Source organism: Streptomyces sp. NPDC006314, assembly GCF_040613075.1.
Classification (GTDB): Bacteria; Actinomycetota; Actinomycetes; order Streptomycetales; family Streptomycetaceae; genus Streptomyces.
Genome location: NZ_JBEXRL010000010.1, coordinates 153,295 through 209,937, shown reverse-complemented (window position 1 = coordinate 209,937; position 56,643 = coordinate 153,295). Strand labels below are relative to the sequence as shown.

The 56,643-nt window shown below is 70.6% G+C and carries 50 protein-coding genes, 1 tRNA gene and 1 riboswitch (1 of these 52 only partly in view); of the genes, 31 read left to right on the top strand and 20 right to left on the bottom strand.

Going from position 1 to position 56,643, the window contains the following annotated elements:
- From ABZ079_RS20530 to recQ, 6 genes are all read left to right on the top strand, one after another.
- Positions 1-553, top strand: partial view of an NADH-quinone oxidoreductase subunit J gene (locus ABZ079_RS20530; RefSeq protein ID WP_356940843.1) — the 3' portion only. 293 nt of this gene lie to the left of the window's left edge; the window shows 553 of its 846 coding nt (coding positions 294-846); its start codon lies beyond the left edge, outside the window; the stop codon is at positions 551-553.
- Complete coding sequence (nuoK, locus tag ABZ079_RS20525; protein ID WP_028420845.1) at positions 550-849, top strand: NADH-quinone oxidoreductase subunit NuoK; 300 nt, start codon at positions 550-552, stop codon at positions 847-849. The genes ABZ079_RS20530 and nuoK (ABZ079_RS20525) overlap by 4 nt, the downstream gene beginning before the upstream one ends.
- A gap of 15 nt (positions 850-864) precedes the next feature.
- The gene (gene nuoL, locus ABZ079_RS20520) at positions 865-2,811 is read left to right on the top strand and encodes an NADH-quinone oxidoreductase subunit L (RefSeq protein ID WP_356940842.1); all 1,947 of its coding nucleotides are present in this window, start codon (positions 865-867) and stop codon (positions 2,809-2,811) included.
- A gap of 5 nt (positions 2,812-2,816) precedes the next feature.
- Complete coding sequence (locus tag ABZ079_RS20515; RefSeq protein ID WP_356940841.1) at positions 2,817-4,388, top strand: NADH-quinone oxidoreductase subunit M; 1,572 nt, start codon at positions 2,817-2,819, stop codon at positions 4,386-4,388.
- Positions 4,385-6,034, top strand: coding sequence for an NADH-quinone oxidoreductase subunit NuoN (nuoN, locus tag ABZ079_RS20510; RefSeq protein ID WP_356940840.1), 1,650 nt, complete (start codon positions 4,385-4,387; stop codon positions 6,032-6,034). Before ABZ079_RS20515 ends, nuoN begins: the two co-directional genes overlap by 4 nt.
- Positions 6,035-6,284: 250 nt before the next feature.
- Entirely contained in the window at positions 6,285-8,285 is a 2,001-nt protein-coding gene (recQ, locus tag ABZ079_RS20505) for a DNA helicase RecQ (protein ID WP_356940839.1), read from the top strand.
- Between the two features lie 28 nt (positions 8,286-8,313).
- Here the strand turns inward: recQ and ABZ079_RS20500 are convergent, their stop codons facing one another.
- The 8 genes from ABZ079_RS20500 to fahA form a co-directional block, all read right to left on the bottom strand.
- Entirely contained in the window at positions 8,314-11,079 is a 2,766-nt protein-coding gene (locus ABZ079_RS20500; RefSeq protein ID WP_356940838.1) for a fumarate reductase/succinate dehydrogenase flavoprotein subunit, read from the bottom strand.
- 11 nt (positions 11,080-11,090) lie between these two features.
- A complete protein-coding gene (locus ABZ079_RS20495) occupies positions 11,091-11,879 on the bottom strand; it encodes an ABC transporter ATP-binding protein (protein WP_356940837.1) in 789 nt (262 codons plus the stop codon).
- Complete coding sequence (locus tag ABZ079_RS20490) at positions 11,863-12,777, bottom strand: ABC transporter permease (RefSeq protein WP_356940836.1); 915 nt, start codon at positions 12,775-12,777, stop codon at positions 11,863-11,865. Before ABZ079_RS20490 ends, ABZ079_RS20495 begins: the two co-directional genes overlap by 17 nt.
- Positions 12,774-14,114 (bottom strand): ABC transporter substrate-binding protein, encoded by a 1,341-nt coding sequence (locus ABZ079_RS20485; protein WP_356940835.1) that lies wholly within the window; start codon positions 14,112-14,114, stop codon positions 12,774-12,776. The genes ABZ079_RS20490 and ABZ079_RS20485 overlap by 4 nt, the downstream gene beginning before the upstream one ends.
- A 33-nt stretch (positions 14,115-14,147) precedes the next feature.
- Positions 14,148-14,375 (bottom strand): ferredoxin family protein, encoded by a 228-nt coding sequence (locus ABZ079_RS20480; protein ID WP_053852588.1) that lies wholly within the window; start codon positions 14,373-14,375, stop codon positions 14,148-14,150.
- Positions 14,376-14,440: 65 nt separating this feature from the next.
- Positions 14,441-15,229 (bottom strand): GntR family transcriptional regulator, encoded by a 789-nt coding sequence (locus ABZ079_RS20475; protein ID WP_356940834.1) that lies wholly within the window; start codon positions 15,227-15,229, stop codon positions 14,441-14,443.
- A gap of 207 nt (positions 15,230-15,436) precedes the next feature.
- Entirely contained in the window at positions 15,437-16,375 is a 939-nt protein-coding gene (locus ABZ079_RS20470) for a M56 family metallopeptidase (protein WP_356940833.1), read from the bottom strand.
- Between the two features lie 379 nt (positions 16,376-16,754).
- On the bottom strand, positions 16,755-17,972 hold the full coding sequence (gene fahA, locus ABZ079_RS20465) for a fumarylacetoacetase (RefSeq protein WP_356940832.1): 1,218 nt from the start codon (positions 17,970-17,972) through the stop codon (positions 16,755-16,757).
- A gap of 307 nt (positions 17,973-18,279) precedes the next feature.
- On the opposite strand from fahA, the gene ABZ079_RS20460 reads away from it, so the two are divergent.
- From ABZ079_RS20460 to ABZ079_RS20450, 3 genes are all read left to right on the top strand, one after another.
- On the top strand, positions 18,280-19,524 hold the full coding sequence (locus ABZ079_RS20460) for an ATP-grasp domain-containing protein (protein WP_356940948.1): 1,245 nt from the start codon (positions 18,280-18,282) through the stop codon (positions 19,522-19,524).
- 45 nt (positions 19,525-19,569) lie between these two features.
- Positions 19,570-20,772, top strand: a complete 1,203-nt coding sequence (locus tag ABZ079_RS20455; protein ID WP_356940831.1) for an FAD-dependent oxidoreductase — start codon at positions 19,570-19,572, stop codon at positions 20,770-20,772.
- 195 nt (positions 20,773-20,967) lie between these two features.
- Positions 20,968-21,780: an HAD family hydrolase gene (locus ABZ079_RS20450; RefSeq protein ID WP_356940830.1), complete on the top strand. Its 813-nt coding sequence runs from the start codon at positions 20,968-20,970 to the stop codon at positions 21,778-21,780.
- 105 nt (positions 21,781-21,885) lie between these two features.
- Here ABZ079_RS20450 and ABZ079_RS20445 read toward each other — a convergent pair whose 3' ends face one another.
- Positions 21,886-22,371 (bottom strand): transglycosylase SLT domain-containing protein, encoded by a 486-nt coding sequence (locus ABZ079_RS20445; protein WP_356940829.1) that lies wholly within the window; start codon positions 22,369-22,371, stop codon positions 21,886-21,888.
- 3 nt (positions 22,372-22,374) lie between these two features.
- Positions 22,375-22,556: riboswitch (cyclic di-AMP (ydaO/yuaA leader) on the bottom strand.
- A gap of 704 nt (positions 22,557-23,260) precedes the next feature.
- On the opposite strand from ABZ079_RS20445, the gene ABZ079_RS20440 reads away from it, so the two are divergent.
- The 4 genes from ABZ079_RS20440 (at position 23,261) to ABZ079_RS20425 (ending at position 27,686) form a co-directional block, all read left to right on the top strand.
- Positions 23,261-24,271, top strand: coding sequence for a polyprenyl synthetase family protein (locus ABZ079_RS20440; protein ID WP_356940828.1), 1,011 nt, complete (start codon positions 23,261-23,263; stop codon positions 24,269-24,271).
- 305 nt (positions 24,272-24,576) lie between these two features.
- On the top strand, positions 24,577-25,776 hold the full coding sequence (locus ABZ079_RS20435; protein ID WP_356940827.1) for a DUF2092 domain-containing protein: 1,200 nt from the start codon (positions 24,577-24,579) through the stop codon (positions 25,774-25,776).
- 34 nt (positions 25,777-25,810) lie between these two features.
- Positions 25,811-26,818 carry an ABC transporter ATP-binding protein gene (locus ABZ079_RS20430; protein ID WP_356940826.1) on the top strand — a complete coding sequence of 336 codons (1,008 nt, stop codon included), beginning with the start codon at positions 25,811-25,813 and terminating at the stop codon, positions 26,816-26,818.
- A complete protein-coding gene (locus ABZ079_RS20425) occupies positions 26,805-27,686 on the top strand; it encodes an ABC transporter permease (RefSeq protein ID WP_356940825.1) in 882 nt (293 codons plus the stop codon). Before ABZ079_RS20430 ends, ABZ079_RS20425 begins: the two co-directional genes overlap by 14 nt.
- Before the next feature lie 27 nt (positions 27,687-27,713).
- Here ABZ079_RS20425 and ABZ079_RS20420 read toward each other — a convergent pair whose 3' ends face one another.
- Positions 27,714-28,301, bottom strand: a complete 588-nt coding sequence (locus ABZ079_RS20420) for an NAD(P)H-dependent oxidoreductase (protein WP_356940824.1) — start codon at positions 28,299-28,301, stop codon at positions 27,714-27,716.
- Between the two features lie 204 nt (positions 28,302-28,505).
- On the opposite strand from ABZ079_RS20420, the gene ABZ079_RS20415 reads away from it, so the two are divergent.
- Positions 28,506-29,615 carry a hypothetical protein gene (locus tag ABZ079_RS20415; protein ID WP_356940823.1) on the top strand — a complete coding sequence of 370 codons (1,110 nt, stop codon included), beginning with the start codon at positions 28,506-28,508 and terminating at the stop codon, positions 29,613-29,615.
- Positions 29,616-29,681: 66 nt separating this feature from the next.
- Here the strand turns inward: ABZ079_RS20415 and ABZ079_RS20410 are convergent, their stop codons facing one another.
- From ABZ079_RS20410 to ABZ079_RS20400, 3 genes are all read right to left on the bottom strand, one after another.
- A complete protein-coding gene (locus tag ABZ079_RS20410) occupies positions 29,682-30,158 on the bottom strand; it encodes a VOC family protein (protein ID WP_356940822.1) in 477 nt (158 codons plus the stop codon).
- A 100-nt stretch (positions 30,159-30,258) separates the two neighbouring features.
- Entirely contained in the window at positions 30,259-31,281 is a 1,023-nt protein-coding gene (gene rarD / locus ABZ079_RS20405; RefSeq protein ID WP_356940821.1) for an EamA family transporter RarD, read from the bottom strand.
- 117 nt (positions 31,282-31,398) lie between these two features.
- The gene (locus ABZ079_RS20400; protein WP_356940820.1) at positions 31,399-32,253 is read right to left on the bottom strand and encodes an SDR family oxidoreductase; all 855 of its coding nucleotides are present in this window, start codon (positions 32,251-32,253) and stop codon (positions 31,399-31,401) included.
- Positions 32,254-32,361: 108 nt separating this feature from the next.
- Here ABZ079_RS20400 and ABZ079_RS20395 point away from each other — a divergent pair, with 108 nt between their 5' ends.
- The gene (locus ABZ079_RS20395) at positions 32,362-32,766 is read left to right on the top strand and encodes a helix-turn-helix domain-containing protein (protein WP_356940819.1); all 405 of its coding nucleotides are present in this window, start codon (positions 32,362-32,364) and stop codon (positions 32,764-32,766) included.
- A 13-nt stretch (positions 32,767-32,779) separates the two neighbouring features.
- On the opposite strand, the gene ABZ079_RS20390 is transcribed toward ABZ079_RS20395, so the two are convergent.
- The 5 genes from ABZ079_RS20390 to ABZ079_RS20370 form a co-directional block, all read right to left on the bottom strand.
- Positions 32,780-33,841 (bottom strand): 2-oxoacid:ferredoxin oxidoreductase subunit beta, encoded by a 1,062-nt coding sequence (locus ABZ079_RS20390; RefSeq protein WP_356940818.1) that lies wholly within the window; start codon positions 33,839-33,841, stop codon positions 32,780-32,782.
- Positions 33,834-35,762, bottom strand: a complete 1,929-nt coding sequence (locus ABZ079_RS20385) for a 2-oxoacid:acceptor oxidoreductase subunit alpha (RefSeq protein ID WP_356940817.1) — start codon at positions 35,760-35,762, stop codon at positions 33,834-33,836. The genes ABZ079_RS20390 and ABZ079_RS20385 overlap by 8 nt, the downstream gene beginning before the upstream one ends.
- A gap of 307 nt (positions 35,763-36,069) precedes the next feature.
- Positions 36,070-36,759, bottom strand: a complete 690-nt coding sequence (locus ABZ079_RS20380; protein ID WP_356940816.1) for a response regulator transcription factor — start codon at positions 36,757-36,759, stop codon at positions 36,070-36,072.
- A 296-nt stretch (positions 36,760-37,055) separates the two neighbouring features.
- Positions 37,056-38,399 (bottom strand): sensor domain-containing protein, encoded by a 1,344-nt coding sequence (locus tag ABZ079_RS20375; protein WP_356940815.1) that lies wholly within the window; start codon positions 38,397-38,399, stop codon positions 37,056-37,058.
- 180 nt (positions 38,400-38,579) lie between these two features.
- A complete protein-coding gene (locus ABZ079_RS20370; protein ID WP_356940814.1) occupies positions 38,580-39,815 on the bottom strand; it encodes a sensor domain-containing protein in 1,236 nt (411 codons plus the stop codon).
- Positions 39,816-40,037: 222 nt separating this feature from the next.
- Between ABZ079_RS20370 and ABZ079_RS20365 the strand changes: the two genes are divergently transcribed.
- The 12 genes from ABZ079_RS20365 (at position 40,038) to ABZ079_RS20310 (ending at position 51,532) form a co-directional block, all read left to right on the top strand.
- Positions 40,038-40,457 (top strand): NADH-quinone oxidoreductase subunit A, encoded by a 420-nt coding sequence (locus ABZ079_RS20365; RefSeq protein ID WP_356940813.1) that lies wholly within the window; start codon positions 40,038-40,040, stop codon positions 40,455-40,457.
- Positions 40,448-41,059, top strand: coding sequence for an NADH-quinone oxidoreductase subunit B family protein (locus tag ABZ079_RS20360; protein ID WP_356940812.1), 612 nt, complete (start codon positions 40,448-40,450; stop codon positions 41,057-41,059). Before ABZ079_RS20365 ends, ABZ079_RS20360 begins: the two co-directional genes overlap by 10 nt.
- Positions 41,056-42,453, top strand: a complete 1,398-nt coding sequence (locus ABZ079_RS20355; RefSeq protein WP_356940811.1) for an NADH-quinone oxidoreductase subunit C — start codon at positions 41,056-41,058, stop codon at positions 42,451-42,453. The genes ABZ079_RS20360 and ABZ079_RS20355 overlap by 4 nt, the downstream gene beginning before the upstream one ends.
- The gene (locus ABZ079_RS20350) at positions 42,450-43,418 is read left to right on the top strand and encodes a complex I subunit 1 family protein (protein ID WP_356940810.1); all 969 of its coding nucleotides are present in this window, start codon (positions 42,450-42,452) and stop codon (positions 43,416-43,418) included. The genes ABZ079_RS20355 and ABZ079_RS20350 overlap by 4 nt, the downstream gene beginning before the upstream one ends.
- Positions 43,419-43,420: 2 nt before the next feature.
- On the top strand, positions 43,421-43,981 hold the full coding sequence (locus ABZ079_RS20345) for an NADH-quinone oxidoreductase subunit I (protein WP_356940809.1): 561 nt from the start codon (positions 43,421-43,423) through the stop codon (positions 43,979-43,981).
- Positions 43,978-44,628, top strand: a complete 651-nt coding sequence (locus tag ABZ079_RS20340) for an NADH-quinone oxidoreductase subunit J (RefSeq protein ID WP_356940808.1) — start codon at positions 43,978-43,980, stop codon at positions 44,626-44,628. Before ABZ079_RS20345 ends, ABZ079_RS20340 begins: the two co-directional genes overlap by 4 nt.
- Positions 44,628-45,002, top strand: coding sequence for an NADH-quinone oxidoreductase subunit NuoK (nuoK, locus tag ABZ079_RS20335; protein WP_356940807.1), 375 nt, complete (start codon positions 44,628-44,630; stop codon positions 45,000-45,002). Before ABZ079_RS20340 ends, nuoK (ABZ079_RS20335) begins: the two co-directional genes overlap by 1 nt.
- Positions 44,999-46,993 carry an NADH-quinone oxidoreductase subunit L gene (locus ABZ079_RS20330; protein ID WP_356940806.1) on the top strand — a complete coding sequence of 665 codons (1,995 nt, stop codon included), beginning with the start codon at positions 44,999-45,001 and terminating at the stop codon, positions 46,991-46,993. The genes nuoK (ABZ079_RS20335) and ABZ079_RS20330 overlap by 4 nt, the downstream gene beginning before the upstream one ends.
- A gap of 6 nt (positions 46,994-46,999) precedes the next feature.
- A complete protein-coding gene (locus ABZ079_RS20325; RefSeq protein ID WP_356940805.1) occupies positions 47,000-48,574 on the top strand; it encodes an NADH-quinone oxidoreductase subunit M in 1,575 nt (524 codons plus the stop codon).
- Positions 48,571-50,088 (top strand): NADH-quinone oxidoreductase subunit N, encoded by a 1,518-nt coding sequence (locus tag ABZ079_RS20320; RefSeq protein WP_356940804.1) that lies wholly within the window; start codon positions 48,571-48,573, stop codon positions 50,086-50,088. The genes ABZ079_RS20325 and ABZ079_RS20320 overlap by 4 nt, the downstream gene beginning before the upstream one ends.
- Positions 50,089-50,279: 191 nt before the next feature.
- Positions 50,280-51,143: a zinc metalloprotease HtpX gene (gene htpX / locus ABZ079_RS20315; protein ID WP_356940803.1), complete on the top strand. Its 864-nt coding sequence runs from the start codon at positions 50,280-50,282 to the stop codon at positions 51,141-51,143.
- On the top strand, positions 51,140-51,532 hold the full coding sequence (locus ABZ079_RS20310; RefSeq protein ID WP_356940802.1) for a YccF domain-containing protein: 393 nt from the start codon (positions 51,140-51,142) through the stop codon (positions 51,530-51,532). Before htpX ends, ABZ079_RS20310 begins: the two co-directional genes overlap by 4 nt.
- 60 nt (positions 51,533-51,592) lie before the next feature.
- Here the strand turns inward: ABZ079_RS20310 and ABZ079_RS20305 are convergent, their stop codons facing one another.
- The gene (locus ABZ079_RS20305; protein ID WP_356940801.1) at positions 51,593-52,846 is read right to left on the bottom strand and encodes an APC family permease; all 1,254 of its coding nucleotides are present in this window, start codon (positions 52,844-52,846) and stop codon (positions 51,593-51,595) included.
- A gap of 154 nt (positions 52,847-53,000) precedes the next feature.
- Between ABZ079_RS20305 and ABZ079_RS20300 the strand changes: the two genes are divergently transcribed.
- The gene (locus ABZ079_RS20300) at positions 53,001-53,267 is read left to right on the top strand and encodes a GlsB/YeaQ/YmgE family stress response membrane protein (protein ID WP_356940800.1); all 267 of its coding nucleotides are present in this window, start codon (positions 53,001-53,003) and stop codon (positions 53,265-53,267) included.
- A 56-nt stretch (positions 53,268-53,323) separates the two neighbouring features.
- On the opposite strand, the gene ABZ079_RS20295 is transcribed toward ABZ079_RS20300, so the two are convergent.
- A complete protein-coding gene (locus tag ABZ079_RS20295) occupies positions 53,324-53,812 on the bottom strand; it encodes a YajQ family cyclic di-GMP-binding protein (RefSeq protein ID WP_019756392.1) in 489 nt (162 codons plus the stop codon).
- Positions 53,813-54,038: 226 nt separating this feature from the next.
- On the opposite strand from ABZ079_RS20295, the gene ABZ079_RS20290 reads away from it, so the two are divergent.
- The 3 genes from ABZ079_RS20290 to ABZ079_RS20280 form a co-directional block, all read left to right on the top strand.
- Positions 54,039-54,120, top strand: a tRNA-Tyr gene (locus ABZ079_RS20290).
- Positions 54,121-54,725: 605 nt separating this feature from the next.
- On the top strand, positions 54,726-55,715 hold the full coding sequence (locus tag ABZ079_RS20285; protein ID WP_356940799.1) for an alpha/beta fold hydrolase: 990 nt from the start codon (positions 54,726-54,728) through the stop codon (positions 55,713-55,715).
- The coding region (locus tag ABZ079_RS20280) for a tetratricopeptide repeat protein (protein ID WP_356940798.1) at positions 55,705-56,643 on the top strand (939 nt) is incomplete at its 3' end. The genes ABZ079_RS20285 and ABZ079_RS20280, both read left to right, overlap by 11 nt.

Below are 56,643 nucleotides of genomic sequence, written 5' to 3'. Positions count from 1 at the left end.
GACCATCAAGGGCCAGCGCTGGCTGGCTCTGCTGTGCGGGGTCGGTTTCGGTGTCCTGCTGTTCGGGGGCATCGCGAACGCCTCCCTGAAGGAGTTCAACGGCACCGGCCAGGCGAACGCGAACGGCAACGTGGAGGGCCTGGCGTCGCTCATCTTCACCAAGTACGTCTTCGCCTTCGAAATCACCGGTGCCCTGCTGATCACGGCGGCCGTCGGCGCCATGGTGCTCACCCACCGCGAGCGCACCGAGCGAGCCAAGACCCAGCGCGAGCTGTCCGAGCAGCGCATCCGCGAGGGCACGCACATCCCGCCGCTGCCCGCCCCCGGTGTCTACGCCCGGCACAACGCCGTGGACATCGCGGGCCTGCTGCCCGACGGCACCCCCTCCGAGCTGACGGTCAACAAGACGCTGCGCGAGCGGGGCCAGATCCGTGACGTGTCCGCGGACGCGCTCAACGACCTGCGGGCGCTGGAGCAGCGCGCGGAGGAGCGCCTGGAGCGCAGGCCGGCCGAGCCGGCCACGTTCAAGCGACCCGAGGAGGCGTCGAAGTGAACCCGGTCAACTACCTCTACCTCGCCGCCCTGTTGTTCACGATCGGCGCGACCGGCGTCCTGATCCGCCGCAACGCCATCGTGGTCTTCATGTGCATCGAGCTGATGCTGAACGCCTGCAACCTCGCGTTCGTCGCCTTCTCCCGGATGCACGGCAACCTCGACGGCCAGATCATCGCCTTCTTCACGATGGTCGTCGCCGCCGCGGAGGTCGTGGTGGGCCTCGCGATCATCGTGTCGCTGTTCCGTACCCGCCACTCGGCCTCGGTCGACGACGCCAGCCTGATGAAGCTGTAAGGGGTCGGAAGAATCGTGGAGAACCTGATCGCGCTGCTCATCGCGGCGCCCCTGCTCGGAGCGGCCGTCCTGCTGGTCGGCGGCCGGCGCCTCGACCGCGTCGGCCACTGGATGGGCACGCTCCTGTCGGCCGCCTCCTTCGTCTTCGGACTGATCCTCCTCGCCGACCTGCTCGGCAAGGACGCCGAAAACCGCACACTCATCAAGCACCTGTTCAGCTGGGTCCCGGTGGCCGGGTTCCAGGCGGACGTCACCTTCCGCCTGGACCAGCTGTCGATGACGTTCGTGCTGCTGATCACCGGTGTCGGCTCGCTGATCCATCTGTACTCGATCGGGTACATGGAGCACGACGAGCGCCGCCGCCGCTTCTTCGGCTACCTGAACCTGTTCCTCGCTGCGATGCTGCTGCTCGTCCTCGCCGACAACTACCTCCTGCTGTACGTCGGCTGGGAAGGCGTCGGCCTCGCCTCCTACCTGCTGATCGGCTTCTGGCAGCACAAGCCCAGCGCCGCCACGGCAGCGAAGAAGGCCTTCCTGGTCAACCGCGTCGGTGACATGGGCCTGTCGATCGCGATCATGCTGATGTTCACCACCTTCGGCAGCTTCGCCTTCGGTCCGGTCCTCAGCCACACCGGGGACACCTCCGAGGGCAAGCTCACCGCGATCGGCCTGATGCTGTTGCTCGCCGCCTGCGGCAAATCGGCCCAGGTGCCGCTGCAGTCCTGGCTAGGGGACGCCATGGAGGGCCCGACCCCGGTCTCGGCCCTGATCCACGCCGCGACGATGGTGACCGCGGGCGTCTACCTGATCGTCCGCTCCGGTGCCCTCTTCAACGCCGCCCCCGACGCCCAGCTGGCCGTGACCGTCGTCGGTGCGGTCACGCTTCTCTTCGGTGCGATCGTCGGTTGCGCGAAGGACGACATCAAGAAGGCGCTGGCCGGCTCGACCATGTCGCAGATCGGCTACATGGTGCTGGCGGCGGGCCTCGGCCCCATCGGCTACGTCTTCGCGATCATGCACCTGGTGACGCACGGCTTCTTCAAGGCCGGGCTGTTCCTCGGTGCCGGTTCCGTCATGCACGGCATGAACGACGAGGTCGACATGCGCAAGTACGGCGGCCTGCGCAAGTACATGCCGATCACGTTCATCACCTTCGGCCTCGGCTACCTCGCGATCATCGGTTTCCCGGGCCTCTCGGGCTTCTTCTCCAAGGACAAGATCATCGAGGCGGCCTTCGCCAAGGGCGGCACCGAGGGCTGGATCCTCGGCGGCGCGGCCCTGCTGGGCGCGGCCATCACCGCCTTCTACATGACGCGCGTGATGCTGATGACCTTCTTCGGAGAGGAGCGTTGGAAGAACCAACCCACTCGCTCCCCGGAGGCGCCGAGCGCCGAACCCGCGGCCGAGCACCACGGCGAGCACGCCGAGCCGCACCCGCACGAGTCCCCGAAGGTCATGACGATCCCGATGATCGTGCTGGCCGTCGGCTCGGTCTTCGGCGGTGCGTTCTTCAGCCTCGGTGACCGCTTCCTGAACTGGCTGGAGCCCGTCACCGGCCACAGCGAAGGCGACTCACCGCTCAGCGCCGCTGCGGTCACCGGAGCCACCATGGTCTGCCTGGTCATCGGTGTCGGCATCGCCTGGGCGCAGTACGGCCGCAAGCCCGTCCCGGCCGTCGCCCCGCGCGGCTCGCTACTCACCCGTGCGGCCCGGCGCGACCTGCTCCAGGATGACTTCAACCACGTCGTCCTGGTGCGCGGCGGCGAGCACCTGACGCGCTCGCTGGTGTACGTCGACCACACCCTGGTCGACGGCGTCGTCAACGGCACGGCGGCCGGCTTCGGCGGTCTGTCCGGTCGGCTGCGCCGGCTCCAGAACGGCTTCGCCCGCTCCTACGCGGTCTCGATGTTCGGCGGTGCGGCACTCCTGGTGGCCGCGACCCTGCTGATGAGGGCGGTCTGATACCGATGTCCTTTCCCCTGCTGACAGCGACGGCGGCGCTCCCGGCGCTCGGGGCCGTCGCCACGGCCGCCGTACCGGCCGCGCGGCGCGCCGCCGCCAAGTGGCTGGCGCTGGTCGTCTCGCTCGCCACACTCGCCCTGGCGGTCACCGTCCTGGTCCGCTTCGACCCCGGCGGCACCCGCTACCAGCTCACCGAGTCCCACGCCTGGATCAAGGACTTCGGGGTGAGGTACGAGCTGGGCGTGGACGGCATCGCGGTGGCACTGATCGCGCTCACCGCCCTGCTCATCCCGTTCATCGTCCTCGCGGGCTGGCACGATGCCGACCCGCTGGAGACCGGCAACCGCCGCTGGCGCCCCACTCAGGGATTCTTCGCGTTGATCCTCGCCGTCGAGGCGATGGTGATCATCTCGTTCGAGGCCACCGACGTCTTCCTGTTCTACATCTTCTTCGAAGCCATGCTCATCCCGATGTACTTCCTCATCGGCGGCTTCGGGGACCGTGCCCACGAGCACGGCGAGGAGACGGCCGCCACGCAGCGGTCGTACGCGGCGGTGAAGTTCCTGCTCTACAACCTGGCCGGCGGACTGATCATGCTGGCCGCGGTGATCGGCCTCTACGTGGTCGCCGGGAACTTCAGCCTCCAGGAGATCGCGCAGGCGCGGGTGAACGGTTCGCTGCACATGGCGACGGACACCGAACGCTGGCTGTTCCTCGGCTTCTTCTTCGCCTTCGCGGTGAAGGCGCCGCTGTGGCCGCTGCACACCTGGCTCCCCAACGCCATGCAGGAGTCCACCGCCCCGGTCGCCGTGCTCATCACGGCGGTCGTCGACAAGGTGGGCACCTTCGCGATGCTCCGCTTCTGCCTCCAGCTCTTCCCTGAGGCCAGCAAGTGGGCGACGCCCGTGATCCTGGTACTGGCGTTGATCAGCATCATCTACGGTGCGCTGCTCGCCGTCGGCCAGCGGGACATCAAGCGGCTGGTGGCCTACGCGTCGATCTCGCACTTCGGCTTCATCATCATGGGCATCTTCGCGATGACCAGCCAGGGCCAGTCCGGCGCGACGCTCTACATGGTCAACCACGGCATTTCCACGGCCGCGTTGATGCTGGTCGCCGGCTTCCTGATCTCCCGGCGCGGCTCGCGGCTCATCGCCGACTACGGAGGCGTGCAGAAGGTCGCCCCGGTGCTTGCCGGCACCTTCCTGATCGGCGGCCTCGCCACCCTCTCGTTGCCGGGACTCGCGCCGTTCGTGAGCGAGTTCCTGGTCCTGGTCGGCACGTTCACGCGCTACCCGGCGATCGGGATCATCGCCACCTTCGGCATCGTCCTCGCCGCGCTCTACACCCTGGTGCTGTATCAGCGGACGATGACGGGCCCGGTGAAGCCCGAGGTCTCGGCGATGCCCGACCTCCGCGCGCGCGAGCTGGTGGTCGTCGCCCCGCTGATCGTGCTGCTGATCTTCCTGGGCGTCTATCCGAAGCCCGTCACGGACATCGTCAACCCGGCGGTCAAGCAGACCATGTCCGACGTACACAAGAAGGACCCCAAGCCCGAGGTGGAGGCGGCCAAGTGAGTTCAGCAGTCGTCCACAACCTGTGGACAACCGCGGCCGATCCGATCTCGAAGATCGACGCGCCGAAGATCGAATACGGACAATTGTCGCCGACCCTGATCGTCCTGGGTGCGGCGCTGGTCGGGGTGCTCATCGAGGCGTTCGTCCCGCGCAAGTCCCGCTACTACGCGCAGGTGTTCGTGTCCGTCGTAGCGCTCTGTGCCGCGTTCGCCGCGGTCGTCGCGCTCGCCACCGACGGGTACGGCACCACCAAGGCGCACATCGCGGCCATGGGGGCGGTCGCGGTCGACGGGCCGTCCCTGTTCCTGCAGGGCACCATCCTGCTGGCCGGCCTGGTCGGCCTCTTCACCTTCGCCGAACGGCGCCTGGACCCGGCGGCGCACGGCAACCGGGTCGACTCCTTCGCCGCCCAGGCGGCTTCGGTGCCGGGCAGCGACAGCGAGAAGGCCGCCGTGAAGGCCGGGTTCACCACCACCGAGGTCTTCCCGCTGCTGCTGTTCGCCATCGCGGGCATGCTGGTGTTCCCCGCGGCCAACGATCTGCTGACGCTGTTCGTGGCCCTGGAGGTCCTCTCCCTGCCGCTGTACCTGCTGTGCGCGCTGGCCCGCCGCAAGCGGCTGATGTCACAGGAGGCCGCGGTCAAGTACTTCCTGCTCGGCGCGTTCGCCTCGGCATTCACGCTGTTCGGCATCGCCCTGCTGTACGGCTACGCGGGCTCCGTGTCGTACGCGCGCATCGCACAGGTCGTCGACGGCACGGTCACCAACGTCGACCCGGCGCTCGCCGACACCATGGGGAACGACGCGCTGCTGCTGCTCGGCAGCGCGCTGATCGTGATGGGCCTGCTGTTCAAGGTGGGCGCGGTGCCGTTCCACATGTGGACGCCCGACGTCTACCAGGGCGCGCCGACCCCGGTGACGGGCTTCATGGCGGCGGCGACGAAGGTGGCGGCGTTCGGCGCGCTGCTGCGCCTGCTGTACGTCGTGCTGCCCGGGATGCGCTGGGACTGGCGGCCGGTCATGTGGGCGGTGGCGAGCATCACCATGCTGGGCGGTGCGATCGTCGCCATCACGCAGACCGACATCAAGCGGCTGCTGGCGTACTCGTCCATCGCGCACGCCGGATTCATCCTCGCGGGTGTCATCGCCACCTCGAAGGACGGCGTGTCGTCCGTCCTCTTCTATCTGGCCGGGTACTCGTTCGTGACGATCGGCGCGTTCGCCGTGGTCACCCTGGTACGCGACGCGGGCGGTGAAGCGACCCACCTGTCCAAGTGGGCAGGACTGGGCCGCCGTTCACCACTGGTCGCGGCCGTGTTCGCGGTGTTCCTGCTGGCCTTCGCCGGTATCCCGCTGACCTCCGGGTTCGCTGGTAAGTTCGCCGTGTTCAAGGCGGCGGCGGACGGCGGCGCGGCCCCCCTGGTCGTGGTCGGCGTGATCTCCTCGGCGATCGCCGCGTTCTTCTACATCCGCGTGATCGTGCTGATGTTCTTCAGCGAGCCGAGGCCCGAGGGTCCGACCGTGGCCGTCCCCTCCCCGCTGACCATGGCGGCGATCGGCGTGGGCGTGGCGGCGACGCTGGTGCTCGGTGTGGCGCCGCAGTACTTCCTGGATCTGGCGAACCAGGCAGGAGTGTTCGTGCGCTGACGCGTGCGGTACGGCCGTACGGCCCCGGTTCCCGCTCGGGAGGGGAACCGGGGCCGTCGCACGTCAGTGGCCGGACCTGCTGCGCATGGCAGAGAACGGGCGCTTCACGTGGGGGTTGGCATTCGATGGCGTTGATACGACAAGCAGATCCCGCTTGTGGACAACGGTCGGGCGATGTCGGCGCGGGCGCCTATCGTGGACGCAGTGGTCGACGGACGACGCACGGGGGAAACCGACGGGGGACAGGACGATGGGCGCGACGGGCGGAATCAGCGAGATGCCAAGGATGACCGAGGGGCCGGGTGCGGCCGACAGCGAGGCGCTGGCCACACTCCACCGGGTCTTCGGGTACGAGGCCTTCCGGAGCGAGCAGGAAGAGATCATCGAGCACGTGGTGGCGGGCGGCGACGCAGTCGTCCTCATGCCCACCGGCGGCGGCAAGTCGCTGTGCTACCAGATCCCGGCCCTGGTCCGGCCCGGTACCGGCGTGGTGGTGTCACCGCTGATCGCCCTGATGCAGGACCAGGTGGATGCCCTGCGCGCCCTCGGCGTGCGGGCCGGCTTCATCAACTCCACGCAGGACTTCGACGAGCGGCGCGTGGTCGAGGCGGAGTTCCTGGCCGGCGAGCTGGACCTGGTGTATCTGGCGCCGGAGCGGCTGCGCCTGGACGCCACGCTCGACCTCCTCTCCCGCGGCAAGATCTCCGTCTTCGCCATCGATGAGGCGCACTGCGTGTCCCAGTGGGGCCACGACTTCCGCCCCGACTACCTCACCCTGTCCCTCCTCGGCGAGCGCTGGCCGGACGTCCCGCGGATCGCCCTCACCGCCACCGCCACGCGCGCCACCCACCAGGAGATCACCGAGCGGCTGAACCTGCCGTCGGCCCGCCACTTCGTCGCCAGCTTCGACCGGCCCAACATCCAGTACCGGATCGTGCCGAAGGCCGATCCCAGGAAGCAGCTGCTCGCCTTCCTCCGGGAAGAGCACGCGGGCGACGCCGGCATCGTCTACTGTCTCTCGCGCAACTCGGTGGATCGGACGGCGGAGTTCCTGACCGCCAACGGCATCGACGCGGTGCCGTACCACGCGGGCCTGGACGCGGGCACGCGCGCCGCGCACCAGTCCCGGTTTCTGCGCGAGGACGGCCTGGTCGTCGTGGCGACCATCGCCTTCGGCATGGGCATCGACAAGCCGGACGTACGCTTCGTCGCCCATCTCGACCTGCCCAAGTCCATCGAGGGGTACTACCAGGAGACCGGCCGCGCGGGCCGTGACGGCCTGCCGTCCACGGCCTGGATGGCCTACGGCCTGAACGACGTCATACAGCAGCGCAAGCTGATCCAGTCCGGTGAGGGCGACGAGGCGTTCCGCCGCCGGGCGGCCGCCCACCTCGACGCCATGCTCGCGCTGTGCGAGACAGCCCAGTGCCGCCGCGGCCAGCTGCTCGCCTACTTCGGCCAGGACCCCGATGCGGCGGGCTGCGGCAACTGCGACACATGCCTCGCCCCACCGGAGACCTGGGACGGCACCATCGCCGCGCAGAAGGTGCTGTCGGCGGTGGTACGGCTGCAGCGGGAGCGCGGGCAGAAGTTCGGCGCGATGCAGATCGTCGACATCCTGCTGGGCAAGCGCACCGGCAAGGTGATCCAGTTCGACCACGATCAGCTGTCCGTCTTCGGCATCGGGCAGGACCTCACCGAGGGCGAGTGGCGGGGCGTCATCCGCCAGCTGCTCGCACAGGGGCTGCTCGCGGTCGAGGGCGAGTACGGCACGCTGGTGCTCACCGAGGCGAGCGGCTCGGTGCTGCGGCGGGAGCGCGAGGTGCCGCTGCGCAAGGAGCCGAAGAAGCCGGCCGGCTCCCGGTCGCGGTCGACCGGTGCCTCCGGGGACGACCGCAAGGCCAAGGTCGCCGCGGCCGAGCTGCCCGAGGAACTGCTCCCCGCCTTCGAGGCCCTGCGCGCCTGGCGTGCCGAGCAGGCCCGGGAGCAGGGCGTCCCCGCCTACGTCATCTTCCACGACGCCACCCTGCGGGAGATCGTCTTCCGGCGGCCCGGTTCGGTGCCCGAGCTGGGCACGGTGAGCGGCGTCGGCGAGAAGAAGCTGGCTACGTACGGGGAAGGTGTGCTCGAGGTGCTGGCCTCCCTGGACGGGCCGGGCCCGGCCGGCGCCGCGGACCCGGCGGGGGCCGAATCTGCGGACGACCACTGGCCCGAGCCTGCGGACGAGCCGGAGCCGGACGACTGGATATAGCCCGCACCCGGCAGGGCGCGACGCGGGGCTAGAGCCCGCGGGCCGCGTAGGCCCTAACATCCGCGTCCGAGTCCGCCGTGGCCGTGGCGAGGGCTGCCCGGGCCTCCTCGGTGGCCCGGTGCCGCGTCAGCGCCAGGACCGCCGCCTTGCGGACGTCGGCATTCGGGTCGGCGAGGGCCTTGGCGAGGGCGGGGACAGCCGTGTCGGCGGGCGCGGCCGACAGCGCGGTGGCGGCGCCGGACCGTACCTGCCAGGCCGGGTCGGACAGGGCGGCCACGGAACGAGCGGCGAGCGGCGCCCGGCAGCCGGTGGTGGCCAGCGCGCCGAGCGCCGCACCGCGCACCAGCGGATCGGCGTCCTCGGTGAGCCGGTCCAGAGTGCCGGCGAGCAGCGCCCGGTCGGACGCGGCGAGGGATGCCGAGGCGACGGCGGCCAGGGCCTTGGCCACGGTGACCCGGACCTCCCGGGCGGGATCGCCCGCGGCGCCCGCCAGCGGCCCGACCGCGTCGACCGAGACGAGCGCCCGCACGGCCTCGGTGCGGACGGCGATGTCATGGTCGTCCAGCGCCGCCGCGAACACCGCTGCCCCGCCGAGCTGCAGGGCGCGCAGCACATCGAGGGCGGCGGCCCGCACCACGGGGTCGGGCTGGCCGAGCGCACTGGTGAGGGCGGCACCCAGGGCGGGTTCGGGCGGCAGGGTCTCGACGAGTTCGCGCAGTGAGGCCGCGGCGGCCGCGCGGACCTCGGCGTCGGCGTCGGTGAGGGCACCGACCAGGGCCTGCCCGGTGCCGGGCGGCACGGTCTCGGTGAGCACCGAGACAGCCGTACGGCGCACGGCGGGGTCGGGATCGGCCAGGTAAGGCTCGAGCACGGCGAGCTCGGGTTCCGCCTCGGCCAGCTCCAGCAGTTCCAGCAGCCGCGGCGATGCGGTGCCCCGGGCCTCGGTCCGGTCGGCAGGCCCGGTGGCGCGCGCGGAGGCCGGTCCGGCGGCGACCGGCGCCACCTCGCGCGGCCCGGCCGTGGCCACCCGCTCCGGATGGACCTCGCCCAGCCGCCGGGAGAGACCGCCTACCGGCGTGAACTCCTCCACCGGCACCAGATACGGAGCCACGGGACGGGCCGTGAACTCCATCGCACCAGAGGGGGACTTGTGCAGATCGAGATGGTGGAACCAGGAGACGTCGTCGCGCCCGGGATGGTCGAGACGGTCGTGGTAGAGGCCCCAGCGGGACTCGGTACGGGCCAGGGAGGCACGAGCGGCCATCTCCGCGCAGTCGCGGATGAAGGAGACCTCGGCGCAGCGCATCAGTTCGTGCGGGGTGCGGGCGCCCATCGCCGCGATGTCGGTGCGCATCCGCTCGAAGGCTTCGAGGGCGAGGGAGAGCCGGGCCCCCGACTTGGGCGGGGCCACGTAGTCGTTCACGAAGCGGCGCAGCTTGTACTCGACCTGGGTCTGCGGCGGGCCGTCCGGGTTGCGCAGCGGGCGGTAGATCAGCTCGTGGGCCTCGCGCACCTGGTCCACGGGAAGCTCGCCGTCGTAGGCCGTGTACTGGGCGGCGTCCGCGCCGGCGAGATCGCCGAAGACGAAGGCGCCGATCATGTAGTTGTGCGGGACGCAGGCGAGGTCGCCGGCGGCGTACAGGCGGGGGACGGTCGTGCGGGCGCGGTCGTCGACGCGGACACCGGAGGCGGAGTGCCCGCCGCACAGGCCGATCTCGGAGATGTGCATCTCGACGTCATGGGTGCGGTAGTCGTGTCCGCGCCCGGCGTGGAAGGTGCCGCGGGTCGGCCGCTCGGTGGAGTGCAGGATCGACTCCAGCGCGGAGACCGACTCCTCGGGCAGGTGGCTGAGCTTCAGGTAGACCGGGCCCCGGTCGCTGGCGACCTCGGCGGCGAACTCGGCCATCATCTGCCCGGACCAGTAGTCGGAGTCGACGAAGCGCTCACCGTGCCGGTTGACCTGGTAGCCGCCGAAGGGGTTGGCGACGTAGGCGCAGGCCGGGCCGTTGTAGTCCTTGATCAGCGGGTTGATCTGGAAGCACTCGATGCCGGTCAGCTCCGCGCCCGCGTGGTAGGCCATGGCGTAACCGTCACCGGCGTTGGTCGGGTTCTCGTAGGTGCCGTAGAGGTAGCCGGAGGCGGGCAGCCCGAGGCGGCCGCAGGCACCGGTCGCGAGGATCACGGCACCCGCGCGGACGGTGACGAAGGCGCCGGTGCGGGTGTTGAAACCGACGGCACCCACGGCCCGGCCCTCGGCGGTGAGGACCCGGACCGGCATCACCCGGTTCTCGATCCTGATCCGCTCCCGCATCTCGCGCCGCCGCAACTGCCGGTACAGGACCTTTTTGACGTCCTTGCCCTCTGGCATCGGCAGTACGTACGAGCCGGAGCGGTGGACCTGGCGGACCGCGTACTCGCCGTGCTCGTCCTTCTCGAACTTGACCCCGTACGACTCCAGCCGCTGGACCATCGCGAAGCCGCGGGTGGCGGTCTGGCGGACGGTGGACTGGTCGACGATGCCGTCGTTGGCGCGGGTGATCTCGGCGACGTAGTCGTCGGGTTCGGCACGGCCGGGGACGACCGCGTTGTTGACGCCGTCCATGCCCATGGCGAGCGCGCCCGAGTGGCGGACGTGGGCCTTCTCCAGCAGCAGGACGTTCGCGCCGTGCTCGGCGGCGGTGAGGGCGGCCATGGTGCCGGCGGTGCCGCCGCCGATGACGAGGACGTCGCAGGTCAGCTCCTCGCCGGCGGTGACGGCGGGAATCTCCGGGGTAGCGGGCGCGGGGGTGGTCACCGGGGTGCCTTTCAGGAGCCGAGTGAGGTGAGGATGTCGCGGCGCAGGGCCGCACGGGCCGGGGCGTCCAGGGCCGCACGGTCACGGGGGCGCGGCACGTCCCGTACGGCGGCCACCCGGCCGGAGCCGAGCAGGGCCACACGGTCGCCGAGGAAGAGGGCCTCGTCCACGTCGTGCGTGACGAAGACGACGGTCGCGCCCGTGCCGCGCAGCACCTCCACGAGCAGGTCCTGCATGCCGGAGCGGGTCTGGGCGTCGAGCGCGCCGAAGGGCTCGTCCATGAGGACCGCGCGCGGGCTGTCTGCCAGGGCACGGGCCAACTGGGCGCGCTGGCGCTGCCCGCCGGACACACGGTGCGGCAACTGCCCGGCCTGCGCGCTGAGCCCGACACGCGCGAGCAAGGACTCGGCCCGGGAACGACGTGCGGCGCGCGGTATCCCCCTGATGGCGAGCGGCAGTTCGACGTTTCCGCGCAGCGTGCGCCAGGGCAGCAGCGCGTCCTCCTGGAAGACCAGCGCGCGGTCGGCCGACGGTCCGGTCAGCGGGCTGCCGTCCACTTCCGCCGTGCCACCCAGCGGAGCCAGAAGTCCGGCGAGCGTGCGCAGCAGCGTGGACTTGCCGCAGCCGGAGGGGCCGACGACGGTGAGGATCTCGCCGGGGGCGACCTCCAGGTCGACGTCGGCGAGGACCGGAGCGTCCGGGCGCCCCAGGAGGGCGCCGCGGAACGCGAGCCGGGTGCCGCGTACGGCTTTCGGTGCCGACGTGACCGGGGCGGTGATGGTCTCAGACGAGATGCTCATCGCGGGCCTCCTCGGTTTCGTTCTCGCCCTGCTGCTCGGGCTGGGCCTTGTGCTCGGGCTTGCCGTCGGCGTGAGCGGGGACGGCGAGCGGGCGGGACGTGCGGGTGCGGCCACCGGGGACGTACGAGGTGCGGGGCAGCCAGCGGGTCAGGCGCCGGCCGAGGAGTTCCACGGCCGTGGAGGTGACCCAGCCGAGGACGCCGATCGTGACCATGCCGACAAACACACCGGGGTAGTTCACGACCGTGTAGTCCTGCCAGGTGCGGTAGCCGACTCCGTACTGGCCGGAGATCATCTCGGCGGAGATCACGCAGATCCACGACACGCCGATGCCGACCGACAGCCCGCCGAAGATGCCGGGCAGCGCTCCCGGCAGCACGACCGAGCCGAGGATCCGCAGCCGGCCGCCGCCCATGGTGCGTACCGCCTCCTCCCACACCGGGGTCAGCGCGCGGACCGCGTGCCGGGTGGAGACCAGCACGGGGAAGAAGGCGGCGGTGCAGGTGATGAAGACGATGCCCTGTTCGTTGGAGGGGAAGAGCAGGATCGCGACCGGCACGAGGGCGATCGCCGGGATGGGGCGGATCACCTCCAGGACGGGGCCGAGCAGGTCCTCGGCGAGGCGCGAGCGAGCCACGAGAACGCCGGTCGCCACGCCTGCGACCGCCGCCAGCGCAAAGCCGGTGAGGATCCGGGTGAGGCTGTCGGCGAGGTCGGTCCAGTAGTCGCCGCCGGAGAGCCTGCCGGTGAAGGCACGGGCGATGTCGGTGGCCGTCGGGAACTGCGAGAAACGCAGCCAGAGGTCGACATCCAGGCTGGTCAGCAGCTGCCACAGGCCGAGTGCGGTGGCCAGGGACACTGCCCGCAACGCATACCGGGCGAGGGGCCGCCGGGTCATGAGACCCGCTCCAGAGCCGCGCTGTACGAGATCGTTCTGGCGCCGGCGTGGGCGGAGAGGTAGGCCCGCGCGGTCGCCGGGGCGACGAAGGGCAGCAGCCGGTCGCCGTCGGCCACCCAGACCGCCCTGTCGGCGAACCAGAGGGTGCCGGTGGTGGTGTCGGGCACGTAGGCGGCGCGGATGCCGTTCCGGTGCTTGGCCACGTACGCCAGGAGCTCCTTCGGGGCCTTGAAGACGGACGGTTTGCCGCTGTCCTTGGCCCACACCTCGCTCGCGGCCGGCGCGGGCGAGGCGGAGAGCCGCTTGGCGTACGAACTGCCAAGGGCCTTTTTCACGTACTCGTCGTCGACGAAGGAGTCCACGTCGATGTCACCGGTCAGCCTGGCCGCCTTCAGCACGGACACGTCCTGTTCGAGGGCGGCGACGAGCTGCGGTTTGACGGTCGGGTCGAAGGTGGCGATGCCGTGGGCGCCGTTGTAGAGGTAAACGACCTCGGCGGGCAGGCCGGTGGCCTCGGCGACCTTCTCGGCTGCGGTGACGGGGTGGCCGTTGAGGTAGTCCGTCGCCTGGGCCTGGGCTTTGAGGAACGCCTCCAGCACGGCCGGGTGCTGCTTGGCGAAGTCCTCGCGAGCGGTGACGCCGTGGAAGGTGGGCAGGTTCAGCTGGGCGCCGTCGTACAGGGCCTTCGCCTTGCCCTGGTAGGCGAGCAGGCCGGGCCAGGCGACGAACTGGGACAGTGCGTCCACACTGCCGCCGGAGAGCGCCGAAGCACCCACCGCGGGCTGCTGGTTGAGCTTGGAGATCCCCTTGTCCGGGTCGATGCCGGCACGCCGCAGGGCCCGTACGAGAGTGCCGTCGGCGGCGGAGCCGATGCTCGTGGAGACCTTCTTGCCCTTGAGGTCCTGCACAGAAGTGAGCTTGGAGTCCGGTGCGGTGACGACGGTGTTGAGACCGCCGCGCAGGTTGTAGCCGGTGACCGACACCAGGTGGGTGGGGCGGGCGAGCTGTTTGCCGCGGGCCGCGTTGAGCAGCAGCGGGAAGTCACCCATCGAGCCGATGTCGATCTTTCCGGCGGTCATCTGCGCGGTGATCGGGGCACCGGTGGCGTAGTCCTGCCAGTCGACCTTGTAGGTGTGGCCGTCGTGCAGGGAGTTGAGCTGCTTCTCGAAGTAGCCGAGGGAGCGCAGCAGCGTGCCCGCGGTGACGGTGTTGATGGTCTTGGACTGGTAGCCGACGGTCACGGTGACCGTGGAGCTGCCCGCATCGGCGCTGCCACCGCAGGCGGACAGAGGAAGGAGGAGCGCGGCGGCGGACAGGGAGACTGCCGTGCGTTTCATGATGGTTCGGCCTCTCACCGGAGCGGTTCGGAATCAGCGGAGCAGGTAGGGCATGTTGACCGTGACGGCTCCGGTGGGGCAGCGGGCCGCGCACGGGCCGCAGTACCAGCACTCGTCGACGTGCATGTACGCCTTGCCGCTGCTGGTGTCGATGGCCAGGGAGTCCAGCGGGCACATGTCCACGCAGAGGGTGCAGCCGTCGATGCACTTCGACTCGTCGATGGTCACGGGCACGTCGGCCCGCTGGGGCACCAAGGGCATGGCTGTCTCCAGGAAACGTGCAGCAGGGATGCGTACAGACGGGGACGGGGGAATGCGGGGTTGTCTTAGGACCGGTGGAGCAGGCCGCTCATGGTGATGCGGTCGCCGCGGAAACGGATGAACTCCAGGTCGACGGGGCGGCCGTCGGCGAGGTGCGTGAGGCGTTCCAGCATCAGCACGGCGGCACCGCGCGGGGCCTGGAGCACGGCGGCGGAGTGGGTATCCGCGTTCACCGCCTCCAGGGTGATCTCGGCGTGGCCGAGAGGCTGTCCGGTGATGGTTTCCAGCAGGCGGAAGACATCGGTGTTCTCCAGGTCGGAGCCGAGCAGGGAGGTGCCGAGGTCGAGCGGGATGTAGGTCAGGTCGAGGGAGAGCGGGAGGCCGTTCAGGCGGCGCAGGCGTTCGATGTAGAGGACGTCGGTGCCGGCCGGGACGTGGAGACGCTCGGCGACCGGAGCGGGTGCGGGGGCGGGGCCCATGGTTCGGACCTCGTTGGTGACGCGGCCGTGTTCGCGCAGGGTTTCCGCGAGGCCCATCAGACGGTCGAGTGCGTGCGGGTATTTCTGGGCGACGACGACGGTGCCGACTCCGGGAAGCCGCTCCACCAGGCCTTCAGCGCGGAGCAGGTCCAGGGCCTGACGGACGGTGTTTCGGGAGGCGCGGTAGTCGGTGGCGAGGGTGGACTCGTGGGGCAGGCTGCCGTCCTGGAAGGCGCCGGTGAGGAGCTGGTGGCGCAGCAGGTCGGCGAGCTGCCGGGCCCGGTCCGCCCGCAGCCGACGACGTGCGCGGTGGGCGGCGACGGTGGTCGCTGCGCCTTGACCGGCGTGGTCTCGGAGGCGGTCGGTGGGTGGCATGGCTGGAACCATACCGACGTGGTAGGGAAAGTGGTGTTGCTGGATTGTTGCGCCAGGTGAGGGTGTGTTGGATGAGCCGCTGGCCTGGGGTTTTGCGTGGGGCGGGGGCAAATCCGCCACCCGGCCGGTGGCCCACACCGGTCGTGGGTCGGCCCAGGTGGGTTCCCGCCTGCAGCGGTCCCGCCCCTGGGCCGGCACCTTCTGCGGTTACGACAGTGCCGTCAGCCCCGGAGCGAACGTGATCAGCAGCGGGAGCAGCGGAACCAGCGCGGCCACCGTCGTCGTGAGAGCCCGGTGTCGGCGCAGCAGCCGTGGTGGCGGTTCCAGCAGGCGGTCCACGCGTTCGCCGAGGAGGCGGCGGCTGGAGGCGCAGGAGAGGACACCCCGGTGCTGGTTCAGCTCGATCAGCGCGAGGGCCGTGGTGAGGTGCCCGCAGCGCCGGGACGCCGTGTCGTCGGCGGCCAGCTCGACCAGGCGGTGCGTCTGGTCGCAGAAGTGGGCGAAGAGCGGAACGCGCGGGAAGCCCGTGGCGAGCGCGGTGGACAGATGCAGCAGCCAGTCGTGGTGGGCGCGTGCGTGACCGCGCTCATGCGTGAGAACAGCGTCCAGCTGGTGGTCCGTGAGGCGGTTCAGTGCCCCCGTGGTGACGACCAGTTGCGGTGGATGGCCCGGCATCCACCAGGCGTCCGGGTACTCGTCCTCCAGCACCAGCATCGGCCCGCGTGCCGCCGGCAGCCCGGCCGGCAGGTCGGGGGCGCGTTCGCGCAGGTGCGCCCGGGCCTGGCCCCGGCTGCGGCGGGCCTCGACGAGTTCCCGGCCCAGCATCGCCGTCGTCCAGGCGGCCCCGCAGGCCAGCAGGACGGTGAGGATGGCGGCCCACACCGGTGCGGCGGAGAGGTCGTACGCGGCGGTGACGGCGGGCGGCGCGGGCGCGAACACACGGTCGCGCACGGTGTGGAAGACGGCCGCTGCACCCAGAACCAGTGCGGTCAGGCAGCACAGCAGGACGGTGGCGACGAGACACTGCCACACCCACAGCGCGACCACGGGATCCCGCTCGGGCCAGGCGGCCCGGGTCAGCGCACGCGGCGCCGGTACGGCGGCCGTCAGGGCGACGACGCTCAGCAGGAGCAGGCAGACGGTCATGCCGGGGCTCCGGTTCCTGGTCGGAGAGTTGCGCGGGTGTCGGGTGGTGCGGCGCGACGCGCCGGGGCGCGTCGCGTGGTGTCCCGCCAGTATGACGGTGAAGGACGGCCCGAGTCAGGTGTCGGTGATGAACCGCCCGCCTTCCTTCGAGTCGGGCTCGCCTCGGCCGCGAGTCCGGTCAGGTTCGTCCAGCGGGCGTAGCGGGCGTAGCGGGCGACCGGCGCCCGGGACGCGGTCGTTCTGATGGTCGGCCGCTGGGTGGCCGCATCGAGACCGGGCAGGGAAGCCCCCGTGGCAGCGCGTACCCACCGCTGGCGTCGGACGGTGAGGACGAGGCGCTTGCCACGGGGGCTTTCAGTTGTTCGCTACGAGCTGCCGCTCAACCCGACACAACCCGTCCGCTGACCTCTCCCAGCCCCACACGGTGTCCATCCGCCCCGGGGGCCCATGCCGACAGCGTCACCACGTCGCCGTCCTCCAGGAAGGCGCGCTTGCCGTCCGGGAGTTCCAGGGGCTCACGGCCGTTCCAGGTCAGCTCCAGCAGGGAGCCCCGCTGGCGCTCCTCAGGTCCGCTCACCGTGCCCGAGCCGTACAGGTCGCCGGTGCGCAGCGAGGCGCCGTTCACCGTCATGTGGGCGAGCTGCTGGGCGGCGGTCCAGTACATGGTCGAGAAGGGCGGCTCCGACACCACATGGCCGTTGATCGCAACGGAGATGCGCAGGTCGTAGCCGCTGGGCTCGTTCCCCGGGGCCGAGTCGTCGAGGTAGGGCAGCAGCGGGTGTGTGCGCTGCGGTGGCGCCACGCGCGCGTGTTCCAGTGCTTCCAGCGGGGTGATCCACGCCGACACCGAGGTGGCGAAGGACTTGCCGAGGAAGGGACCGAGGGGGACGTACTCCCAGGCCTGGATGTCCCGCGCGGACCAGTCGTTCAGCAGGCACAGCCCGAAGACGTGTTCCCGGAAGCCGTCGAGCGCGACCGGGCTGCCCAGTTCGGAGGGCACGCCCACCACGAAGCCGACCTCCGCCTCGATGTCCAGCCGGATCGACGGGCCGAAGACGGGGGCGGGGTCGCCGGGGCCCTTGCGCTGGCCGGACGGCCGTACGACGTCCGTGCCCGAGACGACGACCGTGCCGGAGCGGCCGTGGTAACCGATCGGCAGGTGCTTCCAGTTGGGGGTCAGGGAGTCCTCGGCGTCCGGGCGGAAGATCTGGCCGACGTTCCGGGCGTGGTTCTCCGAGGCGTAGAAGTCGACGTAGTCCGCGACCTCGAAGGGCAGATGGAGGGTCACCGACGACAGGGGATGGAACAGGGGTTCGATCGTCGGCCGGTGCGAGGGCGCCGTCACCCACTCCGTCAGCGCCCGCCGCACCTCCGACCAGGCCGTGCGCCCGGCGGCCAGCAGGGCGTTGAGGGTGGGCTGCGCGAGCAGTGAGGCGTATGGCGAGCCGAGCGCGGCGGCCGCGGCGCCCGCGTCGAGGACGTGGTCCCCGAGCCGGACACCGACCCTCCGCTCCGTGCTGCCGCTGGGCGAGAACACGCCATAGGGGAGGTTGTGCGGGCCGAAGGGGTCGCCCTCGGGGACGTCGAAGGGGGGCATGGGGTACTGCCTCGCTCTCATCCGGGCCATGCATGGCGATGCGTTCCACGTGGTCGCGGCACACGTTACGGCCGGGATGCGCGTCTTGGGCAGTGTCCTCAGGCGTCCCCCCGTCGAGCGAGCGAAACGTTGCCGGGGGGGGTGCTCGAATGGTTGCCCGATCGATGACTAAAGAGTTCGCAATGTCCAGTAGGACCTTGTCGGAGGCGGTAATTCCGGCTTAGCGTCCTTTGGGGGACACGGACGGGGTTGGTCCGTTCCATTGGGGGGACACGTGGGGGGACCCGTGGCCGGAAGCGCCGGCAGTGTGCCGTTCGAGGCCGACCGTGACGTGCCGGGGCTGATCGTCAAGGTCGGCGACTACCCGCTGCACCACGGCGGCGTCGGCGCGATCCGCAGTCTGGGCCGCCTGGGCGTGCCCATGTACGCGGTCACCGAGGACGCGTACACACCGGCGGCCTCCTCGCGCTACCTGAAGAAGGCGTTCGTGTGGCCGACGACCGGCGCGGAGGACCCGGCTCATCTGGTCGAGGGCCTGCTGCGCATCGGCCGCCGGATCGGCCGCCCGACCGTCCTGATCCCGACGGACGAGGAGGCCGCCGTACTGATCGCCGAGCACCAGGACGGTCTGGCCGGTTCCTTTCTCTTCCCGCGGGTCGATCCCGCGCTGCCCCGCCGGCTCGCCAGCAAGCAGGGGCTGCACGAACTGTGCGTGGAGCACGGCATCGCGAGCCCTTCGGCCGTGTTCCCGCACTCGTACGACGACATCGTCGTCTTCGCCGACACGGCCCGCTTCCCGGTGGTGGCCAAGAACCGTGAGGCGTTCGTCCGGCGCAGACAGCCGGCCGTGAACGGCACCACGAGGATCGCCACCCGCGAGGGCCTGCTCACACTCGCCCGGGGCTGGGGCGAGGAACCCGGCGTGATCCTCCAGGAATACCTGCCGCGCGAGGAGGCCGAGGACTGGATCGTGCATGCCTGTTTCGACCGGGACTCCAGCCCCCTCGCGCTGTTCACCGGAGTCAAGGTCCGCTCCTGGCCGCCGCACGCGGGCATGACGGCGCACGCGTACGTCGTCGACAACCCGGAACTCGCCGACCTCGCCGCTCGTTTCATCAAGCAGATCGGCTTCAGCGGCATCATCGACCTCGACCTGCGCTTCGACCGGCGCGACGGACAGTACAAGCTCCTCGACTTCAACCCGCGCATGGGCGCCCAGTTCCGGCTCTTCGAGAACGAGTCGGGTGTGGACGTGGTCCGTGCGATGCACCTGGATCTGACCGGCCGCGCCGTTCCCGAGGGGGAACAGCGCACCGGTCACCGCTACATCGTGGAGAACATCGACCTTCCCGCCCTCCTCGCCTACCGCCGCAGCGGCTACACGACGCCGCACGCGCCGGCGAAGGCGAGCGGGACGGAGCTGGCCTGGCTCGCGGGTGACGACCCGCTGCCGTTCCTCACGATGCTCGCCCGCTTCGTGCGCCCGGGCGCGAAGCACCTCTATCAGCTGTGGCGGACCAACCACCGCGGCAACGGCACATCCACGAAGTAGGCAAGGCCACGAAGGTGGCGCACCGTGTCTCTGGGGAGGGACTTCGTGATTCGACCGGTTGCAGTCGTCGGGGCCGGGCCGTTCGGCCTGTCCACCGCCGCCCATCTGCGGGCGCGCGGCATCCCCGTCCGCGTCTTCGGTGACCCCATGGTCAGCTGGCGCGACCACATGCCCGAGGGCATGCTTCTGAAGTCGACCCCCGTCGCCTCGAACCTCGACTGCCCGCAGCCCGGCCACACCCTCGCCGACTACTGCGACGCGGCCGGCATCCGCCGCCTGGTCACCGACGAGGACATCATCCCGGTGGAGACGTTCATCGCCTACGGCGAGTGGTTCCAGCAGAAGCTCGTCCCCGACCTGGAGCGGGTGCGTGTCGTCTCCGTCGACCGTGACAAGAGCGGCGGCTTCGAACTCAAGCTGGACTCGGGTGAGTCGTTCACCGCGCGCGCGGTCGTCGTCGCCACCGGTCTGTCCGGCCTGGCCCATCTCCCGGCGGAGTTGGCCGAAGCGGCGGCCGACGGTCCCGCTCCGACGGGCCCGGTCTCGCACAGCGCCCAGCACCACGACCTCGGCCGGTTCGCCGGCAAGGAGCTGATCGTGATCGGCGCGGGCCAGTCCGCGCTGGAGACGGCGGCGCTCGCGGCCGAGGCGGGCGCCCGGGTGCGGGTGGTCGCGCGCGGGCGCGGCCGGGTCGCCTTCGGCGCCCCGCCCTGGGACCAGCCCAGGTTCCGCCCCGAGTCCCCGTTCGGCCGTGCCTGGTCGCTGTGGGCGCTCAGCCGCTACCCGCACCCTTACCGCTACCTGCCCGAGACCACCCGTCACTACCTGGTCCGCCGGGTCCTCGGTCCGCTCGGCGCCTGGTGGCTGCGCGAGCGCTTCGAGAGCAGCGTGCAGGTCCAGGAGATCGAGCGGCTCGTGGCCGCCGAGGCCCCGGACGGCAGCCCCGTCCTCACCGTCCGCTCCCTCGGCGGCCGGACCGGGCGGATCACCGCCGACCACGTCATCGCCGCCACCGGCTACCGCGTCGACATCGCGGCGATGGACTTCCTCGGCCACGGGCTGCGCACCCGGCTCGCGGTGAGCCGCGGCACCCCGAAGCTCGGCCCCGGCTACGTCTCCTCCGAACCCGGCCTGTACTTCACCGGTCTCCCGGCGGCGTCCTCGTACGGCCCGGTGATGCGCTTCGTCTGCGGCACGGAGTTCGCCTCCCCCCGCCTGACGAAACACCTGGCCGCGGCCCACGGCTGACTTCTTCGCGGGGAGGCCGACCACTACGGCGAGAAGCAGTCGTCCGCGCCGGCTCTCCCCGTCTCGCTCACCGACACCTCCCTCCGCAGCACCTCCACCATCAAAGGGGCGGCAGGCACCACTGGGGGCCGAGCAGCACGTAGTGCGGGGAAAGGACGATGAGTCGGCCGGGCGCGGTGTCCGTATTCTCTGATCATGGCACCCTCCCCCGCGTATGCACTGATCGCCACCGACCTGGACGGGACGCTGCTGCGCGGCGACGACACCGTCTCCGACCGGTCGCTGGCCGCGCTCGCGCGGGTGGCGCGGGCGGGTGCCCGGCACCTGGTGGTGACGGGCCGACCGGCCCCGCGGGTGCGGCCCCTGCTGGCCGACCTGGGCTGCACGGGGCTCGCGGTGTGCGGACAGGGCGCTCAGGTCTACGACGCCGCCGCCGACCGCCTGCTGTGGTCGGTCCGGCTGGACCGGGAACTGGCCGAGACCGCGCTCGGCAAGATCGAGGCAGAGGTGGGACAGGTCCACGCGGCCGTCGACCAGGACGGCGTGGACGGGCTTACGCTCATCGAACCCGGGTACCTGATGCCGCACCCGACCCTGCCCGCGGTACGGGTCGGCCGACGCGACGACCTGTGGTGCGAGCCCATCAGCAAGGTGCTGCTGCGTCACGCCGACCTGTCCGACGACGAGTTGGCGGCCGTCGCGCGCGCGGTGGTGGGCTCGCTGGCGACCGTCACCATGTCGGGGCCGGGGACCGTGGAGCTGCAGCCGTGCGGGGTGACCAAGGCGACCGGGCTGGCGCTGGCCGCCGAGCGGCTCGGGATCCGCCCCGAACAGGCCCTGGCCTTCGGGGACATGCCGAACGACATCCCGATGTTCGACTGGGCCGGACGCGGGGTCGCCATGGCCGACGCGCATCCCGAACTCAAGGCGGTGGCCGACGAGATCACCTTGTCGAACGAGGACGACGGCATCGCCGTCGTCCTCGAAAGACTCTTCCCGACCGACTGACCGGGATTTCAGTACGCCGCCGTCGGCCCGGGGCCGGTGCGCGCCGGTCCGTCAGGTGCCGGAGCGCACCGGTCCGCCGAGTGTCAGGCGCCGGCCCGCCGTGGGTCAGTACGCGCCGAACACGTTGTCGATCGACCCGTACCGCGCGGCCGCGTAGTTGCAGGCGGCGGTGATGTTGGCGACCGGGTCGTAGATGTTGAACGACGTTCCGGCCACGTGGTAGGCGTTGAAGGTCGGGTCGATGACCTGGAGCAGGCCCTTGGACGGGATGCCCTTGGCCGCGTTGGAGTCCCAGAGGTTGATGGCCATCGGGTTGCCCGACGACTCCCGGATGATGTTGCGGTAGATGCCGTTGTAGGTACCGGGGATGCGCTTCTCGGCCATGATCGCGAGCGACTCGCGGATCCAGCCGTCGAGGTTGTTCGGGTATCCGGCGGTGGTGGTGGCCGCGGTGGTCGTGGTGCCGGCCGCGGAGGCGCTGGTCGCGCCGATGAGCGGCAGCGCGAGGACGGCGGCGCCGGTGCCGACGGCGGCGAGGGCGCGGACGATGCGGTTGTTCCGGGTGCGGCGGTACTGAGTGGCAGCAGGCATGGGGAAGTTCCTCTCCGTCGCCTGCGAGGTGAGCTGTCGGGTTCGGGCGGGGAGGTGCCCGGCCGCGCCCCGAAGGAGGCACGGCTTCACCCCTAGCCGTTCCGGTGCGGCACGTGCCGTCCGGTCCAGCGGCTTACCTGGGTCCCCCGCTCCTGCCGTACGAATGAGTTCGTCGATGGGTTACGCGGGCGGCGGCAGGATTCGGCGTTCCGCCCGACGGCCCGGAACGTATGCGAGAGCACATGTCGGGAACAAGTACTGGATTCATACAACGCACTATTTGACCTTGATCTGTGCCGTATGAGGCACTTGATCCTTTGCGGTCGCCAACTCTCAACTGGCCGATGCCGCAAGGGGAAAGCGGTCCATGGGCGGAGGGTGCGGCCCATGGCGGCGCGTGACCCAATTCACGAAATAGCAAAATGCAGTAAATCAGACATGGGGGATTCAGGTGATTCGCGCCTGAGTTCGGGTGGCGGTCGAGCCCGTGCCGCAGCGCCCCTCGTTCTCGTAGTGGTGGCGACCTGCGGAGGGGGCGGTGTGCGGAGGGAGGTGGGCCGTCTGGGCGGATTCGGGTGGATGGGGGTGTGATCATGTGCCCGTGGCGCCGGCCGGGGTGGCGATGGCGGGTTCCTCGGCTGTGGCGCGGGCGTTACTCCGCTCACCCCGCGGTTCGCGACAAAACGCGCAGGTTCGGATTAAGTCAGTGAATGTCTCTCCTTACCAGCTCATCGGAACCATATCGGTCACGACCCGATACCGCCCGGGCTGGACCGGTGGGCGCTATCGGTGATCGAAAGGGGACCGGATACGCTGACTTGAGTGATGGCAGCGACCTATCGACAAACCGTGTAATCGCCAGCAGACACCAGCAGACAGGAGACCCCTCGTGACCGTCGTCGGGCCGTTCGGGCTGAGCGTGCGGGACCAGGCTCTGGAAGCCGATGTCCAGGTCGGATTGGCGGCTGTCGAGGAAGGCTTGCTCGAGGCCACCAAGAGCGAGGTCCCGTTCATCACGGAGGCCGCACAGCACCTCGTGCGAGCCGGCGGGAAGCGGTTCCGGCCGCTGCTCGTGATGCTCGCGGCGCAGTTCGGCGACCCCTACGCGCCGGGCGTGGTGCCGTCGGCCGTGGTCGTGGAGCTGACCCACCTCGCCACCCTGTACCACGACGACGTCATGGACGAGGCGGCCGTGCGGCGTGGCGTGGACAGCGCCAACACCCGCTGGGGAAACTCCGTCGCGGTCCTCACCGGCGACTTCCTCTTCGCGCGCGCCTCCCAGATCCTCGCCGACCTGGGCCCCGAGGCGGTCCGGGTACAGGCCCTCGCCTTCGAACGGCTGGTCACGGGCCAGATCCTGGAGACCGCCGGCCCCTCGGACGGCCGTGACCCGGTCGAGCACTACCTGGACGTGCTCGGCGGCAAGACGGGCTCCCTGGTGGCGGTCTCGTGCCGGTTCGGCGCGATGATGTCCGGCGCCGACGACACGGTCGTCGACGTACTCACCCAGTACGGCGAACGGCTCGGGGTCGCCTTCCAGCTCGCGGACGACGTCCTGGACATCGCCTCCGACTCCCACGAGTCCGGCAAGACCCCGGGCACCGACCTGCGCGAAGGCATCCCCACCCTGCCCGTGCTCCGGCTGCGCGAGCGTGCCGCCCGGCTCGGGCTGCCCGAGGACATCGCGCTGTGCGAGCTGCTGGACTCCGACCTCAGCGACGACGCCCGGCACGCCGAGGCGCTGACCGCGCTGCGCGCGCACCCCGCGCTGGAGCAGGCCCGCCGGGACACCGTCCGGTACGCGGAGGAGGCACGGGGCGCGCTGGCGCCGCTGCCGGAGTGCGATGCCAAGGCGGCCCTGCTCGAGCTGTGCGACGCGGTGGTGCACCGCGCCGGCTAGCTCCGCCGGCTAGCCCCGCCGGCCCCGCCGGGGCAGCGCATTCGGACGGTGCTCCTCCCGCACGGTTCCCGCAGCTCGGTCGTACGGCCGCGGTGCGACCCCTACGGGTCGGGGGAGCTGCCGCCCCTGCGTGTCATACCGCAGGCGGACACGGAGTTGCCTCCAAGGTCTGACGCTTCCTCATGGCTGATTTGGTCAGATGGAAACCACAGGAAATCACCACTCCTCACCGATTCGGGTGAGAATGGCGGCTCAGGTGGACCAGCGTGAGGAAAGCCGCCGCCGACGACGGAGGTAAGGCACACATGGCACCGTACGAATCCGACGACGCAGTGGGCGCCGCGTGGGACGAGGACGTGCGCTCCGGCCGCCGCAAGGCCGCCCGGTACGCCGTCCCGGTCGCGGTGGTGGGGGTGGCGGCGGCCACGATCGGGCTGGTCCCGGCGCTCGCCGACTCCGGTGACCCCGATTTGCCCAGGATCAGCGCACAGCAGCTCATCGAGAAGATCGCCAAGTCGGACGTGCAGCAGTTGTCCGGCACCGTGAGGATCAGCACCGACCTGGGTCTGCCCAACCTCGGCGGCCTGGAGAGCGGCATCGCCTCCAGGGCGGCGGAGGGCTCCGGCGACGGCTCCTCCGCCGACCCGCAGTCCAAGCTCACCGAACTGGTCACCGGCTCGCACACCCTGCGCGTGGCGGCCGACGGCCCGGACCGGCAGAAGCTGTCCCTGCTGGAGCAGGGCGCCGAGTACAGCCTCATCCACGACGGCAAGGACGTGTGGGGCTACGACAGCAAGAGCAACGAGGTCTACCACTCCACCGCGGCCGGCTCCGGCAAGGACCGCAAGGCGGAGCCGCCGGCCACGCCCAAGGACTTCGCCGACGAGGCCCTGAAGTCGGTGGACGACACCACGTCCGTCACGGTCGACGGCACCGCGCAGGTCGCCGGCCGCGACGCCTACAAGCTGCTGATCAAGCCCAGGCAGTCCGGCACCACGGTCGGCGCGATCAGCATCGCCGTGGACGCGAAGACGGGTCTGCCGCTGAAGTTCACGCTGACCCCGAAGAACGGCGGCGCAGCCGTCGTTGACGCCGGCTTCACCCAGGTCTCCTTCGCCGAGCCGGCCGCCTCCACCTTTGACTTCACCCCGCCCAAGGGCGCGAAGGTCACCGAGGAGGACAAGGAGGCCAAGGCGCGGGAGCACGCCCCGAAGGCCGGCGAGGACTTCGGCAAGGGCCTGGACGGGGCCACGGTCCTCGGCAAGGGCTGGACGTCCGTCGCCACCTTCGACACCGGCGCCGAAGGCGGCCTGCCGACCGGCGCCCAGGGCGGTGACCTCGGCGGCTTCCTCGGCTCGCTCGGGGACAAGGTCTCCGGCACGTTCGGCAAGGGCACGGTCTTCTCCACCCGCCTGGTCAACGCCCTGATCACCGACGACGGCAAGGTCTACGCCGGCGCGGTGACCAAGGACGCCCTCGTGAAGGCGGCGGACGCGGGGAAGTAACCCTTCCTGGGCACGACCGATCGAGGGGGAGCCGATGGACGCACCGTCCGCCACGCAGCGGGAGGAGCGTGACCCGGAGGACGCGTCGGAGCGTGAACCGGGGGACGCGCGGGCGGGCGTCATCGCCACGCGCGGCCTCACCAAGCGCTACCGCGGCGGACAACTCGCCGTCGACGGTCTCGACCTGACCGTCCCGGCGGGCAGCGTCTTCGGCTTCCTCGGCCCGAACGGATCCGGCAAGACCACCACCATCCGCATGCTGATGGGGCTGATCGAGCCGACCGCGGGAACGGCCCGCGTGCTGGGCCGCCCCATGCCCCGGGCGGCCCGTGCCGTCCTCCCACAGGTCGGCGCGCTCATCGAGGGGCCCGCGCTGTACGGCTTCCTCTCCGGCCGGGACAATCTGCTGCGCTACGACGCCGCCGACCCGACCGCCGACCCCCGCACCCGGCGCGCCCGCGTCGCCGCCGCACTGGACCGGGTGGGGCTCGCGGCGGCCGCGGGCAAGAAGGCGAAGGCGTACTCGCTGGGCATGAAACAGCGCCTGGGTCTCGCCGCCGCGCTGCTCCAGCCGCGCAGGCTGCTCGTCCTGGACGAGCCGACCAACGGGCTCGACCCGCAGGGCATGCGCGAGATCCGCACCCTGATCAGGGAGCTGGCCGCCGACGGCACGACCGTCTTCCTCTCCTCCCACCTCCTCGACGAGATCGAGCAGGTGTGCACCCATGCCGCGGTCATGGCGCAGGGCCGGCTCGTCACCCAGGGCGCGGTGGCCGACCTGGCGGCCGGAGCGCGCGGCCGGCTGGTGGTGACCACCCCGGACGCGGCCGAGGCGGCCCGGGTGCTCAAGGAGCAGGGCGTCGGGGACGTCATCGCCGACGGCGACCGGGTCACCGGCGAGCCGCCGGCGCGGGACCTCGCCGAGGTGAACGCGGCCCTGGTCACCGCGGGAGTGCGCGTCCGGGGCTTCACACTCGAACGGGCCTCGCTGGAGGACGCGTTCGTGGCACTGACGGGGGAGGGCTTCGATGTCGCGGGCTGAGGCGATTCCGGCGCCGGCCGTACGCCGGCCGAGTCCCCTGTGGACCTTCGGGCTGCTGCGCAGCGAGATCGTCACCACGCTCCGCCGCTGGCGTACGCTCGCCCTGCTCGGGGTGCTGGCCGCGGTGCCGGTGCTGGTCGGGATCGCGGTGAAGATCGAGACGGGCGGCTCGCCGGGGGGCCGGGGCGGCGGCGAGGGCCCGGCGTTCATCACCCAGATCACCAACAACGGCCTGTTCCTGGTGTTCACGGCGCTGGCCGCGACCCTGCCGTTCTTCCTGCCGATGGCCGTCGGCGTCGTCGCGGGTGACGCGATCGCGGGCGAGGCGGGCGCGGGCACCCTTCGCTATCTGCTGGTCGCCCCGGCCGGGCGCACCCGCCTGCTGCTGACCAAGTACACGACCGTGATGACGTTCTGCGTACTGGCCACGCTGGTCGTCGCCGGCTCGGCGCTGATCGTCGGCGCCCTGCTCTTCCCGCTCGGTGATCTGATGACGATCTCCGGCACCCGGATCAGCTTCACCGAGGGACTCGGCCGGGCCCTGCTGATCGCCCTGGTCGTCGCCACGTCACTGGTCGGGGTGGCCGCACTCGGCCTGTTCGTGTCGACCCTCACCAACAGCGGCATCGCGGCGATGGCGACCACCGTCGGCCTGCTCATCACCGTCCAGATCCTCGACCAGATACCTCAGCTGCACGCGCTCCAGCCGTACTTCTTCTCGCACTACTGGCTGTCCTTCGCCGACCTGATGCGCGACCCCGTCTACTGGGACGACCTGGTGAAAAACCTGGGCCTGCAGGCCCTGTACGCGGCCGTGTTCGGCTCGGCGGCCTGGGCGCGGTTCACGGCGAAGGACATCAGCGCCTGAGGTCCCGGCGCGCAACTCCCCCTGCCCTCACGCCGTCTCGTACGGGAAGCGCGCGAAGGGCGCGTCCTGCGCGAAGAACGTCTTCGCGCGCGCCAGCGCCTCGGCGTCCTTCAGTACGTCGCCGCGCCCGCTGCCGTTGCCCAGCAGAACGCCGCCGAAGCGCATCCCTATGTAGGCGGCCGAGTTGTTGAGGGTGCCCACGTAGGGATCGGCGACCGACGGCTCGCGGTCCGCGAGTGCGGCGACGCCCCAGAGCGTGCGGCCGGTCATCGTCGCCTTGAAGCCGAGGTCCGGGGTGCGCAACCAGGCGGACCAGTAGTCCAGATAGGTCTTGGTGAGGCCGGACACGGAGTACCAGTACAGCGGCGAGGCGATCACGATGTCGGTGGCCGCGAGCGTGGCGTCCAGCAGCAGGCCGATGGAGTTGTCCGAGGGCGGCCGTACGCGGTCGCTGTCGTGCCTGAGGTCCACGAAATCCGGCAGAGGGTGCTCGGCGAGGCGGATCCAGTGCTGTTCGACGTCACCGGGAAGCTGTTCGGCGGCCCTGCGGGCCAGGAACTCGGTGTTGCCCTCGGCGCGGGCGCTGCCCAGGACGAAGAGGAAGCGGCGACTCATGGGTCCCCCAGGAGAGCGGTATCGTGCTGCAAATACAGGCGTGTGCATCATATGCACACGCATGCACAGCGGCAAAATGTCTCCACGGTGCGGCTGGTGCGAGGCTGTGACGTCGCGGTGACGCGGAAGCCGTGGGGAAGCCGACACACTGGTCGGCAGGACGCGTACGACCGGATCGCGACGCCGGGGGAGTGAGGAAAGCCGATGTCTCGACTCAGCTTCGAGAAGAAGCGGGCGCAGCAGCCCGCGGCGCATCCGGCGGTGGTGGCCGTCCGGGTGTTCGGCTCGGGAGGCGCGTCGGTGGACGGGACATCCGTCGTGGCGGCACCGGGCGAGCAGATCCAGCAGGCCGTCCTGAACCACCTCCAGCGTCTGGCGATCAGCCTCGGCACCCCGGTACGCGCCACCGTTCAGGACGATCGCGCGGGCTGCGTGGTCCCCCTGGAGGTCTCGGCCGACGGCTCCAGCCGGGTGACGGGGGAGCCGGTTCGGGTGACCTCCGAGCCGGGGGCGGTGGATGTGGCTCCGGAGCCGCAGCCCCTGCCGACCGGGAGGGTGCGGACGCCGGCGGGGCAGTTCGGGCCCCCGCCCGTCATGGACGCGCCGGCGGCCGTCGCCGAGGCGCCGACGGCGCTGGCAGACGCGCCGGTGACCTGCTCCGACGTGCCGCCGGCCAGGGCCGCGGGCCCAGCCGCCACACCCGCGCCGGCACCGCAAGCGGCATCCGCCCCCGTCTCCGTGTCCGCCGGATCAGAGTTCTCCTCCGCCTCCACCCACACCCCGCCCCGAGGATTCGACGCCGTCGCCGAGGAGGTACTCGGCGACGGGCCCGTGACCGAGACCGCTGAGGGGGCCGAACTGCTCACCGAGCCGATGACGCGGATCAACGAGGCCGTGCGGGAGGGCCATATCGACGCGGCGGCGGAACTCGCCGACCGCACGGTCACCGAGGCGTCCGCCGTGCTGGGCCCCCACCACGTCGAGGTACTGCACCTGCGTGAACTGATGGCGTACATCGCCTATCTGGCAGGCGATCCGGTCCGTGCCTTCCATCTGTCCCTGGACCTCGCCCGGCTGCGCCGCCACGCGCGGGACACGGCGGCGGCCTACGGCAACGTGCAGAGCGCGGCGACCGCCTGGCGTGCGGTGCGCGACCCTGAGGAGGGACTGCGGATGGGCCGGGACCTGATCGACCTGTGGACCGACCTCACCGCAGAGCCGGGCCCGGCGGCCGACGACCCGCGCCCCCTGGAGTCCGCCCGCGCCCGCATGCTCCGCCTGACCGACCGGGCGGCCCGCGCCGCACAGGCGTAGCCGGCAGGTGGGTGCGGGCGGTACTCGTGCCGGCGGCACACGGCAGCAGGACCGGTGGACGCGGGACTACTGCACGCAGAACTCGTTGCCCTCCGGGTCCGCCATCACCACCCACGTGCCGGAGGGCTCCTTCACCTCGTGCAGCACCCGCGCGCCCAGCGCTTCCAGCCGGGCCACCTCGTGCGCGCGCAGCCCCTCGCCGGTGTGCAGGTCGAGATGGAGCCGGTTCTTGACGGTCTTGGCCTCCGGCACGCGCTGGAACAACAGCCGCCGCCCCAGCCCGGTGCCGGTCTCCGGATCGTAGGGGTCGTCGGGGTGGCGTACGGCGATCAGGTCGCGGAAGGCGGGGCGGCCGTGGTACTCGACGGTGGCCTCACCGGGCAGCGCGCCGAGGGACAGCAGCCGTTCGACCAGGGCGCTGTTGTCCTCGGCCGTGTAGCGCAGGGCGGCCGCCCAGAAGTCGGCCTGGGCGTGCGGGTCGCCCGCGTCGATGACGAGCTTCCAGTGCAGCGGAGCGGGCGTGGGTGCGGGTGTCTGGGTCATGGTGACCACTTATAGCCGTGGCCGGCCACCGGACGAGCCGGTTCCGTATCGCCGGCTGCGAACCGGGTCCGGTGTCACCGGTCCCGCGACGCCGCAGCGCTCAGCCCGCCTCCGTCCGCGTCTCCCGTGCGTCGTACGCCACCCGTGCCGCCGCGATCTCACCCTGGTGTTCCTCGGTCCGGGCCACCAGGGAGCCGCTGGGCACGACGGTCTCCCGGGCGAGCGTGCGGGCCACCCGGCGCGCGGAGCGCAGCGCGTCGCCCGTGAGAAGCACCAGCGCCAGCCAGACCAGCGCGAACCCGGCCCAGCGCTCGGGCGGCATGGCCTCGTGGAAGTAGAGGACGCCGAGCAGGAACTGGAAGACGGGGGCCAGGTACTGCAGCAGGCCGAGCGTGGACAGCGGCACGCGGATCGCCGCCGCGCCGAAACAGACCAGCGGCAGCGCGGTGACGATGCCGGTGGAGGCGAGCAGGGCGGCGTGCCCGGCTCCGTCGTCGACGAAGCTGGAGTCACCGTGTGCGATCAGCCACAGCAGATAGCCGAGGGCGGGCAGGAACTGGATCGCGGTCTCGGCGGCCAGTGACTCCACCCCACCGAGGCCGACCTTCTTCTTCACCAGACCGTAGGTGGCGAACGAGAAGGCGAGGGAGAGCGAGATCCACGGCGGGCGGCCGTAGCCGACGGTCAGGACGACCACGGCGGCGAGGCCGGTCGCGACCGCCGCCCATTGCACGGGCCGCAGGCGCTCCTTCAGGAGCAGGACGCCCATGGCGATGGTGACCAGCGGGTTGATGAAGTATCCGAGGGAGGACTCGACGACGTGGCCGGAGTTCACGGCCCAGATGTAGACGCCCCAGTTCACGGTGATGACGGTTGCCGCCACGGCGATGAGCCCGAGCCGCCGCGGCTGGCGCAGCAGTTCCCCGGCCCAGGACCAGCGTCGTACGAAGAGCAGGGCGACGGCGACGAAAACCAGGGACCAGACCATGCGGTGGGCGAGGATCTCCGTCGCCCCGGCGGGCTTGAGCAGCGGCCAGAACAGAGGCACCAGCCCCCACATGCCGTAGGCGGCGAAGCCGTTCAGCAGGCCTATCCGGTGCTCACCCTTGGACGTCCCGGCCACGGGCCCCTCCCTCTCATGTCAGCCACGAGAACGAAGGTAGCGCCGAGCGCCCCCACCTGTCATGCCCGTATCGGCATACGGTCATGACAGGAGGGCGTCCGACCCGCGCGGGGGATTTCAGCCGTTGAGTGCGGCAGTGATCGCCTGCGAGAGGGGGGTGGTCGGGCGGCCGATCAGGCGGGACAGGTCGCCGGAGGTGACCACCAGTTCGCCCTTCTCGATCGAGGCGTCGACGCCGGCCAGGATCGCGGCCAGCGGCGCGGGCAGCCCGGCGCCGGTCAGGATGCCGGCGAAGGCGTCGACGGAGACCTCGTCGTAGACGATCTCCTTGCCGGTCTGCCGGCTCAGCTCGGCCGCGTACTCGGCGAAGCCCCACGCCTCGTCGCCGCCCAGCTCGTACGTCGTGTTCCGGTGGCCCTCACCGGTCAGTACGGCGACGGCGGCGGCCGCGTAGTCGGCGCGGGAGGCCGAGGAGACCCGGCCCTCACCGGCGGCCTGGACGACCGCACCGTGCTCCAGCACCGGGGCCAGGTTCTCGGTGTAGTTCTCGTGGTACCAGCCGTTGCGCAGCAGGCTGTACGGCAGACCGGAGGCCAGCAGCACCTCCTCGGTGGCCCGGTGGTCGTCCGCCAGTGCGGCCGTCAGGCCGCCCGGGGCGCTGGTGTACGCGAGCAGGGCCACGCCCGCCGCCTTGGCCGCGTCGATGACGACCTTGTGCTGCCGCACCCGGCCCCTGTCGAACTCGTTGCCCGAGATCAGCAGGACCCTGTCACCGGCCGCGAAGAGGCCGTCGAAGGTCTCGGGCGCGTTGTAGTCGGCGACGGCGAGCCTCACTCCGCGGGCCGCTAGGCCGGCGGCCTTCTTCTCGTCGCGCACGACCGCGGTGATCTGCTCCGCCGGGACTTTCTCCAGCAACTGCTCCACGACGAGGCGGCCGAGGTGCCCGGTGGCGCCGGTGACGACGATGCTCATGATGCGGAACTCCTTGGGATGCGGTGAGGACAGCGGATGCCGTATGTCGCTCACCCTAAGATGGGCGCTAACCAAGCGAAAGTACCCACTTTGGAGTAAGGTACTGGCATGTTGGTAAGTAAGCAGGGCGCGGACGCGGAGGCGCTGTGTCCCCACCGCCTCGTGCTGGAACACGTCACCAGCCGCTGGGGGGTCCTCGTCCTGATCGAGCTGCTCGATCGGCCGTACCGCTTCAGCGAGCTGCGCCGGGCGGTCGGCCGGTTCGGCGGCCGGGGTGTCAGCGAGAAGATGCTCACCCAGACCCTCCAGACGCTGGAGCGCGACGGCCTGGTCCACCGGGACGCCAAGCCGGTCATCCCGCCCCGCGTCGACTACTCGCTCACCGCCCTCGGCCGCGAGGCGGCGGAGCAGGTGCGCTCCCTGGCCCAGTGGACCCAAGACCGCATGGGCGAGGTGGAGAAGGCCCGCCGGGCCTACGACGAGGCCCGGGAACTGAAGTCCCGGGCCTCGTGAACCAGCGAAGAACTCAGCCGACGACCGTCCAGGTGTCACCGCCGGCGAGCAGCGCGGCCAGGTCGCCCTTGCCGCGCTGTTCGATCGCGGTGTCGAGCTGATCGGCCATCGCCGTGTCGTACACCGGCCGTTCCACCGAGCGGAAGACACCGATCGGGGTGTGGTGCAGGGTGTCCGGGTCGGCCAGCCGGGACAGCGCGAAGGCGGTCGTCGGGGACGCGGCGTGCGCGTCGTGGACGAGGATGTCCGCCTCGTTCTCCGGGGTCACCGTCACCACCCTCAGATCACCGGTCTGCCGGTCCCGTACGACGCCGCGCGTTCCGTCGGAGCCGAACCGGATCGGCTGCCCGTGCTCGAGGCGGATCAGCGCCTCGTCGGACTGCTGCTTGTCCTTCAGGGCGTCGAAGGCACCGTCGTTGAAGATGTTGCAGTTCTGGTAGATCTCGATCAGGGCCGTGCCCGGGTGGTCGGCGGCGGCGCGCAGCACCTCGGTCAGATGCTTGCGGTCGGAGTCGATCGTGCGCGCCACGAAGGACGCCTCCGCGCCGATCGCCAGCGACACCGGGTTGAACGGCGCGTCCAGCGAGCCCATCGGCGTCGACTTGGTGATCTTGCCGACCTCGGAGGTCGGCGAGTACTGGCCCTTGGTCAGGCCGTAGATCCGGTTGTTGAACAGCAGGATCTTCAGATTCACATTGCGGCGCAGCGCGTGGATCAGGTGGTTGCCGCCGATGGACAGCGCGTCGCCGTCCCCGGTGACGACCCACACGCTCAGGTCCCGGCGGGAGGAGGCCAGGCCGGTCGCGATCGCCGGGGCGCGGCCGTGGATGGAGTGCATCCCGTAGGTGTTCATGTAGTACGGGAAGCGGGAGGAGCAGCCGATACCGGAGACGAAGACGATGTTCTCCCTGGCCAGCCCCAGCTCGGGCATGAAGCCCTGCACGGCGGCCAGGATCGCGTAGTCACCGCAGCCCGGACACCAGCGCACCTCCTGGTCCGACTTGAAGTCCTTCATCGACTGCTTGGCTTCGGCCTTGGGGACCAGCTGCAGCAGCCGGTTGGTGGCGTCAGTCATCGATGGCCTCCTTCAGCGCCGCGGCGAGCTGCTCCGCCTTGAACGGCATGCCGTTGACCTGGTTGTAGGAGCGGGCGCCGACCAGGTACTTCGCCCGGATCAGGGTGGCCAGCTGCCCCAGGTTCATCTCCGGGACCACCACCTTGTCGTACTGCTCCAGCACACGTCCGAGGTTGCGCGGGAAGGGGTTGAGGTGGCGCAGGTGCGCCTGCGCGATCGAATCGCCGGCCGCGCGCAGCCGCCGTACCGCCGCCGTGATCGGGCCGTACGTCGAGCCCCAGCCCAGCACCAGCGTCTTCGCGCCGTGCGGGTCGTCCACCTCGATGTCCGGGACCTCGATGCCGTCGACCTTGGCCTGGCGGGTGCGGACCATGAGGTCGTGGTTGGCCGGGTCGTAGGAGATGCTGCCCGTGCCGTCCTGCTTCTCGATGCCACCGATGCGGTGCTCCAGACCCGGTGTGCCGGGGATCGCCCACGGCCGGGCGAGGGTCTGCGGATCCCGCTTGTACGGCCAGAAGACCTCGGTGCCGTCCTGAAGCGTGTGGTTCGGGCCCGAGGCGAACCGCACGCGCAGGTCCGGCAGTTCGTCCAGCTCCGGAATCCGCCACGGCTCGGAGCCGTTGGCCAGGTAGCCGTCGGAGAGCAGGAAGACGGGGGTCCGGTACGTCAGCGCGATCCGGGCCGCCTCCAGCGCCGCGTCGAAGCAGTCCGCCGGGGTTCTGGGCGCGACCACCGGGACCGGGGCCTCGCCGTTGCGGCCGTACATCGCCTGCAGCAGGTCCGCCTGCTCGGTCTTGGTCGGCAGGCCGGTGGACGGGCCGCCGCGCTGGATGTCGACGATCAGCAGCGGCAGTTCCAGGGAGACCGCGAGCCCGATCGTCTCGCTCTTGAGCGCCACACCCGGTCCGGACGTGGTCGTGACCGCCAGCGAGCCGCCGAACGCCGCGCCCAGCGCCGCGCCGATGCCCGCGATCTCGTCCTCCGCCTGGAAGGTCCGCACACCGAAGTTCTTGTGCTTGCTCAGCTCGTGCAGGATGTCCGAGGCCGGCGTGATCGGGTACGAGCCCAGGAACAGCGGCAGGTCCGCCTGCTGCGAGGCCGCGATCAGACCGTAGGCCAGGGCGAGGTTGCCGGAGATGTTCCGGTAGGTGCCGACCGGGAAGGCCTTGGCGGCCGGGGCGACCTCGTAGGAGACCGCGAAGTCCTCCGTCGTCTCACCGAAGTTCCAGCCCGCCCGGAACGCGGCGATGTTGGCCTCCGCGATGTCCGGCTTCTTCGCGAACTTCGACCTCAGGAACTTCTCGGTGCCCTCGGTGGGCCGGTGGTACATCCAGCTCAGCAGGCCCAGCGCGAACATGTTCTTGCTGCGCTCGGCCTCCTTGCGGGAGAGGTCGAACTCCTTCAGCGCCTCGACCGTGAGCGTGGTCAGCGGCACCGGATGGAGGCTGTAGCCGTCGAGTGTGCCGTCCTCCAGCGGTGAACTGGCGTAGCCCACCTTCTGCAGCGCCCGCTTGGTGAACTCGTCCGTGTTGACGATGATCTCGGCGCCGCGCGGCAGATCGCCGATGTTCGCCTTCAGCGCCGCCGGGTTCATCGCGACCAGCACGTTCGGCGCGTCGCCGGGGGTGAGGATGTCGTGGTCGGCGAAGTGGAGCTGGAAGGAGGAGACGCCGGGCAGGGTACCGGCGGGGGCGCGGATCTCGGCGGGGAAGTTCGGCAGGGTGGAGAGGTCGTTACCGAAGGAGGCGGTCTCCGAGGTGAAGCGGTCACCGGTGAGCTGCATGCCGTCACCCGAGTCCCCCGCGAACCGGATGATCACCCGGTCCAGGCGCCGCACGTCCTTGGCTCCGCCCGGTTTGCGCTGCTCTCCTACAACCGTTCCGTCGGTGTGCTCCGCTGGGCTGCTGACCTGGCTGGTCACTGAACTGGACCTCCTTCGAGGCGGCTGTCCGGGGCGTGGTCTGTCCCACGGACCATCCCAGGATCAACCCTACGTCGGTCAGGGTCGCCTTCCCGAGGTCATCCACGGATCGGATGACGTTTCGAGACGGCGTGTCGCGCTGACCTCCCATGATGTCCCGCATCTCTCAAGCGCTCCTCAAGGCGCTCCCCGCGCGTCCCCGGTTCTCTCCTTCCGCTCCCGTCCGGGTGCCCGCCTGGCGAGGAGCGGAGCGGCAGGGCCGCGCCGCCGACACGGTGGTCGTCCGTTACGGGTCCAGATGCATCCGTTATGAGTTCAAATAGGTGAGAACGGCCAGCACGCGCCGGTGATCGCCGTCGCTCGGGGCCAGACCGAGCTTCACGAAGATGTTGCTGACGTGCTTCTCCACGGCCCCGTCGCTGACCACCAGCTGCCGGGCGATCGCCGAATTCGTACGCCCCTCGGCCATCAGCCCGAGCACCTCGCGCTCGCGCGGGGTGAGCCCTGCCAGCACGTCCTGCTTGCGGCTGCGGCCGAGCAGCTGCGCGACCACCTCCGGGTCCAGCGCCGTACCGCCCTCGGCCACCCGCACCACCGCGTCGACGAACTCGCGCACCTCCGCCACCCGGTCCTTGAGCAGATAACCCACGCCCCGGCTGGAACCGGCCAGCAGCTCGGTGGCGTAACGCTCCTCCACGTACTGCGACAGCACCAGCACCCCCAGCCCCGGGTGCGCCTTGCGCAGCGTCACGGCCGCCCGCACGCCCTCGTCGGTGTGGGTCGGCGGCATCCGTACGTCCGCCACCACCACGTCGGGCAGCGCGCCCGTTGCATCCAGGTCGGCGATGGTCTTCACCAGCGCGTCCGCGTCCCCGACGCCGGCCACCACATCGTGCCCGCGGTCGGTCAGCAGCCGGGTCAGGCCCTCCCTGAGCAGCACTGAATCCTCGGCGATGACCACCCGCACCCTGTCCTCCACGATCTTTCGGCCCCCCATAGCCCGTTGCTGCGACGCCGCCCGCTCCCCGACCCGCGTCCATACGGAAGTCCAGCATTCCAGCATTCGGGCCGCGCCGCCGCAGGACCTGGGAATACAGAGGGGGCCATGATCATGTGGGAGGGGATCCCGTGGTGGGCATCCCGTGCAAGCGGCCCGGGGCAAGGAGGCCGGAGCAAGGAGCAAGGAGGCCGGAGGCAGGGGATCGGCCCGGAGGCAGGGGACCGGTGGGACCGTGGCCACCGACGGTGTCGGCGGAGTGCCAGGGAGGCAGCGGCATCACACCGGTGTCCGCCTCATGCGGATGTCCGCCAGGGCAGTTCCGCGATCACGCGGGTGGGGCCGCCGGCCGGCGAGTCCACGATAAGGATGCCGTCCACCGCGTCCAGGCGACCGGCCAGTCCGGCCAGGCCCGAGCCCCGTGAGACGTCCGCGCCGCCCACACCGTCGTCGATCACCTGCAGCATCAGCCGGTCCTCGGAGCGCCACACGTCGACGGATGCGGACCGGGCCCGGCTGTGCTTGCTGATGTTCTGCAGCAGCTCGGACACCGTGAAGTAGGCGATGCCCTCGGTGGCCGGGACCGGCCGGGCGGGCAGGTCGACCTCGACCCGCACCGGCACCGCGCAGCGGGCGGCGACCGCGGACAGGGCCGCGTCCAGACCCCGGTCGGTCAGCACGGCCGGATGAATGCCCCGCGCGAGATCGCGCAGCTCCTGCAATGCCGTCTTCACTTTGCCGTGCGCCTCCTCCACCATCCGCGCCGCAGCCTGCGGATCCTCCCGGAGCTTCTCCTTCGCCAGCCCCAGATCCATGGCCAGGCCCACCAGCCGGGCCTGCGCCCCGTCGTGCAGGTCCCGCTCGATGCGCCGCAGGTCGGCCGCGGCCGTGTCGACCACGACCCCCCGGTCCGACTCCAGCTCCACCACCCGCGCCGACAGCAACGACGGCCCGAGCAACCCCCGTACGAGCAGCCCGTCCACGGTCGTCAGCGCCCGTACGAGCCAGGGCGTGACCAGGGTGAACAGCACCCCGACCAGCGCGGTCACGGTGATCTCGAACGGGTTGTCGAGATAGACGCTGTGGTGCTCGTCGCCGTACAACTGCACACCGCCGGTCCCGGCGTACGCCGGGAACACCCAGAACCACAGCGGATACGCCAGCAGTGCCCAGCCGGCGGTCCAGAAGCTCAGGGCCGCCGAGAACGAGAACACCGCCCACGGGAACTGCACCAGCGCGTACAGCAGCTGCCGCCAGGAGGCGCCGCTCTTGAGGACCGCGCCCATCCAGGCCAGTGCGCCCGGCTTGGGGGCACGCAGGGGCTCCGGGTCGGCCATGTCCAGGTGGAGCAGCCCGCGCGCCCGTGCCCGCTCCAGCACGCCGAAGCCGCGGCAGCCGGCGAGCGCCGCCGCCAGCACCGGGATGCCGAGGAAGGTCACCAGCAGGACCGTCCCGAGCGAGGCCATCGTCACGGTCCAGGTGAACAGCACGGTGGAGATCGGCAGACTCAGCAGAACGTAGCCGAACTCGCGCCAACTGCGGGCCTCGAACGGCGCCCGCAGCGCGGCGGACAGCCGGTGCCCGGTTCCGGCGGGCTGCCCGTGTCCTCGCCCGTGTCCCTGCGCGTACTCCGTGGGCATCGAATGTCGTCCCGTTCTCCTCGTCCGAGCGGCGGTTCAGCCGTAGCTCCAGAGTCGTGCGCCGCGCGTCCCCGAGCCATGAAGGCCGTCGGCGTCTTGGACCGGGGGTTTTCCCCACCCCGGGGGCGGCACGGGCGTGCGGACGGATGTTCGGCGGGGTGTGGCACGTCCGGCGGGGGACTACGCCTTTCGGTCCCGCCACGGCAGTTCCGCGGTGACCACCGTGGGACCACCTGCCGGCGAGTCGAGCACGAACAGGCCGTCCACCGCGCCCAGCCGCTCCGCGAGGCCCCGCATGCCGCTGCCGCCGTCCAGCCGGGCGCCACCCTGGCCGTCGTCCCGGACCTGGATGAGCAGCCGGTCCTCGGAGCGCCACACGTTGACGGAGGCGGACCGGGCCCGGCTGTGCTTGCTGATGTTCTGCAGCAGCTCGGAGACGGTGAAGTAGGCGATGCCCTCGATGGCCTCCGCCGGCCGGGCCGGCAGGTCCGCGGTCACCTCCACCGGCACCGTGCAGCGGGAGGCGACCGAGGACAGGGCCGCGTCCAGACCCCGGTCCGTGAGTACCGCCGGATGGATGCCCCGGGCCAGGTCGCGCAGCTCCTGCAGGGCCAGTTTCACCTCGCCGTGCGCCTCGTCGACCATCGCCGCCGCGGCGTCGGGGTCCTCCAGCAGCTTCTCCTTGGCCAGCCCGAGGCCCATCGCCAGGTTGACCAGCCGGGCCTGGGCCCCGTCGTGCAGGTCACGCTCGATCCGGCGCAGGTCCGCCGCCGCCGTGTCGACCACGACCCCCCGGTCGGACTCCAGTTCGGCGATCCGGCGTTCCAGCTCGTCCGAGGGCGACAGCAGCCCCCGCACCATCGCCCGGTCGACGTTCGCGAGCGCCCGCGCGAGATACGGCAGCACCGGCCACAGAACGAACAGCGAGGCCAGCACGGTACAGAAGGTGAGGATGCCCCAGGGCAGCCGGATGGCGTCGTACAGCAGCGTCCGCCAGCCCACCGGGTCCTTCAGCGCCATCCACAGCCGTTGCACCAGCCCTCCGCTCTTCGCGATCGGCAGCGGCGTCGGCTCCTCCACCCGCACCCCGAGCAGCTTCCGGGCGCGGGCCCGTTCCAGCTTCCCCAGCTGCCGTGCGCCCAGCAGGCAGAGCGCGAGCAGCGGCAGGCCGATCACGGTGAGGGTGAGTGTCCCCCCGGTGATCAGCACGGCGAACACGTAGGTGAAGCCGAACACCGCCACCGGCAGGTTCAGCAGGAGGTGCGCGATCTCCTTCCAGGTGTGCGCGTCGTAGGCCGGCCGGGGCCGGGGCCGGCGGTTGGCGCCGTCGGTCCGGTCGATGTCGTCGGTCCGGTCGATGTCGTCGGTCCGGTCGGTGCCGTCGGTCCGGTCGGCGGCGGAGCTGGGAGCGGTCATACCGGTCAGCCTGCCGCGCGCGGCACCTGTCGCGCCATGCGGTACGCCGCCCTCCGCCGAGGGGGGAAATCCCCACCCAGGACCCCTGCCCCGCGTCTCACGGCGTGACGGGCTGCTTACCGTTTCTTTATCAGGGCCTAGACTCCCGTCCGTACAGATCCTCGAAATACGTTGCATCACAGAGTTCACTAAGTCACGAGGTCAGGGAGCGAGGGACGAACGGTGCGGGAGACGTTGGGGGACTCGACGATCGCCGCGGCGAACGTCGTCGCGGCCGGCTACTTCCGGTCCTACTCGGTCGTGGGGCTGCTCGCCCTCGTCGGCGTGCTGTTCGTCGCGGTGGCCTTCGGCGCCGGCCGCCTGCTGCGCCCGGTCGTGCCGACCCCCGAGAAACTCCTGACCTACGAGTGCGGCGTCGACCCCGTTGGCGAGGGCTGGGCCCACACCCAGGTCCGCTACTACGTCTACGCCTTCCTGTACGTGATCTTCGCGGTCGACTCGATCTTCCTGTTCCCCTGGGCGACGGTCTTCGCCGCCCCCGGCTACGGCGCGACGACCCTCGTGGAGATGTTCGTCTTCCTCGGCTTCCTCGCCGTGGGCCTGCTGTACGCATACAAGAAGGGCGTCCTGGCATGGACGTGAACCCCTCGGCCTCCGAGCCTGTGCTGCTGCCCGAGCCCAAGAGGCTGGGCGCCCTGGCACGCCTGGCACCCGAGCCGATGAAGGTGGTCCTGAACTGGGGCCGCCGCTACTCGCTCTGGGTCTTCAACTTCGGCCTAGCCTGCTGTGCGATCGAGTTCATCGCCGCGTCGATGGCCCGTCACGACTTCATCCGGCTCGGCGTCATCCCCTTCGCACCGGGCCCCCGCCAGGCCGACCTGATGGTCGTCTCCGGCACGGTCACGGACAAGATGGCCCCGGCCGTCAAGCGCCTGTACGAGCAGATGCCCGAGCCGAAGTACGTCATCTCCTTCGGCGCCTGCTCCAACTGCGGCGGCCCGTACTGGGACTCGTACTCCGTCACCAAGGGCGTCGACCAGATCATCCCGGTGGACGTGTACGTCCCCGGCTGCCCGCCGCGCCCCGAGGCGCTACTCCAGGGCATCCTCAAGCTCCAGGAGAAGATCGCCCGCGAGTCCCTGGAGGAGCGGTACGGGACCGGTTCCGCCCGGCCCTCCGTGGCCGCCCTGCAGAGCGACCTGGTCAAGCCCCCGGCCCCGGCCACCGACGGGGACGTCCGATGAGCACGGTCGGCTGGCTGCCCGCCCCCGCCGGAGAACTCTTCGGCACGGACGCCACGGCCGAGGAGTCGTACGACGTCCTGACCGTGGACGTACCCCCGTCCTCCTGGCTCACCGCCCTGGAGACGGCCCGTACGACCCTGTCGTGCACCTACTTCGACTGGCTGAGCGCGGTCGACGAACCGGGCACGGGCTTCCGTGTGTCCGCCCACGTCGTCGCGCTGAACCCGGTCCGCCGGCTCCTCGTCCGCACGACGCTCCCGCACGAGTCGGCGACGCTCCCTTCGGCCGTCGGCGTCTACGCGGGCGCCGCCTGGCACGAGCGCGAGACCCACGAGATGTTCGGCGTCGTCTTCGAGAACCATCCCGGCCTGGAGCACCTGCTGCTCCCCGAGAACTTCGAGGGCCACCCGCTCCGTAAGGACTTCGTCCTCGCCGCCCGCGTCGCCAAGGCCTGGCCCGGCGCCAAGGAACCGGGCGAATCCGATCACGGCGGCCCGAAGCGCCGCCAGATGCTGCCCCCGGGCGTCCCCGACCCGAACGAGTGGGGCCCGCTCAAGGGCCAGCTGCCCCCGGCCCCGGCCCGCCCGGCGCGGGCGGCGGGGCGCGCGGCGGGGGAGCGGCCCGCCCGCGTGGCCGGGGAACGTCCGGTCCGTCGCACCCGTACGGCGGCGGAGGGCTCCGCCGGCCAGACCGGGGCAGCCGCCGCGGAGGGCGTCGCGGGCGCGCGGACGGGCGACGCCGCTGCCACGGGCGCCGCGGGCACGCAGACGGGAGCCGGCGCACAGTCGGGCGCCGCCGCCGGTGCTCCGGCCCGACCGCGCCGGACGAGGAGCGCGAGCGAAGGCTCGGTGAGCCAGAGCCAGACAGGGGCACCGGCCGAGGAGGCGGCGGCACAGAAGCAGGCCGCGGCCGAGGGCGACGCAGCCCAGGCAGCGGCGGCGGAGGGACCGGCCGCCGAGGCCTCGGTGGCGCGTGAGCCCGGCCCGGCTCAGGCGGCCACGCCCACACCGGCACCGGTACGTCCGCGTCGCGCGCGCACAGCCTCGGACGGCTCGGCCTCGCAGCGGGCCCACACCCCGGCACCGGAACCGGCACCGGCTGAGCCGACGGAACCCGGGCCGACGGAGCCGGACGACGCCGCCGGGCCCGCCCGCCGGAGCACGGCCCCGCGCACCTCGGACGCCCCCTGGCACCATGCGCGCCCGGCCTTCGAGGAGCCGGAACCGAGGCCCCGGTCCCGTCCGGAGGGCGCAGCACTCGAGGAGACCCCGAAGGAGCCCGCGGAACCCCGCGGAACGGCCGAGCAACCCCGTAAGCCGGGCACCCGTGACGAGTCCGCCGACGAGCACGACGAGCACGACGAGCCCGACCACCCCACAGGAGGCCCGCGGTGAACGACGCGCTGGACGTCGCCCTGCGACTCCTGGTCGTGTTCGGCGTCTTCCTCACCTTCCCGCTGATCGTGGGCCAGACCGAGCACAAGGTGATGGCCCATATGCAGGGCCGGCTCGGCCCGATGTACGCGGGCGGGTTCCACGGCTGGGCCCAGCTCATCGCGGACGGCGTGAAGTTCGCACAGAAGGAGGACGTGGTTCCGGCGGGCGCCGACCGCCGCGTCTTCCAGCTCGCCCCCGCCGTGGCCCTGCTGCCGTACCTCCTCGTCCTGCTCGCCATCCCGATCGGCCCGAGCGAGGGTGCCGTCGGGCAGGTCCTCGACGCGGGCGTCTTCTTCGTGCTCGCGGTGATGGGCGTCGGCGTGCTCGGCTCGCTCATGGCCGGCTGGGCCAGCGCGAACAAGTTCTCCCTGCTCGGCGGCCTGCGCACGGCCGCCCAGCTGCTCGCCTACGAACTCCCGATGCTGCTGGCGGCGGCCTCGGTCGCGATGGCGGCGGGCACCGTCTCCCTTCCCGGCATCCTGCACGCCTTCCACTGGTGGTGGCTGCCCTGGCAGATCGTCGGCGCGATCGTCTTCTTCGTCGCCGGACTCGCCGAACTGCAGCGTCCGCCGTTCGACATGCCCGTCGCCGATTCGGAGATCATCTTCGGCGCGTACACCGAGTACACGGGTCTGCGCTTCGCCCTGTTCCTGCTCGCCGAGTACGCGGGCATCGTCGTCCTGTGCGGCCTGACCACCGTCCTCTTCCTGGGCGGCTGGCACGGCCCGTGGGGCGCCGACGGCCTGGGCTGGCTGTGGACCCTGCTGAAGACCGCGATCCTGGCGTTCGTCGTCATCTGGCTCCGCGTCACCTACCCCCGGCTGCGCGAGGACCAGCTCCAGAAGCTCTCCTGGACCCTCCTCGTCCCCCTCTCCCTCGCCCAGATCGCCCTCACCGGCATCGTCAAGGTGGTGATCAGCTAACCATGGCCCCCATCCCCGGCTCCGGCCTCGCCAAGGGCCTGGCCGTCACCCTCCGCACGATGACCAGGAAGACGGTCACCGAGCAGTACCCCGACGCCCAGCCCGAACTCCCGCCCCGCACCCGCGGAGTGATCGGCCTGTTCGAGGAGAACTGCACCGTCTGCATGCTGTGCGCCCGGGAGTGCCCGGACTGGTGCATCTACATCGACTCCCACAAGGAGACGGTCCCCCCGGCGGCCCCGGGCGGACGTGAGCGCAGCCGCAACGTCCTCGACCGGTTCGCCATCGACTTCTCCCTGTGCATGTACTGCGGTATCTGCATCGAGGTCTGCCCTTTCGACGCCCTGTTCTGGTCCCCGGAGTTCGAGTACGCCGAGACCGACATCCGCGACCTCACCCACGAGCGGGACAAGCTCCGCGAGTGGATGTGGACCGTCCCGGCCCCACCCGCACTGGACCCCGGCGCGGAGGAGCCGAAGGAGATCGCCGCCGCCCGCAAGACCGCCGAGAAGCTGGCCGCCGCACAGGCCGAACCCCAGGAGCCGCAGGGAGGTGAGTCGTGAGCCTCGCCGCAGCCCCGCACGGCTTCCTGTCCCCGACCGGCGTCGAGATCGCCTTCCTCCTCGTCGGCCTGGTCACCCTCGGCGCCGCGCTCGTCACCGTCACCACACGGCAGCTGGTGCACGCCGCCCTGTGGCTCGTGGTCGCCCTCGGCGGCCTCGCCGTGGAGTACCTGCTGCTCACGGCCGAGTTCATCGCCTGGGTGCAGGTCCTGATCTATGTCGGTTCCGTCGTGGTCCTCCTTCTGTTCGGTCTGATGCTCACCAAGGCCCCCATCGGCCGCTCGCCGGACGCCGACTCCGGCAACCGCTGGGCCGCCCTGGCCGTCGCGGTCGCCGCCGCCGTCGCCCTGGTCTGGGTGGTCGCCGACGCCTTCCGCACCACCTGGATCGACCTCGACGGCCCGGCCGCCGGCACCACCCGCGTCACCGGTCAGAGCCTCTTCCAGAACTGGGTCCTGCCCTTCGAGGCACTCTCCGTCCTGCTCCTCGCGGCCCTGGTCGGCGCGATCGTCCTGTCCCGCAAGGTGAAGGCGGACGCGGCCGCCTCCGGCGCCGCCGCCCCCGCGGACACCCCCGCGACCGGCCCGGCGAGTTCCTCCGGCGAGAAGCCCGCGAGTTCCCCCGGCGAGAAGGAAGGCGCCCGCTGATGCACCTCGCCTATCCCGCCGTACTCTCCGCCCTCCTCTTCTGCACCGGCCTGTACGGCGTCCTCGCCCGCCGCAACGCGATCCTGGTCCTGATGTCGGTCGAGCTGATGCTCAACGCCGTCAACCTCAACCTGGTCGCCTTCGACGTCTGGCTCAGCCGGGCCGCCGAGGAGACCCTGCACTCCGGCCAGGCGCTGACCCTGTTCACCATCGCCATCGCCGCGGCGGAGATCGGTATCGGCCTGGCGATCGTCCTCGCCGTCCACCGCAACCGCGGCACCTCCGACATCGACAAGCTCCGCGACACCGCCGAGGGCCCCGACAGCGAAGGCCCCGGCACCTCCGCGGCCGAGAAGGCTGAGGCCACCGCGTGACCACGACCACCCTCGCCGTCCTCGTCCCCCTCCTGCCGTTCCTGGGTGCCACGGCGGGCCTGCTCCTGGGCCGCACCGCTCCCGGGTTCGTCCGGCCGCTCGCCGTGCTGCCGGCGCTGGCCGCGCTCGTGCTGGCCGCGCTGGTCGCCGTGCGCCAGGGGGGCGACCAGCCCGTCGACGCCCACACCGAGCTGACGCCCACCGGGTCCGTCCCCATCGAGCTGGCCCTGCACATCGACGGCTTCGCCGCGCTCGTCGCCGTCCTGGTCGCCTTCGTCGCGACGTGCGTGCAGATCTACTCCACGGGCTACCTGCGCGACGACCCGCGCTACCCCTCGTACGCCGCTCTCGTCTCCCTGTTCACCTCCGCGATGCTCCTGGTCGTCTACTCGGGCGACCTGATCGTGCTGCTGGTCGGCTGGGAAGTCATGGGTATCTGCTCCTACTTCCTGGTCGGCCACTACTGGGAGACCCCCGAGGCCCGCGCCGCCTCCCTGAAGGCCTTCCTGGTCACCAAGCTCGGTGACGTGCCCTTCCTCATCGGCCTGTTCGCCCTCGGCACCGACGCCGGGTCGTTCCGCGTCACCCGCGTCCTCGGCGCCGTCGCGAGCGGCGGCCTCCACCACCCGACGCTGATCGCCCTGCTGCTGCTCGCGGGAGTGGCGGGCAAGTCGGCGCAGTTCCCGCTGCACACCTGGCTGCCGGACGCGATGGCGGGCCCGACGCCCGTCTCGGCGCTGATCCACGCCGCGACGATGGTCGCCGCCGGTGTCTACTTCATCGCCCGTCTCCTTCCCGTCTTCGAGGCCTCCTCGGCCGCGATGGTGGTCCTCGCCGTCATGGCCGCCGTGACCATGACCGGGTCGGCTCTGGCCGCGCTCGCCCAGGACGACATCAAGCGCGTCCTCGCCTACTCGACGATCGGCCAGCTCGGCTACATGACCGGCGCCCTCGCCGTCGGCGACCGCGGTGCCGCCGTCTTCCATCTGCTGTCCCACGGTGCCTTCAAGGCGCTGCTGTTCCTCGCGGCCGGCGTGATCATCCACGCCGCCGGCACCAACTCGCTGGCCGCCATGTCCCGCATGCACGGCCTGCGCGAGCGGATCCCCGACGCCTACTGGACGATGACCGTGGCGCTGCTCGCGCTCGCCGCGATCCCGCCCTTCAGCGGCTTCTTCTCCAAGGAGTCGGTCCTCGGTGCCGCCGAACACGTCGCCGACGGCCGCACCGAGCACCTGCCCGGTACGGCGGGCTGGATCGTCCTCGTCGCCGGCCTGGTCACCGCACTGCTCACCGCCGCCTACGCCGCCCGGCTGTGGCTGCTGGCCTTCCGAGGCCGGGGCACCGAGGCCCCCGACCACGGCCGCCAGCCGCTGACGATGACCGTGGTCCTCTGGGTGCTCGCGATCCCCTCCCTGGCCTTCGGCGGGCTCGCCTACCGCTCGCTGCCCGGCTGGCTCGACGGCCGCGACCTGACGCCGGCCCTCCTCACCTCGATCCTCGGCACCGGCCTCGCCCTGGTCGGCGGACTGCTCACCTACGGCGCCTGGCAGCGCACCTCCGCGCTCGCCGCCCGCGCCCCGCTCGGCGCGGTCGCCGCCCACCCGGAGGGCGACGCCGGACTGGTCGAGGCCGAGGCCATCGCCACCCACGAGCCGGCCTACGGCGACATCGCCTACGCCCCCGACCCGGCGGACCCCGGGCGGCTGCTGCTCGGCCCGCTGCACCGGCACGCGGCCGCCGGCTTCCACCTGGACGCGCTGTACGCGGCGCTGTTCGTCCGCCCGGTCCAGGCCGGAGCGAGTCTCGTCCGGTTCCTCGACCGCGAGGTCGTCGACACCTACGTCCGCGGCGCCGCCGCCCTGCCCCGGTTCCTCGGGGCCGCCGTACGGCGCGCGCAGACCGGCAATGTGCAGACCTATGTGAGCGCGCTGCTCGCCGGCACCGTCGTTCTGGCGGTCGCCGTCGTCCTCGTCGCGACCGGAGCGTGAGCAGCCGTGATCGATATCAACGAGTCCGTGATGCAGTCCCTTCTGGCATTCGTCGTCGTCGGCCCGCTCCTCGGCGCCGTCGCCGCTCTCCTGCCCGCCCCGCCCGGACTGAAGGGGAAGTCACCCGAGCAGGCCGTGCTGCGGCACGGCGTCACCGTCACCGGCGTGATCCTCATCGCCGCGATCGCACTGGCGCTGGGCTTCGACCACGACCATCCGTCGAAGATGCAGGCCACGACCGACATCAGCTGGATCCCCGCACTCGACGTGCGGATCCACCTCGGTATCGACGGCATCTCCCTCCCCCTTCTGGTCCTGACCGCGCTGCTGACCTTCCTCTGCGCGCTCTACTCGTACTTCAAGCTGCCGTCGGGCCCGTCCCCGAAGGCGTTCGTCGCGCTGCTGCTCCTGCTCGAGTCCGGCACCCTCGCGACCTTCGCCGTCCTCGACCTGCTGCTCTTCTTCCTCGCGTTCGAGATGGTGCTCATCCCGATGTACTTCCTCATCGCCCGCTGGGGCGGCGAGGGCCGGACCCGGGCCGCGTGGAAGTTCATCCTGTTCACGCTGCTCGGCTCCGTCGTCATGCTGCTCGGCCTGCTCCTGATCGGGATCAAGGCGGGCACGTTCGACATGGTGGCACTCGCCACTGACAACGGCCGGTCGCTCACCGCATCCGTGCAGGTCATCGCTGTCCTGGCGATCGGGGTCGGCCTCGCGGTCAAGACACCGATGTGGCCGCTGCACAGCTGGCTGCCCGACGCCCACACCGCCGCGCCGACCGTCGGCTCGGTCCTGCTGGCCGGTGTCCTGCTGAAGATGGGTACGTACGGGTTCGTCCGGATCCTGCTGCCGATCGCACCACACGGCTTCCACACCTTCGCGCCGTACCTCGCCGCGTTCGCCGTCGTCGGGATCATCTACGGATCCCTGGCCTGCCTGGCCCTGGCCAAGCAGGGCGCGAAGGGCGACCTCAAGCGGCTGATCGCCTACTCCTCCGTCGGCCACATGGGCTTCGTCCTGCTGGGCATCGCCACCATGACCCCGACCGGCGTGAACGGCGCCCTGTTCGCCAACATCGCCCACGGCCTCATCACCGGCCTGCTGTTCTTCCTGGTCGGCGCGCTGAAGGACCGCACCGGCACCACCGACCTCGACACCCTCGCGAAGGAGACGGGCGCCGCCCTCTACGGCAAGGCCCCGCGCCTCGGCGGCCTGCTCGCCTTCGCCGCCGTCGCCTCGCTCGGCCTGCCCGGCCTCGCCGGGTTCTGGGGCGAGATGCTCTCCCTGTTCGCGGCGTTCGAGCCCGCCGCCGGCCTCAGCCGCCCCGCGTTCCTCACCTTCATGGCCATCGGCGCGTCCGGCACCCTGCTGACGGCCGCGTACCTGCTGATCGTGGTCCGCCGCGTCTGCATGGGCGCCGCGGAGCGGGAGATGCCGAAGCTCGCCGACGTCCACGGGTACGAGTTCGCCGCCTGGACCCCGCTCGTCACCCTCACCGTCGTCGCCGGACTGTGGCCGCGGGCCCTGCTCGGCCTGACCGACCCGGCCGTGCAGCAGCTCCTCGCAGGAGGCACCCGATGAGCGCCCAGCCGCTTGCCGAGTCGCTGGTCCAGTCCGTCGACTGGCCGGCGATCGCCCCGCCCACGATCGCCGCGGCCGTGGCGCTCGTCGTCCTCGTCGCCGACCTGTTCGTGCCCGAGCCCCGGAAGGCCGTGCTCGGCTGGGTCTCGGTCGCCGGACTGGCGGCGGCCGCCCTGCTGCTCGTGCCCCTCCTGGACGGGGACCGCAGCACCTTCTGCCTGACCGGCCACACGCGCGCGTGCAGCTACACCGCGGACCGGTTCACGCTCGTCATCCAGTTCCTGGTCCTCGGCGGCGCCCTGCTGGCGGCCCTGCTGTCGGTCGTGAACCTCGACGACGAACGGCGGCGCGTCCCGGCGGGCGAGTTCTGGTTCCTGCTGCTGTCCTCCGCGGCCGGCGCAGCCCTGCTGCCCGCCTCCCGCGACCTGGCCACCCTGATCGTCGCCCTGGAGGTCGCCTCCCTGCCGGCCTTCGCCCTGGTAGGCATCCGGCACGGTGACAAGCGGTCCTCCGAGGCCGCCCTGAAGTTCTTCCTGTCCTCGGTCACCGCCACCGCGGTGAGCCTGATGGGCATCAGCTTCCTCTACGCCTCGACCGGCACCCTCTACCTCACCCAGATCGCCCAGCGCCTGCAGCACGTCGACGGCCAGTTGCACACGCTCGCCCAGACCGGCGTCGTCCTGACCCTCGTCGGCTTCGCCTTCAAAACGGCCGCCGTGCCCTTCCACTTCTGGGTGCCCGACACCTACGTGGGCGCACCTCTGCCCGTCGCCGCCTACCTCTCGGTCGTCGGCAAGGCGGTCGGCTTCTCCGGCCTGATCCTCGTCACCGTCGTCGCGTTCCCGTCGTACGCCGACGTCTGGGGACCCGCGCTGGCCGCCCTGGCCGCCCTCACCATGACCGTCGGCAACGTCGCCGCCCTGCGCCAGCAGGCCACGCGCGCGTACAGCGCCGTACGGCTGCTCGCCTGGTCCTCCGTCGGCCAGGCCGGCTACCTCCTCGTGCCGATCGCCGCCGCCGGATACGCCAGGGACCCCCAGAAGGCGATCGGGTCGACGGTCGCGTACGCCCTGATGTACGCCGCCGTGAACCTCGGTGCGTTCGCCGTGGCGGCCCTGGTAGGGCGTACGAAGTCCCTCAACCGCATCGCCGACTACCGGGGCCTGTACGCCACGAACCCGCTCACCGCTCTCCTCCTGGCCTTCTTCCTGCTCTGCCTGGCCGGGCTGCCGCCGGGCGTCATCGGCCTGTTCGCCAAGGTCACCGTGTTCTCGGCGGCCGTCGACGCGGGCCTGGGATGGCTCGCCGTCGTCATGGCCGTCAACGTGGTGATCGCCCTCTTCTACTACCTGCAGTGGACCGCCCTGCTGTTCCGCGCTCCCGAGGGCGAGCCCGCCCGGCACCGTGTCCCGGCCCCCCTCACAGCCGCCCTCGCCCTGACCGGAGTCCTCGGCGTCGCCCTCTCCGGAGCACCCCAGCTGGTCCTCCGCTTCGCGGCCACCGGCCTGTTCTGAGGAGTCACCACGCGCGCGTGGGGCACCCGTGCCGCCACGCGCGCGTGAGGCCGAAGGCACACGTCACCCGTACAGCCGATCCGTGCCACCGCACACGCCGGGGAACTCGTCACCACCGCCTGGCGTTGTCACAAACGGGAGGGTCCACTGGACCAAAGTGTTCCCCAGCTGCACGACTTGGAGGGCGCACCGTGCACCGCCGGCACAACGGGCTCAGGACCGCCGTACTCCTCGGGGGACTGTCCGCACTCATCATCGTCATCGGCAGCTTCTTCGGCCGCGCCGGACTGATCGTCGCGGTCCTGATCGCCCTCGGCACGAACGCCTACGCGTACTGGAACAGCGACAAGCTGGCGCTACGCGCGATGCGCGCCCGCCCGGTCAGCGAGTTCGAGGCCCCGGCGCTGTACCGGATGGTGCGCGAGCTGTCCACACAGGCCCGCCAGCCCATGCCCCGGCTGTACATCTCCCCGACGGAGGCCCCCAACGCCTTCGCCACGGGCCGCAACCCGCGCAACGCGGCCGTGTGCTGCACCGAGGGCATCCTGCGCCTGCTGGACGAGCGAGAGCTGCGCGGCGTCATCGGCCATGAGCTGAGCCACGTCTACAACCGGGACATCCTCATCTCCTCGGTCGCCGGCGCCCTCGCCTCCGTGATCATGTTCCTGGTGAACTTCGCCTGGCTCATCCCGATCGGCCGCTCGGACGACGACGACGGTCCGGGTCTGCTCGGCATGCTCCTGATCATGATCCTGGGCCCGCTCGCCGCCACCCTCATCCAACTGGCCGTCAGCCGCTCCCGGGAGTACGAGGCGGATGCCTCCGGAGCCCAGCTCACCGGCGACCCGCTCGCCCTCGCGGGCGCCCTGCGCAAGCTGGAGGCCGGCACGCAGCAGCTCCCGCTGCCACCCGAGCCCCGGCTCGAGACCGCGAGCCACATGATGATCGCGAACCCCTTCCGTCCGGGGCAGGGGCTGTCCAAGATGTTCTCCACGCACCCGCCGATGGCGGAGCGGATCACCCGGCTCGAGAAGATGGCAGGCGGCCACCAGTGAAGACCATCCTGAACGTCATTTGGCTCATCCTGAGCGGCTTCTGGCTGTTCCTCGGGTACCTGCTCGCCGGCGTGCTGCTGTGCGTGACGATCATCGGCATCCCCTTCGGCGTCGCCGCCTTCCGCATCGGCGTCTACGCCCTGTGGCCCTTCGGGTACACCACGGTCGAGCGCCGCGACGCGGGTGCTCCCTCGTGCATCGGCAACGTGCTGTGGCTGATCCTGGCCGGCTGGTGGCTGGCGCTCACCCACATCGTCACCGGTATCGCCCTGTGCGTCACGATCATCGGTATCCCGTTCGGCATCGCCAACTTCAAGCTGATCCCGGTCTCCCTGCTGCCGCTGGGCCGCGAGATCGTCCCCACGGACCAGCCGTTCGCGGCCCGCTGAGCACACCGACGGACAGCGGGCGCGGAGTGCGCGGGCGGCCGTACGCGCTCTGACGGCACGTCACGCGGCGTGCCGACCCGCCCACCACCGTCGTATGCCGTAGGCCGCCACGCCCACCGTGAGCACGCCCGCGCCCACGGCCACCGAGACCACGGGCAGCGCGAACGCCAGTGTGGCGCAGCCCAGCAGGCCCACCAGCGGTACCAGGCGGGACAGCGGAGCCGGACTCAGCGTCCAGGCCGAGGCGTTGGCGACGGCGTAGTAGGCCAGTACGCCGAAGGAGGAGAAGCCGATCGCGCCGCGTACGTCCACCGTCGCGGCCAGCACGGCGACCACCGCGCCTACGGCGAGCTCCGCCCGGTGCGGGACGTGAAACCGCGCGTGGACGTCCGCCAGCGCCCTCGGCAGGTGCCCGTCCCGGGCCATGGCGAGCGTCGTACGGGACACCCCGAGGATCAGCGCGAGCAGCGAACCCAGCGCGGCCACCGCCGCACCCGCCCGCACCACGGGCACGAACCCCGGCACCCCGGCCGCCCGCACCGCCTCGGCAAGGGGCGCCGTCGCGTGCCCGAGCCGGCCCGCGCCGAGGACGCCGAGAACCGCGACGGCCACGAACGCGTACACCACCAGAGCGATCCCCAGGGCCAGCGGGATGGCACGCGGGATCGTGCGCGCCGGGTCGCGAACCTCTTCGCCGAGGGTCGCGATCCGCGCGTACCCGGCGAACGCGAAGAAGAGCAGCCCGGCGGCCTGAAGAACCCCGCCGGCACCCGTCGGCAGCCCGATGCCGAGCCGCCCGCCGTCGGCCCGGCCGGAGGCCAGGCAGACGACGACCACGGCCGCGAGAACGGCCAGCACCACGGCCACGATCACCCGCGTCAGCCACGCCGACTTCTGGATCCCGCCGTAGTTCACGGCGGTCAGCGCCACCACGGCCGCGACCGCCACCGTGTGCGCCTGCCCCGGCCAGACGTACGCGCCGACGGTGAGGGCCATGGCCGCGCAGGAGGCCGTCTTGCCGACCACGAACGCCCAGCCGGCGAGGTACCCCCAGAAGGCGCCGAGCCGCTCCCGCCCGTACACGTACGTGCCGCCCGAGGCCGGATAGCGGGCGGCGAGACGGGCCGAGGACACGGCGTTGCAGTAGGCCACCACGGCCGCGACCGCGAGCCCCGGCAACAGCCCCGACCCCGCCGCGCGCGCGGCGGGCCCCAGGGCCGAGAAGACGCCGGCACCGACCATGGAGCCGAGGCCGACGACCACGGCGTCCCGCACTCCGAGGGTGCGTCGCAGGGCGGTACCGGTGCGTGTCATGCGCCGCACCCTACTGACCGCCGCAACCGGGCGGCGGACCTGTGACGTCCCCTTCATCGACACGGCACGAACACGCGCGCGACGGGCAGCGGGTCCTCAGCGGGCATCAGGGACCGGACAGTGCGGACACGGCGCGGAAGGGCAGGTTCACGGCATGAGCATCATCGGTTGGATCATCCTGGGATTGCTGGCCGGGGCCATCGCCAAGGTTTTGTTGCCGGGCCGCGACCCCGGCGGCTTCATCGGCACGACCCTCATCGGTGTCGCGGGCGCGTTCATCGGCGGCTGGATCTCGGCGCGCTGGCTGGACCACCCGATCACCAAGAACTTCTACGACGGCGCCACCTGGGCCGCGGCCATCGGCGGCTCCCTGGTGCTGCTGATCGTCTACCGCGTCCTGTTCGGCAACTCACGCGACTGACCGAGGGGTGGGCGCCGCCGGGTGCCCACCCCTGCTGTCCGGGTTCTGCCGCAGTCCTACCGGTAGTTCACGAACTGGAGCGCGAAGTCGAAGTCCTTGCCCTTGAGCAGCGCGATCACGGCCTGCAGGTCGTCGCGGCTCTTGGAGCTGACCCGCAGCTCGTCACCCTGGACCTGGGCCTTCACGCCCTTGGGGCCCTCGTCGCGGATGATCTTCGCCACCTTCTTCGCGTTCTCCTGGGAGATGCCCTCCTCGATCGACGCGAAGATCTTGTATTCCTTGCCGGAGAGCTGGGGCTCGCCCGCGTCGAGCGCCTTCAGTGAGATACCGCGCTTGATCAGCTTGGACTGGAAGACGTCGAGGACGGCCTTCACCCGGTCCTCGGAGTTCGCCTCCATGAGGATCTTGTCACCGGACCACGAGATCGAGGCGCCCACGCCCTTGAAGTCGTAGCGCTGTGAGATCTCCTTGGCGGCCTGGTTGAGGGCGTTGTCGACCTCCTGCCGCTCGACCTTCGAGACGATGTCGAAACTGGAGTCGGCCATGTCCTGTGGCTCCTTGTATCGGGGTGCTTGTCGAGTGCGTGCCGGCGTGCGCGGCGGCGGCCGCCGGGCCCGGCATCGTGCCGGGCCGCATCCGCACCAGCCTAGCCACCCCGCGACCCCGGGAGCGGAGATCAATCGGGTGGCGAAGCACCCCTCTGCATCGGGTATTGTTTACGTCGTTGCCACGGAGCACCGGCGAAAGCGGGTTCGACGGGCAGCGAAACCCGGCGGTGTGCCCGAGCGGCCAAAGGGAGCAGACTGTAAATCTGCCGGCTCAGCCTTCCCAGGTTCGAATCCTGGCGCCGCCACACGGGAACGAGAGCCCCGTGACCTGCGAGAACAGCAGGTCACGGGGCCCTTGTCGCGTTTCCGGGTGATCAGCGGACTGTCTCACGCTGTCTCACGTTCGATCGCCGCGTCTCGGTGTGTGTGGACGGGGCGTGGACGGGATGCTGGCCCGTCATCCGGCCTGGCTCAGGCAGAATCTTGGCGTTGGCGGCCTTGCCTCCACCCTTGAGGCACTTGGCGTACACCCGGAAGAGCACTGCCACCCTGTGACCGGCACGCTCCGCTACGAGCGTGGTTCCACCCCAGAGCTGAGCCAGGTGCCCTACCGATGCCGGCGGCCACTTTCCGTACCTCGCCGCGCACCATGACACGCGGTGCCCGCAGAGAGGGACTGGACGGACAGCCGCTCAGCCGTGCGTGACAGGGGAGACGGAACGGTGATCTTCCCGCCTGAAGCAGTCCCCGCCGTCGGGGCGTGCATATTCCTAGAGATGCACTCCAGGGCCGACCAAGTCGGGTACTTTTCGAATCCATGTGCGGCTATAGATGCAGACTGGCGCAGCGTTGTAACGGACGGTAGCCTTCCGTGAATGGTCGTCACCTGCGCCGGAGCGGAGCCGCATATATGGTAGATGCTGCTGTTGTCTTCGTTCACGGCTTGTTTTCCTCGCAAGACACCTGGCACCCCATTAGGCGCCTACTCGAAGTGGACCCGGAACTCTCTGGCCTTCCCGTTCTTTATTTCGGATACGAGTCTCCAAAGTTTGTCCTCAATCCATTGCGCAGGATTCCGAGCTACGACACTCTTGCGGACAGCCTTCAAACGTTTCTTGAGGTGGATGCCAAGAAATACGACAAGCTGGTTATTGTTTCCCATAGTCAGGGTGGCCTGATTGTGCAGCGCTTCCTTGCTCGAATGGTCACCGGTGGGCGCGGTGCGGAGCTTCAGCGAATCAAGCGCGTAGTCATGTTTGCTTGCCCTAACTCGGGATCCGAGATTTTTCTGATTGCGAGACGAGGGCTCTGGGCTCGGAGGCATCCACAAGAGCGTGAATTGCGCCCTATTAATGAATCGGTTACCGAAGCTCATAAAGTTGTCATTAATCGAATCGTACACGCACAATCCGTAGCATCCGATTGCTGCCCCATTACCATCCGTGCATACGCTGGGGACACGGATAATATTGTAACTCCGACGTCGGCTCGTAGTGTGTTCCCTAACACCGGGGTTATCCCTGGAGACCATTTCACTATCATTCGACCCGATTCGCATTCCCACAGGACGTACACCACTCTCAAAGACAATCTCCTCGCTGCCCTGGCCGTGGAGGCTGCGACGCACCCTCTGCCGAACACAGATGCCCAGAAGGAGGCCAAGTCGGAAAAAGGGGAGGCCCCATCCGGCATTGGGTGGGAGACTGATTTGGCTCCCCTCGGGGAAGGTTTCGAGGGTCAGGATGGATCTCAGCCGCCGGCCGCTCCGACTGGTCCCGATGTTCCAGTTGTCGTTCGGTACAACCCAAGAACCCGTACCGTAGATTTCATTGTTAGCCCTGAGACTGCGCTCACTTGGGTTAGGAAGCTTGGCGAGGAGGGTGATCCAAATGACCAGTGATAACCGCGCCGGGCGTTCAAGTGACAACATTAAGGATCTGTGGGACCATTTCCAGGAAACCGGGGATAGCCGCGACCTGGAGAATCTAATCAACCTATTGCGCGCAGCTGCGGCTTCTTGGGAAGAGGGCGGCGAGGCCGACCATTTTGCTGCTTTGTCCAATCTCGGTGCTGCCTTGCTGAGCCGCGCGGACCGCACAGGGGCAATGGAGGACTTGGACGAGGCAATCGCCCTCCAGCGACAAGCTCTCGCCTCAATGCCCGACGGGCATCCGGGCACCGTGGCTGCTTTGTCTAATCTTGGTTCCGCATTGCTGCGGCGCGCAGACCGCACTCGAGACCTTACGAACTTGGACGAGGCAATTGCAATCCAACGTCGAGCTGTTTCCCTCGTAGAGGCAGGCGGTGGATTCGACCGTACCGCTGCTTTGTCCAATCTTGGTGCTGCCTTGCTGAGTCGCGCGGCCCGCACCGGAGCGATTGAGGACTTGGACGAGGCGATTTCCTGCCAACGGCAGGCGCTTGCTTCAACGCCATCAGACCGTCCGGACTATATCGCCTGCCTCTCCAATCTGGGAGATTCTCTCCGCCTCCGCTTCGAACAGACTGGTGACGTTAGGTCCAGCTCCGGAGCCGAGCAGTTTAGTAGCTTTGCAGCAGAAGCACTCCAAGTGCATGAGCAACTTGTTCTCATGCGTGAGAGAATGCTTGGCCCAGATCACCCGAGCACTTTGGCATCAATTAATAATCTCGCTGCCGTGCTGCAAGACCAAGGGGACCTAGAGAGGGCGCGAGAACTCCACGCTCGGGTCTTGGCGTCTTACATTCGGACACTGGGTTCGGATCATCCGAGTACGTTGGCTTCATTGAATAACCTCGCTGCTGTGTTGCAGGATCAGGGAGATCTTGAGAGGGCGCAGGCGCTGTAT

Bases quoted from the DNA above. Each gene is read 5' to 3' on its own strand.
- ABZ079_RS20515 (WP_356940841.1), top strand. From the start codon at position 2,817: ATGTCCTTTCCCCTGCTGACAGCGACGGCGGCGCTCCCGGCGCTCGGG.
- recQ (WP_356940839.1), top strand. From the start codon at position 6,285: ATGGGCGCGACGGGCGGAATCAGCGAGATGCCAAGGATGACCGAGGGG.
- ABZ079_RS20495 (WP_356940837.1), bottom strand. From the start codon at position 11,879: ATGAGCATCTCGTCTGAGACCATCACCGCCCCGGTCACGTCGGCACCG.
- ABZ079_RS20490 (WP_356940836.1), bottom strand. From the start codon at position 12,777: ATGACCCGGCGGCCCCTCGCCCGGTATGCGTTGCGGGCAGTGTCCCTG.
- ABZ079_RS20485 (WP_356940835.1), bottom strand. From the start codon at position 14,114: ATGAAACGCACGGCAGTCTCCCTGTCCGCCGCCGCGCTCCTCCTTCCT.
- ABZ079_RS20480 (WP_053852588.1), bottom strand. From the start codon at position 14,375: ATGCCCTTGGTGCCCCAGCGGGCCGACGTGCCCGTGACCATCGACGAG.
- ABZ079_RS20475 (WP_356940834.1), bottom strand. From the start codon at position 15,229: ATGCCACCCACCGACCGCCTCCGAGACCACGCCGGTCAAGGCGCAGCG.
- ABZ079_RS20470 (WP_356940833.1), bottom strand. From the start codon at position 16,375: ATGACCGTCTGCCTGCTCCTGCTGAGCGTCGTCGCCCTGACGGCCGCC.
- fahA (WP_356940832.1), bottom strand. From the start codon at position 17,972: ATGCCCCCCTTCGACGTCCCCGAGGGCGACCCCTTCGGCCCGCACAAC.
- ABZ079_RS20450 (WP_356940830.1), top strand. From the start codon at position 20,968: ATGGCACCCTCCCCCGCGTATGCACTGATCGCCACCGACCTGGACGGG.
- ABZ079_RS20445 (WP_356940829.1), bottom strand. From the start codon at position 22,371: ATGCCTGCTGCCACTCAGTACCGCCGCACCCGGAACAACCGCATCGTC.
- ABZ079_RS20435 (WP_356940827.1), top strand. From the start codon at position 24,577: ATGGCACCGTACGAATCCGACGACGCAGTGGGCGCCGCGTGGGACGAG.
- ABZ079_RS20430 (WP_356940826.1), top strand. From the start codon at position 25,811: ATGGACGCACCGTCCGCCACGCAGCGGGAGGAGCGTGACCCGGAGGAC.
- ABZ079_RS20425 (WP_356940825.1), top strand. From the start codon at position 26,805: ATGTCGCGGGCTGAGGCGATTCCGGCGCCGGCCGTACGCCGGCCGAGT.
- ABZ079_RS20420 (WP_356940824.1), bottom strand. From the start codon at position 28,301: ATGAGTCGCCGCTTCCTCTTCGTCCTGGGCAGCGCCCGCGCCGAGGGC.
- ABZ079_RS20415 (WP_356940823.1), top strand. From the start codon at position 28,506: ATGTCTCGACTCAGCTTCGAGAAGAAGCGGGCGCAGCAGCCCGCGGCG.
- ABZ079_RS20410 (WP_356940822.1), bottom strand. From the start codon at position 30,158: ATGACCCAGACACCCGCACCCACGCCCGCTCCGCTGCACTGGAAGCTC.
- ABZ079_RS20400 (WP_356940820.1), bottom strand. From the start codon at position 32,253: ATGAGCATCGTCGTCACCGGCGCCACCGGGCACCTCGGCCGCCTCGTC.
- ABZ079_RS20395 (WP_356940819.1), top strand. From the start codon at position 32,362: ATGTTGGTAAGTAAGCAGGGCGCGGACGCGGAGGCGCTGTGTCCCCAC.
- ABZ079_RS20390 (WP_356940818.1), bottom strand. From the start codon at position 33,841: ATGACTGACGCCACCAACCGGCTGCTGCAGCTGGTCCCCAAGGCCGAA.
- ABZ079_RS20380 (WP_356940816.1), bottom strand. From the start codon at position 36,759: ATGGGGGGCCGAAAGATCGTGGAGGACAGGGTGCGGGTGGTCATCGCC.
- ABZ079_RS20375 (WP_356940815.1), bottom strand. From the start codon at position 38,399: ATGCCCACGGAGTACGCGCAGGGACACGGGCGAGGACACGGGCAGCCC.
- ABZ079_RS20370 (WP_356940814.1), bottom strand. From the start codon at position 39,815: ATGACCGCTCCCAGCTCCGCCGCCGACCGGACCGACGGCACCGACCGG.
- ABZ079_RS20360 (WP_356940812.1), top strand. From the start codon at position 40,448: ATGGACGTGAACCCCTCGGCCTCCGAGCCTGTGCTGCTGCCCGAGCCC.
- ABZ079_RS20355 (WP_356940811.1), top strand. From the start codon at position 41,056: ATGAGCACGGTCGGCTGGCTGCCCGCCCCCGCCGGAGAACTCTTCGGC.
- ABZ079_RS20345 (WP_356940809.1), top strand. From the start codon at position 43,421: ATGGCCCCCATCCCCGGCTCCGGCCTCGCCAAGGGCCTGGCCGTCACC.
- nuoK (WP_356940807.1), top strand. From the start codon at position 44,628: ATGCACCTCGCCTATCCCGCCGTACTCTCCGCCCTCCTCTTCTGCACC.
- ABZ079_RS20320 (WP_356940804.1), top strand. From the start codon at position 48,571: ATGAGCGCCCAGCCGCTTGCCGAGTCGCTGGTCCAGTCCGTCGACTGG.
- ABZ079_RS20305 (WP_356940801.1), bottom strand. From the start codon at position 52,846: ATGACACGCACCGGTACCGCCCTGCGACGCACCCTCGGAGTGCGGGAC.
- ABZ079_RS20300 (WP_356940800.1), top strand. From the start codon at position 53,001: ATGAGCATCATCGGTTGGATCATCCTGGGATTGCTGGCCGGGGCCATC.
- ABZ079_RS20295 (WP_019756392.1), bottom strand. From the start codon at position 53,812: ATGGCCGACTCCAGTTTCGACATCGTCTCGAAGGTCGAGCGGCAGGAG.
- ABZ079_RS20285 (WP_356940799.1), top strand. From the start codon at position 54,726: ATGGTAGATGCTGCTGTTGTCTTCGTTCACGGCTTGTTTTCCTCGCAA.